The organism is Konateibacter massiliensis, assembly GCF_900184995.1.
GTDB lineage: Bacteria > Bacillota > Clostridia > Lachnospirales > Lachnospiraceae > Lachnotalea > Lachnotalea massiliensis.
In genome coordinates, this window is the sequence record NZ_LT860099.1 from 2,458,361 (window position 1) to 2,516,031 (window position 57,671).

44 protein-coding genes (2 of these 44 running past the window's edge) are annotated in these 57,671 nt (G+C 43.1%); 17 read left to right on the forward strand and 27 right to left on the reverse strand.

Going from position 1 to position 57,671, the window contains the following annotated elements; genetic code table 11:
• Window positions 1-571, reverse strand: partial view of a hypothetical protein gene (locus CTY48_RS17000; RefSeq protein ID WP_099469639.1) — the 5' portion only. It extends 32 nt beyond the left edge of the window; only the first 571 of its 603 coding nucleotides appear in the window; it begins with the start codon at window positions 569-571; its stop codon lies off the left edge, out of view.
• Window positions 568-1,995 carry a serine/threonine protein kinase gene (locus CTY48_RS17005; protein ID WP_180272768.1) on the reverse strand — a complete coding sequence of 476 codons (1,428 nt, stop codon included), beginning with the start codon at window positions 1,993-1,995 and terminating at the stop codon, window positions 568-570. Before CTY48_RS17005 ends, CTY48_RS17000 begins: the two co-directional genes overlap by 4 nt.
• A gap of 254 nt (window positions 1,996-2,249) precedes the next feature.
• Here CTY48_RS17005 and CTY48_RS17010 point away from each other — a divergent pair, with 254 nt between their 5' ends.
• From CTY48_RS17010 to CTY48_RS17040, 7 genes are all read left to right on the forward strand, one after another.
• The gene (locus CTY48_RS17010) at window positions 2,250-3,059 is read left to right on the forward strand and encodes an adaptor protein MecA (RefSeq protein WP_099469641.1); all 810 of its coding nucleotides are present in this window, start codon (window positions 2,250-2,252) and stop codon (window positions 3,057-3,059) included.
• A gap of 193 nt (window positions 3,060-3,252) precedes the next feature.
• Complete coding sequence (locus CTY48_RS17015) at window positions 3,253-3,456, forward strand: DUF1858 domain-containing protein (RefSeq protein WP_099469642.1); 204 nt, start codon at window positions 3,253-3,255, stop codon at window positions 3,454-3,456.
• Window positions 3,457-3,778: 322 nt separating this feature from the next.
• On the forward strand, window positions 3,779-5,818 hold the full coding sequence (gene pflB, locus CTY48_RS17020) for a formate C-acetyltransferase (RefSeq protein ID WP_099469643.1): 2,040 nt from the start codon (window positions 3,779-3,781) through the stop codon (window positions 5,816-5,818).
• Between the two features lie 51 nt (window positions 5,819-5,869).
• The gene (locus CTY48_RS17025) at window positions 5,870-6,082 is read left to right on the forward strand and encodes a hypothetical protein (protein WP_099469644.1); all 213 of its coding nucleotides are present in this window, start codon (window positions 5,870-5,872) and stop codon (window positions 6,080-6,082) included.
• 60 nt (window positions 6,083-6,142) lie between these two features.
• Window positions 6,143-6,388: a glycine radical domain-containing protein gene (locus tag CTY48_RS17030; protein WP_099469645.1), complete on the forward strand. Its 246-nt coding sequence runs from the start codon at window positions 6,143-6,145 to the stop codon at window positions 6,386-6,388.
• A gap of 91 nt (window positions 6,389-6,479) precedes the next feature.
• On the forward strand, window positions 6,480-7,238 hold the full coding sequence (pflA, locus tag CTY48_RS17035; protein ID WP_099469646.1) for a pyruvate formate-lyase-activating protein: 759 nt from the start codon (window positions 6,480-6,482) through the stop codon (window positions 7,236-7,238).
• 173 nt (window positions 7,239-7,411) lie between these two features.
• Window positions 7,412-7,579: a DUF362 domain-containing protein gene (locus CTY48_RS17040; protein ID WP_099469647.1), complete on the forward strand. Its 168-nt coding sequence runs from the start codon at window positions 7,412-7,414 to the stop codon at window positions 7,577-7,579.
• Window positions 7,580-7,694: 115 nt separating this feature from the next.
• Here CTY48_RS17040 and CTY48_RS17045 read toward each other — a convergent pair whose 3' ends face one another.
• From CTY48_RS17045 to CTY48_RS17095, 11 genes are all read right to left on the reverse strand, one after another.
• Window positions 7,695-8,348, reverse strand: coding sequence for a helix-turn-helix domain-containing protein (locus CTY48_RS17045; protein WP_099469648.1), 654 nt, complete (start codon window positions 8,346-8,348; stop codon window positions 7,695-7,697).
• A 441-nt stretch (window positions 8,349-8,789) separates the two neighbouring features.
• A complete protein-coding gene (gene dnaB, locus CTY48_RS17050; protein ID WP_099469649.1) occupies window positions 8,790-10,121 on the reverse strand; it encodes a replicative DNA helicase in 1,332 nt (443 codons plus the stop codon).
• Window positions 10,122-10,133: 12 nt separating this feature from the next.
• Window positions 10,134-10,580, reverse strand: coding sequence for a 50S ribosomal protein L9 (rplI, locus tag CTY48_RS17055; RefSeq protein WP_099469650.1), 447 nt, complete (start codon window positions 10,578-10,580; stop codon window positions 10,134-10,136).
• 32 nt (window positions 10,581-10,612) lie between these two features.
• Window positions 10,613-12,655, reverse strand: coding sequence for a DHH family phosphoesterase (locus tag CTY48_RS17060; protein ID WP_099469651.1), 2,043 nt, complete (start codon window positions 12,653-12,655; stop codon window positions 10,613-10,615).
• 87 nt (window positions 12,656-12,742) lie between these two features.
• On the reverse strand, window positions 12,743-13,831 hold the full coding sequence (locus CTY48_RS17065; RefSeq protein ID WP_099469652.1) for a PucR family transcriptional regulator: 1,089 nt from the start codon (window positions 13,829-13,831) through the stop codon (window positions 12,743-12,745).
• A gap of 132 nt (window positions 13,832-13,963) precedes the next feature.
• Complete coding sequence (locus tag CTY48_RS17070; protein ID WP_099469653.1) at window positions 13,964-14,347, reverse strand: iron chaperone; 384 nt, start codon at window positions 14,345-14,347, stop codon at window positions 13,964-13,966.
• A 237-nt stretch (window positions 14,348-14,584) separates the two neighbouring features.
• Window positions 14,585-15,697, reverse strand: a complete 1,113-nt coding sequence (locus CTY48_RS17075; RefSeq protein WP_099469654.1) for an ABC transporter ATP-binding protein — start codon at window positions 15,695-15,697, stop codon at window positions 14,585-14,587.
• Between the two features lie 264 nt (window positions 15,698-15,961).
• Window positions 15,962-17,401: a glycoside hydrolase family 1 protein gene (locus CTY48_RS17080; RefSeq protein ID WP_099469655.1), complete on the reverse strand. Its 1,440-nt coding sequence runs from the start codon at window positions 17,399-17,401 to the stop codon at window positions 15,962-15,964.
• Entirely contained in the window at window positions 17,401-19,260 is a 1,860-nt protein-coding gene (locus tag CTY48_RS17085; protein ID WP_099469656.1) for a beta-glucoside-specific PTS transporter subunit IIABC, read from the reverse strand. Before CTY48_RS17085 ends, CTY48_RS17080 begins: the two co-directional genes overlap by 1 nt.
• 1 nt (window position 19,261) lies before the next feature.
• Window positions 19,262-20,107 (reverse strand): PRD domain-containing protein, encoded by an 846-nt coding sequence (locus CTY48_RS17090; protein WP_099469657.1) that lies wholly within the window; start codon window positions 20,105-20,107, stop codon window positions 19,262-19,264.
• A 243-nt stretch (window positions 20,108-20,350) separates the two neighbouring features.
• A complete protein-coding gene (locus tag CTY48_RS17095) occupies window positions 20,351-22,015 on the reverse strand; it encodes a glycoside hydrolase family 2 protein (protein WP_099469658.1) in 1,665 nt (554 codons plus the stop codon).
• Between the two features lie 148 nt (window positions 22,016-22,163).
• Here CTY48_RS17095 and CTY48_RS17100 point away from each other — a divergent pair, with 148 nt between their 5' ends.
• A complete protein-coding gene (locus CTY48_RS17100; RefSeq protein WP_099469659.1) occupies window positions 22,164-22,940 on the forward strand; it encodes an AraC family transcriptional regulator in 777 nt (258 codons plus the stop codon).
• Window positions 22,941-23,031: 91 nt separating this feature from the next.
• Here CTY48_RS17100 and CTY48_RS17105 read toward each other — a convergent pair whose 3' ends face one another.
• The 3 genes from CTY48_RS17105 to CTY48_RS17115 form a co-directional block, all read right to left on the reverse strand.
• Entirely contained in the window at window positions 23,032-24,501 is a 1,470-nt protein-coding gene (locus CTY48_RS17105; RefSeq protein WP_099469660.1) for a PTS transporter subunit EIIC, read from the reverse strand.
• 118 nt (window positions 24,502-24,619) lie between these two features.
• Window positions 24,620-25,465 (reverse strand): BglG family transcription antiterminator LicT, encoded by an 846-nt coding sequence (licT, locus tag CTY48_RS17110; RefSeq protein WP_099469661.1) that lies wholly within the window; start codon window positions 25,463-25,465, stop codon window positions 24,620-24,622.
• 253 nt (window positions 25,466-25,718) lie between these two features.
• Entirely contained in the window at window positions 25,719-27,833 is a 2,115-nt protein-coding gene (locus CTY48_RS17115) for a glutamine synthetase III family protein (protein WP_099469662.1), read from the reverse strand.
• Between the two features lie 463 nt (window positions 27,834-28,296).
• Between CTY48_RS17115 and CTY48_RS17120 the strand changes: the two genes are divergently transcribed.
• On the forward strand, window positions 28,297-28,956 hold the full coding sequence (locus tag CTY48_RS17120) for a YesL family protein (RefSeq protein ID WP_099469663.1): 660 nt from the start codon (window positions 28,297-28,299) through the stop codon (window positions 28,954-28,956).
• Between the two features lie 93 nt (window positions 28,957-29,049).
• On the opposite strand, the gene CTY48_RS17125 is transcribed toward CTY48_RS17120, so the two are convergent.
• Window positions 29,050-34,392: an InlB B-repeat-containing protein gene (locus CTY48_RS17125; RefSeq protein WP_099469664.1), complete on the reverse strand. Its 5,343-nt coding sequence runs from the start codon at window positions 34,390-34,392 to the stop codon at window positions 29,050-29,052.
• 120 nt (window positions 34,393-34,512) lie between these two features.
• Window positions 34,513-35,073, reverse strand: a complete 561-nt coding sequence (locus CTY48_RS17130; RefSeq protein WP_099469665.1) for a LemA family protein — start codon at window positions 35,071-35,073, stop codon at window positions 34,513-34,515.
• A 230-nt stretch (window positions 35,074-35,303) separates the two neighbouring features.
• Here CTY48_RS17130 and CTY48_RS17135 point away from each other — a divergent pair, with 230 nt between their 5' ends.
• From CTY48_RS17135 to pfkB, 8 genes are all read left to right on the forward strand, one after another.
• Window positions 35,304-36,032, forward strand: a complete 729-nt coding sequence (locus tag CTY48_RS17135; protein ID WP_099469666.1) for a LytR/AlgR family response regulator transcription factor — start codon at window positions 35,304-35,306, stop codon at window positions 36,030-36,032.
• 1 nt (window position 36,033) lies between these two features.
• Window positions 36,034-37,305: a sensor histidine kinase gene (locus CTY48_RS17140; RefSeq protein WP_099469667.1), complete on the forward strand. Its 1,272-nt coding sequence runs from the start codon at window positions 36,034-36,036 to the stop codon at window positions 37,303-37,305.
• 90 nt (window positions 37,306-37,395) lie between these two features.
• The gene (locus tag CTY48_RS17145) at window positions 37,396-38,430 is read left to right on the forward strand and encodes a LacI family DNA-binding transcriptional regulator (protein ID WP_236355011.1); all 1,035 of its coding nucleotides are present in this window, start codon (window positions 37,396-37,398) and stop codon (window positions 38,428-38,430) included.
• A 189-nt stretch (window positions 38,431-38,619) separates the two neighbouring features.
• On the forward strand, window positions 38,620-39,471 hold the full coding sequence (locus tag CTY48_RS17150) for a class II fructose-bisphosphate aldolase (RefSeq protein ID WP_099469668.1): 852 nt from the start codon (window positions 38,620-38,622) through the stop codon (window positions 39,469-39,471).
• 20 nt (window positions 39,472-39,491) lie between these two features.
• Window positions 39,492-40,997, forward strand: coding sequence for a xylulokinase (locus tag CTY48_RS17155; protein ID WP_099469669.1), 1,506 nt, complete (start codon window positions 39,492-39,494; stop codon window positions 40,995-40,997).
• Window positions 40,994-42,040 carry a galactitol-1-phosphate 5-dehydrogenase gene (locus tag CTY48_RS17160; RefSeq protein WP_099469670.1) on the forward strand — a complete coding sequence of 349 codons (1,047 nt, stop codon included), beginning with the start codon at window positions 40,994-40,996 and terminating at the stop codon, window positions 42,038-42,040. The genes CTY48_RS17155 and CTY48_RS17160 overlap by 4 nt, the downstream gene beginning before the upstream one ends.
• Window positions 42,041-42,063: 23 nt before the next feature.
• Entirely contained in the window at window positions 42,064-43,110 is a 1,047-nt protein-coding gene (locus tag CTY48_RS17165) for an aldo/keto reductase family protein (protein ID WP_099469671.1), read from the forward strand.
• A 9-nt stretch (window positions 43,111-43,119) separates the two neighbouring features.
• Window positions 43,120-44,049: a 1-phosphofructokinase gene (gene pfkB, locus CTY48_RS17170; RefSeq protein WP_099469672.1), complete on the forward strand. Its 930-nt coding sequence runs from the start codon at window positions 43,120-43,122 to the stop codon at window positions 44,047-44,049.
• An 86-nt stretch (window positions 44,050-44,135) separates the two neighbouring features.
• On the opposite strand, the gene CTY48_RS17175 is transcribed toward pfkB, so the two are convergent.
• The 9 genes from CTY48_RS17175 to CTY48_RS17215 all read right to left on the reverse strand — a co-directional run.
• Window positions 44,136-44,468, reverse strand: a complete 333-nt coding sequence (locus tag CTY48_RS17175; protein ID WP_099469673.1) for a nitrous oxide-stimulated promoter family protein — start codon at window positions 44,466-44,468, stop codon at window positions 44,136-44,138.
• 82 nt (window positions 44,469-44,550) lie between these two features.
• Window positions 44,551-46,257: an amino acid ABC transporter ATP-binding/permease protein gene (locus CTY48_RS17180; protein WP_099469674.1), complete on the reverse strand. Its 1,707-nt coding sequence runs from the start codon at window positions 46,255-46,257 to the stop codon at window positions 44,551-44,553.
• A 1-nt stretch (window position 46,258) separates the two neighbouring features.
• Window positions 46,259-48,034 carry an ABC transporter ATP-binding protein/permease gene (locus tag CTY48_RS17185; protein ID WP_099469675.1) on the reverse strand — a complete coding sequence of 592 codons (1,776 nt, stop codon included), beginning with the start codon at window positions 48,032-48,034 and terminating at the stop codon, window positions 46,259-46,261.
• 11 nt (window positions 48,035-48,045) lie between these two features.
• Window positions 48,046-48,861, reverse strand: a complete 816-nt coding sequence (locus tag CTY48_RS17190) for an ABC transporter ATP-binding protein (RefSeq protein WP_099469676.1) — start codon at window positions 48,859-48,861, stop codon at window positions 48,046-48,048.
• Window positions 48,851-49,882, reverse strand: coding sequence for a FecCD family ABC transporter permease (locus tag CTY48_RS17195; protein WP_331463197.1), 1,032 nt, complete (start codon window positions 49,880-49,882; stop codon window positions 48,851-48,853). The genes CTY48_RS17190 and CTY48_RS17195 overlap by 11 nt, the downstream gene beginning before the upstream one ends.
• A 12-nt stretch (window positions 49,883-49,894) precedes the next feature.
• Window positions 49,895-50,860, reverse strand: coding sequence for a heme ABC transporter substrate-binding protein IsdE (gene isdE / locus CTY48_RS17200; protein WP_236355013.1), 966 nt, complete (start codon window positions 50,858-50,860; stop codon window positions 49,895-49,897).
• Window positions 50,857-51,849, reverse strand: coding sequence for a heme-binding Shp domain-containing protein (locus CTY48_RS17205; protein ID WP_099469678.1), 993 nt, complete (start codon window positions 51,847-51,849; stop codon window positions 50,857-50,859). Before CTY48_RS17205 ends, isdE begins: the two co-directional genes overlap by 4 nt.
• Window position 51,850: 1 nt before the next feature.
• On the reverse strand, window positions 51,851-54,169 hold the full coding sequence (locus tag CTY48_RS17210; protein WP_099469679.1) for a DUF454 family protein: 2,319 nt from the start codon (window positions 54,167-54,169) through the stop codon (window positions 51,851-51,853).
• A gap of 82 nt (window positions 54,170-54,251) precedes the next feature.
• Window positions 54,252-57,671: the 3' portion of an Ig-like domain-containing protein gene (locus CTY48_RS17215; protein WP_099469680.1), read on the reverse strand. Its footprint extends 36 nt past the window's final position; only the last 3,420 of its 3,456 coding nucleotides appear in the window; its start codon lies beyond the right edge, outside the window; the stop codon is at window positions 54,252-54,254.

Consider the following 57,671-nt stretch of genomic DNA (forward strand, 5'->3'; position numbering starts at 1 on the left):
TATACCCGTGAATCAGGAATGGGTCCGGCTCAAAGGGAGCATTATAAATAGAAATATCATACCTGTCTTTTATCTGACTGATATCGCTTTCCGTTCCAAATCTTGCGATATAGCAAATCTGCTTTTTGCAGTCCATCGCAATAAGCTTTTCAATGCAGTCAACCATTTTTTGGCTGTTCCAGGGAGTTACGTTTCCGACAATCAGCTTTTTATCGCATTTTACAAATTCTTCTGCTGCCTCGGCATGGCACGCTCCGAAATCGATAATAAGCCATTCATGTCCGGCACTGTAAACACTGCCAAGAGGCCTCTCCTTGAGCCTAGAATAGTAGGTGACGTCTGATAAATGAAAGGAGCCTTCCCCGGTCATTGGACTGTCTCTGACAGAATAGCTTCTTTGAAGCTCTCTCAGGGCATCGCTTTGGTTCATTTCGAGAATCGCCGTATCTGCCCGCCATCTTGCATGGATATAATTTCCAAGCATGATGGCAAGGTGAGTTACTCCAACTCCCCGCTCTGTTCCCATAATGCCGATGGTCTGCAGCCCCTGTTTTTCTTTTTTTCGCTTCAACTCTTTTCTCTCCTCCTCTTCTTAAAAATTTCCTTTCTGCACATATGCCGAAATGCTTTTTCCGAAGCCTTGCTGTTTGCAAGTGGGTCAGAAAACAAAGGCACATGCCATGCCCTTTTCATGCTCATTTCTCTTGCCGCTTCATATGCCTGTCCACGTTCACACAGGTTAAACACATAAAGAGGCTCCACATTTGCCGCCTTTTCCATGCATTCCCTTGCCTGCTGTCTCTCCCATGCTTTTGCCCCGAGCACCACAATCTTAATATCCGAGGAATAAAAGGAAGCATCTGCTTCTTCAAACGTTCCGCAGTCGCGCACGATGATTTCATAGCTGTCCTTTTGAATACTGATTGTTTCGTTGTAATAGGGGATTGCCGTAAGATGGCTCCGATAAATGACACCGTTTTTTTGTATTGTCTTTTCATTTTCGTCATTTAAATAGGAAAGAACACCTTTTTGATTTCGTTCCTCCAAAAGCGTTTTTCTTTTACTTTTGTTCAAAAACGTGACCAAACCGATTGCAAGATGGGATACACCGATTCGCGGCTGGCTTCCCGTAATCCCGATTATAAGAGTATTTTTTTGACTTTTGCACATTGACAATTCTTTTTTTATTTGAGAAACATTCTCATATCTGTTTTTGGGATTTCGTGCCATGCACTTGATAATAATTTTTTTGAAATCAGCCGATATATATATTAGATTGATAAATAATATTTTTTGGCTGTTAGATGAGGGCGGATTTTTTCCAGTCAGCATAAAATATAAAATGCTGCCAATTGCATAAATATCTGCCTTAGAATCTAGCTTTAAGCTGTTGAACTGTTCGGGCGCTGCAAAACAGGGAGTTCCAAAAGAGTAATCTGCTTCCTCTTTTTCCATATAAATTGCGGCTCCGAAATCAATTATTTTGACGGAATCATTACATACTATAATATGCTCCGGTTTTAAATCCAAATATAAAATCGGATACGGTTTGCTATTATGCAGATATTCCATTACGTTGCAGATTTGGGTTGTAAAATGAATGACGTTTTCTCTTGAAATAGCGTTTTGACTTTGCAAAATTGCTTTTAATGACTCACCCTGTATATACTCTTCGATAATATATAAGTATTCCCCATCTTCCTCTAAATCATAGATGATTGGAATACCCGGATGCTTTAGATTTTTCAGAAGCGTCGCTTCTGTTAGAAATTGTGGGTACATCGTCTCAGATTTGCTGATACATTTGATTACCCTCTTTGCCTTCAGCTTAATATGCCGGGCAAGATAAACCTTACCGCTTAATCCGCTGCCAATTTGCTGTTCCACAAAGTAGCGGTCAAACAGGATAAAACCATAAGCGGCTTCAGCCTTGAATAAAACCTTGTTGCTTAATTTACACCAACTCCTTTGTTTTACATCAATATGCAGAAACAAATCTCTTATGTTAAATATTATATATAAACTTTATTAAATTTGCAATAAATTTTTTTAAAACTTAAAACGCAATATAAAAAATCCCTTAAATCGTGCAATTGCCTAGTATTTAACAATTTTATTTTCAAATAAATGATTGACTTATGTAACGTTTTTGTTTATACTGTGATATACTTATGATAGGATATTAATATTTACCAGTTAACATAAACTCGATTCTTATTCTTTAAACTTTATGTAAAGGATGTGATAGTATGAAAATCGAAAAAGTAAATGAGAACCAGATACGCTGTACTTTGACGAAAGATGATTTAGCTGACAGGGAATTAAAAATTAGTGAACTGGCTTACGGAACAGAAAAAGCAAAATCACTGTTTCGAGATATGATGCAGCAGGCAGCCTATGAGTTTGGCTTTGAGGCGGAGGATATCCCGTTGATGATTGAAGCAATTCCGCTATCTCCTGATTGCATAATTCTTGTCATCACAAAAGTGGAAGACCCTGAAGAACTAGATACTCGATTTTCTAGGTTTGCACCTTCTTCGAGTGATAAAGAAGATTTTGAAAATAACACCGAGGTGTCGCCATTTACCGGCGCCGATGACGTTTTGGATTTATTTAAGAGAATCCAGGAAGAAAAAGCAAAATTAACTTCAGGCAATGATGACGATTTTGTTCCCCTATCAGAATCTCTGGTTCAGGACAAAGAAGAAAAGGCAAAGAAGAACAAAGTCTCCAAGGAGCCTGTCAAAGCTGCCGAGACCGTCAATTTAACAAAATTATATTCCTTTGGTGATTTAGATACCGTAATTCGTTTGTCCTCTGTGTTGGATGGATATTACAAAGGTAATAATTCTTTATACAAGGAAACATCAACTGGCAAATATTTTCTGGTTGTGAGCAAAGCATCACATTCACCGGAACAGTTTAATAAAGTTTGCAATATTTTATCTGAATATGCAACACAGGAAAAATATACCCCGTCTCTTGAGGCACACATGAAGGAACACAATGAAATATTTATTACGGGCAATGCAATACAGACATTATCTTATCTAAGGTAGTGCCCTGCTGAGTGCAGTCAGAGTAATAACATATTCTTTTGCACGAATGCGCATACTATTATATAAAGGATTTTCCTTTGTATATATTGCTAAAACCAGCTTGAAGTGCTACAATACATTTACTACTAATATAGTAGGAAACAAAACAGAGGAAATCTGTAACTATACTTAATTCATTTTAGGAGGTACTATTATGGCAGAAATAACCAAAGACATGATCATTGCAGAAATACTTGCAGTTGATTCCAATATTGCTCCAATTCTAATGCAGTCAGGGATGCATTGCATCGGCTGTCCTTCATCACAGGGTGAGACCCTTGAGGAAGCTTCCATGGTTCATGGAATTGATGTAGACGAGTTAACAGCTAAAATCAACGAGTATTTATCATTAGTTTAATAAGTATTAAAAGGCCTATAAATAGAAACTACATTTATAGGCCTTTTATATATGATAGGAAATTTCTATTATATAAAAACCATTATGTGCACGAATGCAAGCAAAATATGTCACGAGACGACTGCATTCGACACAAAAAGCGGATTTGTCCGCTTTTTTATTCTCAAAACTTTGTATACTGTATTCAAAAAAATACATTCCAACTCCTTGACGTGTATACAGTATTCCATTATAATGAAGGTATCAAATAAGAAACCATACTTTTAATTAATTAAGAGTACTTATCAATCAACTATATATGATATTTAGGAGGAAAATTATTATGAGATCAGAATGGAACGATTTCGTAGGCGGCATTTGGGAAAAAGAAGTTAATGTAAGAGACTTTATTCAGAAGAATTTTACTCTTTATGAAGGAGATGACTCTTTCCTTGCAGGCCCTACTGCAAACACTACAGAGCTTTGGGATCAGGTTATGGACTTAACAAAGCAGGAGCGTGAGGCTGGCGGCGTTCTTGATATGGACACCAAAATTATTTCAACAATTACCTCTCACGGTGCAGGCTATTTAAATAAGGAAAAAGAAACCATCGTTGGTTTTCAGACTGACAAGCCTTTCAAGAGATCTATGCAGCCTTATGGCGGTATTCGTATGGCGGAGAAGGCTTGCGAAGACAACGGATATAAAGTAGATCCTGAGGTTGTTGATTTCTTTGAAACTCACAGAAAAACTCACAACGCAGGTGTATTTGACGCTTATACTGCTGAAATGAGAGCTTGCCGTTCTAACCACATTATCACAGGACTTCCGGATGCTTACGGACGCGGACGTATCATCGGCGATTACCGTCGTGTTGCTTTATATGGTATCGATCGTCTTATCGAGGACAAAAAGGATCAGAAGGATTCCACACGTACTACTATGTACTCTGATGTTATCCGTGAACGCGAAGAGTTATCCGAGCAGATTAGAGCATTACAGGAATTAAAGAAATTAGGCGAGATTTACGGCTATGACATTTCCAGACCGGCTGCTAACGTACAGGAAGCAATCCAGTGGTTATACTTTGGATATTTAGCTGCTGTTAAAGAGCAAAACGGTGCTGCTATGTCTCTTGGACGTACTTCAACCTTTATCGATATCTATGCAGAGAGAGATTTAAAAGAAGGCAGATTTACAGAGGAGCAGATTCAGGAATTCATCGACCATTTCGTTATGAAATTACGTTTAGTAAAATTTGCTCGTACTCCTGAATACAATGCAATTTTTGCAGGTGATCCTACTTGGGTAACAGAGTCTATCGGTGGTGTTGGTATTGACGGACGTCCGTTGGTAACAAAATCTTCCTTCAGATATCTTCATACCTTGAGCAACCTCGGAACAGCTCCGGAACCAAACTTAACTGTACTTTGGTCCACAAAGCTTCCTGAGAACTTCAAGAAGTTCTGTGCTAAGACTTCTATCTTATCCTCTTCCGTTCAGTACGAAAATGATGACCTGATGAGAGTAACTCACGGTGATGACTATGCAATCGCTTGCTGCGTATCTTCCATGAGACTTGGTAAAGAAATGCAGTTCTTTGGTGCACGTGCTAACCTTGCAAAATGTTTATTATACGCTATCAACGGTGGTGTTGACGAAATCAGCCGCAAGCAGGTAGGACCAAAATACAGACCGATTACTTCCGAGTATCTTGATTATAATGAAGTTATGGACAGATACAAAGATATGATGAAATGGCTGGCTGGTGTTTATGTAAATACATTGAACGTTATCCACTATATGCATGACAAATACTGCTATGAGAAGTTGCAGATGTCTTTACACGACAAAGAAGTAACTCGTTGGTTTGCTACCGGTATCGCAGGACTTTCCGTTGTTGCCGATTCCTTATCTGCTATCAAATATGCAAAGGTTAAAGCAATCAGAGACGAAAACGGACTTGTAACAGATTATGAAGTAGAAGGAGATTTCCCTAAATACGGTAACGATGATGAGCGTGTTGATGAATTAGCAACAAACTTAGTTCACACCTTTATGCAGTATGTAAAAGGAAATCACACATATCGTAACGGTATCCCTACAACTTCTATCTTAACCATTACTTCAAACGTAACTTACGGTAAGAATACAGGTTCTACACCGGACGGAAGAAAGCAGGGAGAGCCATTTGCTCCAGGTGCTAACCCAATGCACGGACGTGATACAAAGGGTGCTGTAGCTTCTCTTGCATCTGTATCCAAGCTTCCATTCAAGGATGCACAGGACGGTATCTCCAATACCTTCACCATCATTCCGGGTGCTCTTGGTAAAGAAGATCAGATTTTTGCCGGCGATATTGATATTGATTTAAGCAAATAATAAAAAAATTGAATTATTATTAATTTTTCATTCATAAAAAGGACTGATTATATGGATAATAAACAAATGATTGATGATATTGTTGCTATGTTAGACAGCTCTGTTGAAAAGGGTGTCGGACACCTGAATATTACTGCTAACGAAGCGCAGGACTCATCAAAAACCGTAGAACAATTAGGCTGTCTGGACTGCGCAAACGGCGACCTTGCCTGCAGCATTCCCACTCTTCATGTGGGAATGGACACAGACGAAGACGTTGAATAGTCAAAAGAAGTCCAATAAACGTAATAATTTGAATTGTAAAGAAAATAGGAGGAATTTAAAATGTCAAATATTAGCGATGCACAGGTTGAAAACTTAATTTCTGTATTAGATGGTTACGCAGAAAGCGGCGGACATCATTTAAATGTCAACGTTTTAAACAAAGAAACTTTACTGGATGCTCAGGCACATCCTGAAAAATATCCACAGCTTACAATCCGTATTTCCGGATATGCTGTTAACTTTATTAAACTGACAAAAGATCAGCAGAATGAAATTATTTCACGTACTTTCCATAAAGCAATGTAGGTTTTTCCTAGGCTTTATATAGAGACATAATAGACGGGAAAAGAAAACCTCTTTTCTCGTTTTTGTCATTGTTAATAAGGAGGTCTGTTTTATGAACGGATATATTCATTCCATTGAAAGCTTTGGAAGTGTTGATGGTCCCGGGATTCGCTTTGTCGTATTTACGCAGGGCTGTCCGATGCGCTGTCTGTACTGCCACAACCCAGATACGTGGGCACTGAACCTTGGTACACAGATGAGTGTTGACGAAATCCTAAAGGCTTACGAAAAAAATATCTCATTTTACAAAAACGGTGGTCTCACTGTTTCCGGCGGAGAACCGTTAGTTCAGATTGATTTTTTGATTGAGCTTTTTGAGGCAGCAAAGGCAAAGAATATTCATACTTGCCTTGACACCTCAGGTATCACCTACAACGAGCATAGTTCTGAACTTATGGCAAAATTTGACCGTCTTATGGCGGTAACTGACTTGGTTATGCTTGACATTAAGCATATTAATCCTGAGGAGCATTTAAAGCTTACAAAGCAGCAAAATACACAGATTTTGAAGTTTGCCCGCTATTTGGATACCAAAAAAGTAGATATTTGGATTCGCCACGTGGTCGTTCCTACAATTACGGACAACGAAAAATATCTTTTTGATTTAGGCTATTTTATCGGTGATTTAAAGCATTTAAAGGCATTGGATGTTCTTCCGTACCACACGATGGGCAAGGAAAAATACAAGGAACTTGGCATGGAATATCCGCTTGCAGACTTAAAAGATATGGACAAGGAAGATGCCGTAAAGGCGAAAAAGCATATCATTGACGGTATCAAAAAACGCCGCGCTGAGTTAGAAGCCTTATAAATTTTGCAGCAAAATCTTATGCAAAACTGTAATAAGCCAAAGGCTGATTATAACGTTTTTTGCTTGTCATATGTGGCGATTTGTATTAAAATGTATTGTAAGAGGTTCCCCCTCTCGTAATTAAAATACTTTGTATTTTAATTATAAATTTAAAATCCAAGGAGGATAATATTATGGCATACGTTATTAGTGAAGAATGTGTAAGCTGTGGAGCATGTGAAGGAGAATGTCCAGTTGGCGCTATCAGCCAGGGCGATTCCCAATACATGATCGACGCTGATGCTTGTATCGACTGTGGTTCTTGTGCAGCTACATGTCCAACAGGAGCTATTTCTCAGTAATTCAATTGTGTTCACACCAAAAACAAGTAGAAGAAACCTATTATCTTCTACTTGTTTTTTTTGCCGCTTTTTCACAAAAGTGACAGTTCGGTCATGCCATACTACGCCATGCCATTCATAAAATGCGAAATTTCTTTTTTTTCTTGCCTGCCTCCTGTGTCGCCGCAACCTCTTTTCTATGTTTTTGGTGGGTTCGAACCAGTTCATCAAGCTTCTTAAAACGTTCCTCATCCCTCTCATCCTGAACCTTCATCAAGTAATCCATCTCCTTTAATACGCTGTCAGAAACTCTTCCGCCTACTTCCTTACCAAGCTCATAGTTATTCTCCAGCAGTGCCTCGCTTACAATGCTCTTGATAATTTGCTGAAATTGCTGCATTTTGTCATCACCGACCCGGTTCACAGAATTCTTTTGGGAAACTGTAACCTGTTTGCTCTCCGAAGTCAACGCCGCTTCTGATATATCGTTTCTCGGGTAGTCCACAATTTGACAGCTTAATTCTGCCTCCAAAGGAAGCAGGTCATTTAGTTTTTCTGTGTCGCATTCCTTTAGCTTTGGGACAAGGGTTTTAACCGCTTTAAGCTGAAATCCTTTTTCTTTTAAGACCTTGATATTTTGGAATAGCTTGATGTCTTCCTCTGTATAATATCTATGTCCCATCTCATTTCTGAGGATGTTTAGCTCCAGCTCTTCCTCCCAATATCTTAAGACATGGGTTTCAACGTCTACTAGTTTTGCTGCATCTGAAATCATATACCTTTTGTCCATATTTACTTTTTCCTCCTCGTGACAATAGTTTGGTCTTTGTAGCATCTTTAATTGGTGCTTGCTTGCCGTTACAGTTGAGCCTGTCCTATTTGGCATAAAGGCTCTATAATTATATATATTATGAAGAGGCTGAGAATATGACTAAAATTTAGAAAGAATCTGGTTGGAATTGATTTTAGGGGGGGATTAAGGAAGAATATTTAAAAGAGTTTAAAAAAATGGGGTTTTGTTGTAAATATAAACCAGCGGCTAGAAATCATATCGGTTCGCTTGGCGAAGCGATATGATTTCTAGCCGCTGAGTTTTGATTACTGAGATTACTACGTCAAAAAGTGCTGAAGCACTAATTTCAAGATAAAATGCGAGTGGGTAAGCGAGCTTCCCCATCGCATCTCGTCTTTGAATTGCACCTTCGGTGCTTTTTTTGACTTACTGATCCCGTTATTTATTTTCCATGTTTGCAAATTTCGTATAATTCGGTAACCATACTAGGTTAACGGTACCAATCGGACCATTTCTCTGCTTGGCTATGATTACTTCGGCAATATTCTTATTCTCAGAATCTTTATTATAATAATCATCTCTATATAAGAACATAACAACATCGGCATCCTGCTCGATGGCTCCGGATTCTCGTAAATCGGATAGCATTGGTCTGTGGTCGGGGCGTTGTTCTACGGCTCGGCTTAGCTGGGATAGGGCGACAACCGGGACGTGAAGTTCTCTGGCTACTCCTTTTAGAGCTCGGGAAATATCGGAAATTTCTTGCTGTCTTGAGTCTCCTTTTCCGCTTCCTGACATAAGCTGAAGGTAATCGATGATGATAATACCGAGGTTCTTTTCTAATTTATATTTACGGCATTTGGAGCGAAGCTCTGCGATTGAAATGCCGGGCGTATCATCGATAATTAAGTTGGAGCGCCCGATGATGCCTGCACCCTCGATCAGTTTTTCCCAATCGGAATCGCCGAGATTACCGGTTCTGATAAGCTGGGAGTCAACTCTTGATTCGAGTGCAAACAAACGGTTTACAAGCTGCTCCTTTGACATCTCCAGACTGAAAACCGCGGTCGTCACATTGTGACGAAATGCCACATTCTGAGCGATGTTCAACACGAACGCTGTTTTTCCCATGGAAGGTCTCGCCGCCACAAGAATAAGGTCTGAGGGCTGAAGACCCGATGTCTTATAATCCAAATCTACAAAGCCTGTCGGTACTCCTGTTACGGTTCCCTTCATCTTTGAGGTAGCCTCGATTTTATCTAAGGCATTGATAACAACCTGTTTAATTGGAACATAATCACCGGAGTTTCTTCTCTGAACGAGGTCGAAAATCTTTTTCTCGGTTCCCTCTAAAATATCCTCCAGCTTATCCTTACCAATATAGCAAGTGTTAGCTATCTCCTCATTTACCTTGATAAGTCTTCTAAGCATTGCCTTCTCGCTTACGATGTTGGCATAATATTTTATATTAGCAGAGGTCGGTACCGCGATAAGCAAATCCCTTATAAACTCCGGACTGCTTATTTCAGGTGGTACATCCTTTTCCTTTAACCTGTCCTGAAGAGTTACCAAGTCCACCGGCTTGTCTTCTGAATAAAGCTCCACAATTGCTTCAAAGAGCACCCCATATTGATGTTGATAAAAATCTTCACTTGTAATAATTTCTGAGGCAATTAAAATTGCTTCTCTATCCATAATCATAGAGCCGACTACAGATTGCTCTGCCTCTATGCTATGCGGCAAAACTCTTTTAATGAGTGCTTCTTCCACTGCGGATACCCCCTATGCTTCCTTTACGCTCACTGCAAGTTCTGCCACAACCTTCGGATGAAGCTTCACCGACACAATCGTCGTTCCCAGTGTCTTAATCGGCTCCGGAAGTTGTATCTTTTTCTTATCCAGCTCTAAACCTAACTGGTCAAGTGCTGCCTTTGCAATTTCCTTTGAGGAAACAGAACCAAAGGTCTTTCCGCCTTCTCCGCTCTTGATTGTCAGCACAACCGGCTTTTCTGCCACCTTGACAGCCAAAGCCTTTGCCTCCTCATAAATTTCCTGTGCAATTTTTTCTTCGTTTGCTTTTTGAAGCTTAATATCATTTAAATTTTTGTTTGTTGCCTCGATACCAAGTTTTTTCGGCAAAATATAATTTCTGGCATAACCGTCATTTACATTTACGATATCGCCTTTTTTTCCTAATGACTTTACGTCTTCCATTAATATTACTTTCATTTTAAAGCTCCTTTCAAAACAAGCAGTTTCTGTTAGGCCAAATCCCCGTTTTCTATCATCTCATCTATCGTTTCCTTCACAATGCTCTTTGCTTCTTCCACATCGCATTCGAGCTGCGCCCCCGCTATATTTAAGTGACCGCCGCCGCCCAGCCTCTCCATGATTAGCTGAACATTGATTTCATCGATGGAACGGGCACTCACATATATTTTTCCATTGTATTCCGTCAATACGACGGAAGCCTTTACACCAACTATATTAAGCAGCTCATTTGCTGCCTGTGCTCCCACTACCGTAGGACTTTCCAAACCAGATGCCGGGCATACGGAAATTGCAAACTCCCGATATACCTCTGCATGACGAACCGCTTCCGCCCTTGCCTTATAGGTCGCCATATCATCCCGAAAGAGCTTTCGCACTCTCGAAACATCGGCCCCGCAGCGTTTTAAATAGGCTGCTGCTTCAAAGGTTCGAACACCGGTCTTTGACATAAAGTTATTCGTATCTATCATAATTCCTGCATAGAGACAATCCGCCTCAATGCCCTTTATCTTAATGCTCTCGTCAAAATATTGAAGAATCTCAGCGACCATCTCACAGGAGGAAGAAGCATAGGTCTCAACATAGGAAAGTACTGCATTTTCAATGCTCTCCGCACCCTGTCTGTGGTGGTCAAGCACGACAATGGAACGCACCCGTCTTAGCAGCTCCTCACATTCCGTGTAACTCGGTCTGTTTACATCTACAACAACAACAACCGTGCTGCCATCTACAATTTCCAACGATTCATTGCTTGTCACAAACATATCGCCGTCATAATCGGGATTGTTCACAAAACATTCCAGAAGCGGTCTGACCGAAGTTGTAATCTCGTTTATTACAACATATGCCTTTTTGTTCAGCGCTCTTGCTGCCCTGTAAATACCGATGGATGCACCAAAGGAATCCACGTCTCCGATTTTATGTCCCATAACGATAATCTTATCGTTTGCCTCCATCAGCTCACGAAGGGCATGAGCTTTCACTCTTGCCTTTACTCTTGTACTCTTCTCGACCTGCTTCGTCTTGCCGCCGTAATAGAAGATTTTATCGTTATCCTTCACAACTGCCTGATCACCGCCGCGTCCGAGAGCCAAATCAATCGAGGTTCTGGCATACGCATAATTTTGTGCATACGTACCGCCGTTGACACCGAAACCGATGCTGAGGGTGACTGCCATTTCGTTTCCGATATTGACGGTCTTTACCTCGTCCAAAATGGAAAATTTATTATTTTGCAGGGTGTCTAGATGTTTTTGTTTCATTACAACAAAATATTTATCTTTTTCCAGCTTTTTTACAATGCCGTCCATTCCTGAAATATATTTGTTAATCTTTCTATCAATCAATGCCGTGAGTAAGGAACGTCTAACCTCCTCAACACTCTCGAGCGCCTCCTCATAATTGTCCAGATAAATAAGACCGGTTACAAGCTTTTGTTCCTTATTTTCCTTGATATAGGTATTAAGCTCCGTCCGATCAAACAGATATAATGCAATAATATAGCTTTTATCCATATCAACATTGACTAAGGACGTTGTCTCAAGCACGTTGTCCATCGATACCTTTCGCATCTGTGCCTCATAATCCTTCCCGTCGTACTCAAACAGGATATGGCATTCCTCCAGCTCATTCGGCAGGACATCCTTTGTTATGCTCGGAAACAGGCTTGTGATAGACTTGCTATAATGGCGGTCTTTTTCTGATATCCGAGAAAATTCTTTGTTCATCCACAAAAGCTTTCCCGTATTGTCCAGTACCGCATAAGGTATTTTCATTTCCAGCAGAAGCTTTTTTTGTATCTGCCCATACTGGGTTGCAAATGTAATTAAGTCATTCATCAAGGTGTTCTTCGTCCTCATATACAACACAAGAATAAAGATAACGTAGATGAAGGTAAAGGTAGCCATCGCTCCGCCGGCTTTTCTGTCTATGACAAAAACAACCCCATTCATAATGCAAATGAGTATCATCAACAACAGCGGCCATTGCATATAAATTTTAATTGCCCCTTTTAACTTAACTTTTCTATTCATAATATCCTCCATTCGTACAACAATGCACTAGGATGCGGTGTCAAAATCACCACCTCATATCCATATAGGAAAGCGGTTTACTGTCTTCTAGTATTCTATGGTCTCCATATATTTCATATAGTTTACAACCATCATCGCAATTTTAAAGGTCAGTGCATCGTCGAAAACGCGAATATCCAAGCCCGTACTCTTTTGTAATTTTTCCAGTCTGTACACAAGTGTATTTCTGTGGACGTAAAGCTGTCTTGAAGTCTCTGATACATTCAGATTATTTTCAAAAAACTTATTGATTGTTGTCACAGTCTCCTCGTCAAAGCTGTCCGGCATCTGATTTCCAAAAACCTCTTTCATGAACATCTCACACAGCGGTATCGGAAGCTGGTAAATCAGACGTCCAATGCCAAGCGTGTTGTATGCCACAATCGTTTTCTCGCTGTAAAATATTTTTCCGACATCAAGTGCCATCTTTGCCTCTTTGTAGGATTTTGACACTTCCTTGATTTCCTCCACGATTGTGCCGTATGCCACTCTTACATGGGTCATCGCCTCAGTGTTTAACATATCCACCAGCACGTTTGCCGTCTGCTCAAGGCTCTCGTAATCCTCTTCCTCCTCAAGCTCCTTCACAAGAATAATGTTTTTCTCGTCCACAGCGGTAATGAAATCCTTTGACTTTGAGGAAAAGATATTTTTTACCGTCTCCAGAGCGTTGTTGTCCTTTTCATTTTTTGTCTCAATCATAAAGACAACTCGTCTGGCCTCAATGTCAATGTGAAGCTTTTTTGCCCTATTATAAATATCTACTAACAGAAGGTTGTCCAATATGAGGTTTTGGATAAAATTATTTCTGTCAAAACGCTCCTTGTATGCGATAATCAGATTCTGTATCTGGCATACGGCAACCTTTCCTATCATATATACATCGTCACTGGCACCCTTTGCAACAAGCACATATTCAAGCTGTCTGTCATCAAACACCTTGAAATAGTGGAGTCCTTGTATCTCCTGACTGTCTGCCGGTGAGATGGCAAAAGAACTGATCATACTCGGATTGATATTGAAATCCTCTGCTGTACTTGCCATATTCAGTCCGTCTGTGTCAAGTATACATAAATCTACTCTTGTGATCGCTTTTAGTTCATTGATACTATTTTGCAATATCTGATTTGATATCATATATTCACTCCGTTTCTTTCTATGTTGGCGATAATAAGCCTATTATCAACTTTAACCACTATTATACTACATACAAGTGATTATTTCAAATTTTTGGTGATAAAAATAGAAGCAAAAAGGCTCTGAGCAAGTCTAATCAATCTTAGCAGGATTCGTATTCTCATCGCTCCATTTTGCAATTTCGATGATCAACTCCAGCGGAAGTGGTTTACTGTGCGGAAGCTGCAGCGCACCTTTGCTTGTCTTGTATTCCGTAAGCCTGTCCGCGAAATGTTCCATCGCTTTGTCACCCGGATAGATACCAATATGATTTTTAAATGATGCAAAATGAATAATATTATGCTTTTTCCAGTATGTCGGCATGCGCCACGATATACGTTCCTCCGCGTCAGGAAGTGCTGTACGCATCGTATCTCTCACCAAATTCAAACGTTGCCTGATACTCTCCGGCTGTTCAGCAATATATTCATCAATTGTTTTTGGTAATACAACGTTATTTTTTTCTTCTTCCATCATTATTTTCTCTCCTTTTCTATGCAAAACACCTCGTATTTTATAGTATTGAATAATTACTAAAATTTTATCATACTATCATTTTACCCACAAGCTGTTATACCGTTCCATAACGAACAAAGCGGACAAGTCTGTATAAACTTTTTATATCATAGGAAATTCAACGGATTTTTCTATGATATAAAAAAGCTCTATCCGGCTATACCCGATAGAGCTTCTCATTTTATTTCATTATTTCAATTAGTTTGTGATTGTTAATTCAGTTTCTTTGTCAAATACATGAATCTTCTCAGCATCCAAAGCAACCTTAATTCTGTCACCAACTCTTGACTGTGTACGAGGGTCAACTCTTGCTGTTACAGTAGTTCCTTCGATATCGAAGTGCAAGTTAACTTCGGCACCAAGTAACTCGTAAACGCTAACGGTTGATTCAAGAACAGTGTTTGGTGAAGACTCGATAAACATCTGTGAATCATGCAGATTTTCCGGACGAATTCCAAGAACAACCGTCTTTCCGTTATATCCGCCGTCGATAAGCTTTTTAGCTTTTGCAGGTGGAAGTTTGATTCCTGTTGATCCAATATAAAGGAGTACGTCTTCGCCCTTTACTTCAACCTTAGCATCTAACATATTCATCTGAGGGGATCCCATAAAGCCTGCAACGAATAAGTTCTGTGGCTTTGTATATAAGTTCTGAGGTGAGTCTACCTGCTGTACAACACCGTCTTTCATAACTACGATTCTGGTTCCCAGTGTCATAGCCTCTGTCTGATCATGTGTTACGTAGATGATTGTGGTTCCTAAATTTTTATGTAATTTAGAAATCTCAATACGCATCTGAACTCTCAGCTTAGCATCAAGGTTTGATAAAGGCTCATCCATAAGGAATACCTTAGGATTACGAACGATAGCACGACCCATAGCAACACGCTGTCTCTGTCCACCGGATAAAGCCTTTGGCTTACGGTCTAACAATTTCTCAAGGTCAAGGATTCTAGCTGCTTCTTTAACCATTTTATCAATTTCATCTTTTGGTACTTTTCTTAACTTAAGACCAAAAGCCATGTTATCATAAACTGTCATATGAGGATACAGAGCGTAGTTCTGGAATACCATCGCGATATCTCTGTCCTTTGGCTCAACGTCGTTTACTAATCTGTCGCCGATTTTTAACTCACCTGAGCTGATTTCTTCAAGACCTGCAATCATACGAAGTGTGGTTGATTTTCCACATCCTGATGGTCCTACGAAAATGATAAATTCTTTATCTTCGATTTCTAAGTTGAAATCCTTAACTGCTTCAAAGCCGTTTGGATAAACTTTGTAAATGTTTTTAAGTGATAAACTTGCCATTTAATTTTCCTCCTAAAATAGAACTAATTATCTAGTTTCAATCTAAAGCTAGTATATCTCATTTACCTTCTCTGTACCATACCCTATTTAACCAAACTTTTTTTTAAGACCTTGTAAAATCTGCTACCCAAAAAATCAATCCATTTTTTTAAAAGTAATTTTGACGAAATTTAATATTTTGCGCTATGCAGATTCACGAAAGCAGAATATATTGTGTTAGGATTCGTGCGAAACACCTTGTGACACCTTAATCTTTTTTTAAGCTCAGGACAGTTCTAAGCCATTGGAGGCTATGACATTTTTGTACCAATAAAAGGAATCCTTCTTTCTTCTTTGCAAATCGCCGGTCCCATCATCGTACTTATCCACATGGATAATGCCGTAGCGCTTTGCCATTTCTCCGGTTGACGCACTGACTAAATCCACACAGCCCCATATCGTATATCCGATTAAATCCACGCCATCCTCGATTGCCTTTTCCATCTGCTCAATATGTTTTCTCAAGTACTCAATCCGGTATGGATCGTGTATCTCGCCATTCTCTTCAAGATTATCATGGGCACCGATTCCGTTTTCTACAATCATAAGCGGAATCTGATACCGGTCATACAAATCATTCAGTGCAATCCGAAGTCCCACCGGGTCAATCATCATATTCCATTTTGACTGCTCCAGATAAGGATTGTTTACTCCGGAACCTCCTATCATGCTGTGCCCGTTCTTATCTACACTCTTGTCGTGGGAACAGCACAAGGTCAGATAGTAGGAGAACGCATAGAAGTCCACGCACCCCTTGGCAAGAATCTGCTTGTCCTCCTCGGTAATGTCAATCTGTATTCCATTTTTTTCAAAATAATTCCATGCATAGTAAGGATACTCGCCTTTCACCTGCACATCTCCGCAAAATTTGGAATGCATATTTTCCTCCTGCTTTGCCAGAAGCACATCCTCCGGCTTGCAGGTATAAGGATATCTTGGCATATAAGATATCATGCAGCCTATCTGAAAATTTTCATCGATGGAATGTCCAAGCTCCACCGCCTTGGCACTTGCCACAAACTGGTGATGAAGCGCACAGTATCTTTTTTGCAAATCTTCAGGCTGATTGATAAAATCGCACGCTCCGGTGTGTATTCCAAGCGACAGAAAATTGCCTATATTGAGTGTTGCCGTATTAATTTCATTGAAGGTAAGCCAATATTTTACCTTTCCTTTGTATCTTGTAAAAATAGTGCTGCAATACTTTACATATAAATCAATCAGCTCCCTGCTGCTCCAACCGTCATATTTTTCAGATAAATATGCCGGTATATCAAAGTGGGCAATCGTCACCACAGGCTCAATTTGGTATTGACTCAGTTCTTCGATTACCTCGTCGTAAAATTGTAGCCCTTTTTCGTTTGGCTCAGCCTCGATTCCAAGCGGATAGATTCTCGTCCAGTTGATGGAAAAGCGAAATGCTTTAAAGCCGCACTCTGCAAACAGGCGGATATCCTCCTTATAGTGGTGGTAGAAGTCGGTTGCCTCGTGGCTTGGGTATAAATAGTTATCCTCAATGTATTCTGTTATTTTTCGAGGCGTGCTATGCGTTCCGTTCGTAATTAAATCGGCACATGCCAGCCCCTTTCCGTCCTCATTAAAACCGCCCTCATACTGGTTTGCCGCAGTCGCGCCGCCCCATAGAAAATTTTTCGGAAATGCCATTATTTTATCACCGTTAATAATCCGTCCGTTGGTGTAACCGCCGATTTCGCCGTTGGTATCACATCTAAATAGGAATCTGTATTTGTGACAGTCACGATTACAATCGGATTATATCCTTTCTCTATAATAAGGTTTTTGTCAAAGCTCAAAATTTGCTCTCCCTGTTTTACTTGTTGATTCTCCTCTGTGAACAGCTCAAAGCCTTCTCCGTTTAGATTTACCGTGTCAATGCCGACATGAATCAGAATTTCCACACCTTCCTCGGTCGTAAGCCCCATTGCATGCTTCGTCGGGAAAACAGTTGTCACAAAAGCATTTGCCGGAGCTTTGATGATTCCATCCGTCGAGTCAATCGCAATTCCTTTTCCAAGTGCGCCCGATGAAAAAGCTTGGTCGTCCACATCGGAAAGTGCAACCACATCTCCGGTCGTAACTGCGTTTACTACGGCTTCTTTTCCGATTGTAATCTCCACCGGATTTGCATCTGCCATTTTCTTATCAGCCTTTGCATTCTTGGATGCCAAATCCTCTTTTTTTACCAATATCCATGTGATTAAGAATGCAGAAACAACCGTGATTGCCACGGAAATACACGCATTAACAAAGTTCGGCATCGTGACCATAAACGTCGGAAGTGCTGCAAAAGAAGCTACCAGCGCATATGCCTTAACACCTGTGATTCCTGCATACAGACCGCCGAGCGCACCGGATATGATAATCGCGATAAGCGGCTTCTTTAATTTTAACGTAACACCATACAGAGCCGGCTCTGAAATTCCCATCGCGGAAGTGATTGCTGTTGAGAAACCAAGCTGCTTCCACTCGCTGTCTTTTGCCTTTAATCCTACTGCAAGACACACTCCCGCTTCAGAGGCAATACCTACAAGCATACCAGGCACAATCAGGTTGTCATAGCCAAATGCAGTGAAGGTCGCCATCAGGATAGGCATGAGGCAGTAATGCATTCCCGTCATAACAAGAAGCTGTGCGAAAGCGCCCATAAACATAACCGCAAGCGGTGCGTAGCCATCCATCAAGAATGAGAGGAAGTCTGCAATATAGTTTCCGATATAGGTGCCGAGAGGTCCTAGCAGCAACAGCAGAACCGGTGCGGATACAGCGATTGTGATAAGCGGTCTCAATATAAATTTCAGGTAGCTTGGTATAAATTTATCAGCAAACTTGTAGATATAAGACATAAACCAAACACCAAGCAAAATCGGAACAACTGAAGCGCTGTATGTCACGTTTTGAAGCGGAAAACTAAATAACGATACGCCGCCTTCCTGACCAAGCAGGCTTGTCATGCCCGGAAGCACCAGCACGCCGCCTAGCATCATACCCAGAAACGGGTCAATTTTCAATTTGTTTGCAACGGAATAGCCCAAATAAATAGGCATGAAGAAAAACGCTGCCTGTGATACCTGATAGAGCACAAGATATGTATTACTTGTATCACTCAAAACGCCCGCCATTGATAAAATAGAGAGCAATACCTGAAGCATACCGCCCGCCGTGATAACTGCAACAACAGGGGTGAAGCAGCTTGCGATAAAATCAAGCATACTGTCAAACACTTTCCCTTTTTTCTTTCCTTCCGTGCCATCTCCGCTTTGAATGCCAAGTTTCATGAGCTCATCATAGACGCTTGCCACATCGGGACCGATGATAACCTGAAACTGTCCGTTTCCCTGAACAACTCCGCTTACGCCTTTCGTCTCTTTGATTGCCTTCGTCTTTGCCTTTTTTTCATCTTTAAGAGTAAAACGAAGTCTTGTAGCACAGTGAATTACTTTTTCTATATTTTCTTTTCCACCAACGTCCTGTAACAGACTTGATGCCAATTCTTTATATTTCATATTATTCTCCTTTGCTTCGGTGTGTAATCCGCTGAATGTGTACCATGAGATACACCTCTTCATTTTCGGACATCAATATGTGATGTGTGTTGTAAACATATAGTTTAATTTTCTGAACACATTTGTACGCTAATGGGTACAGATTTTTAAGTTGGAGATACAAATCGTTTTCCCCATCCTCAGAAAATGCCTCGTTGAAGACAATTCTCTGGGCAAAATAGTGCAAATGCGTAATAAATCTGGAATAATCAAAGGAATCCTCGTCAAATATTACCTTGAATTCATACTTAACAATGTTTGTCAGGTCATGAATAATCTTTGTAACCCGTGCCGTCTCGTTCATATTTATTTTATTCGACCTGATATTTACAAAGTGCAGAGCGATGGCGCTTGCCTCATTTTCAGGCAACAGGCAGCCTGCATACTCATAGATGAATTCCAGTGCCTTCTTTCCTATCTCATGCTCCCTCCTGTAAAACCGCTTGATTTCCCAATGGAGGGGACTGTCAAACTCCACTCCCTCCGAAAAACGTTTCAGCGTGTAGTCAATGTGGTCGAGCAGAGTCAAGTAAATATAATCCCGCACCTGCATATCATATTTTTCCTTTGCAAATTTCACTATTTTTTCGATCAAGAGCAACAGTTCAGGATCTGTCTTGCTAAGCTGATAACTGAAATGTTCTACCATTTCATGGGTCTCTAATACAAAAATCTTGTTAACCTCAGATTCCGAAATTTTTTGGCCAATCTTTTTCGAAAATCCTACTCCGTTTGCCAATACTACAAGTTCATTTGTTCCTTTTGTGACAAGTACAGCATTGTTATTTAAAATTTGTTTAATTTTCATATTACCCTCCCTGCGATATGAAAAGTGTGCGCTCACATTTTGCCGAAGGTCTTTTTCGTCAAGGAAACTTCCATGCAACAAAAAAGACCCTATACACAATACTAAATAAAGTACTATGTATAAGGTCTGCCTGACGTATCAGTAACACTCCTTAGCTCACAGCTCATTAGCTGTAAACGGCTTATTCATAATGCCATTATACTTTGAACGTGCGAGTTTTGTCAACACGAACATTTGTTAGTTTTATCTATGAGCCTCAAACAGCTTTTTCACAACATCATATGCCATTTTCGGTCTTCTGTACTCGTCCACAACGCCCTTGTTGTTATGGCATCTTGCCCTCGTTGTAAACCATTCTCCCTCCTCGGTTACTCTGCAATCTGCAAACTGCCAGATAAAAACTCCTGATATATTCTCATCGTTCATATATACCATCAGATTTTCTTCTATAATATCGGACTGTCTTTCTTCACTCCATTTACATCTGGAACGGTCGCGGTAGCCGTAGATAGCGGCAGCACCTAATTCGCTGACGATAATCGGCTTACCCTCACCGCCGGATGCCTTAATCCACTCAATTTCCTCGTCATTCGTCTCCTTGACCGGAACATCCTTGTACCAGCCGGAATACATATTAAAGGAGACGATATCCGGTAAATCAAGACAGATATCAGTCAGATGGCGGCAGGTTGCAGATGTTGTCGGGCGCGATACATCAAGCTCCTTAATTTGCTCATACTGCCGTTTATATTTTTCCCTGCCCTCCTCTGTCTCACTGGCACATTCGTTCAAAATGCCCCATATGATAATACTTGGGTGGTTGTAATGATTTTCTATCATTTCTCTGATACAGTCTTCGCACTGCTTATCAAAATTCGGATTTAACATGTCCTCAAGGACAAGTCCTCTCGCATGGTTTTCCTCCCAGACAAGAATTCCCCGCTCATCGCACAAATCCAAAAATCTTTCATCATTTGGATAGTGGCATGTTCTCAGCGCATTTACTCCCATGTCCTGCATAATATCCATATCCTGAACCATCAACTGAAGCGGAATCGCACATCCCACGACTGCGTAGTCCTCGTGACGGTTAAAGCCCTTTAAAAATACAGCTTCACCGTTTACCTGTATTTTCTTGCCTTCCACCTTCACTGTTCTGAAACCGACACGTTCAATCAAATCGTCAGTCGGCTCTTCGTTCCTATACAGTATCGTATTTAACTCATAGAGCTTTGGATTCTGATTCGACCATGCCGTAACATTTGGAAATTGCTGCTTTATTGAAACCGTTACCTCTGTCTCACCTAAAACTTCAATATCATCCAAAATCATCTTATGCCCGTTCAGGGTACTCTCCAGCCTGACCTTTGCTGCTTCATCGGAACAATTGTGCAGCGTCGCCTCTAACTGTCCAGCCCAGATGCCGTCCTCCATATATGGTGTAAAATGAATATTCTTAATATAAATATCAGATATTCTTTCCATAGAAACAGGTCTTGTGATACCGCCGTAGGTGTAATAATCATTCGGAAGGTGAAGTGCCGAGTGCTCGCCAAAGCTGTTATCCACAAGCACCTTAATCTCATGCTCCCCTTTTTTAACCCGTTTTATAACTGTACTAAACGGCGTAAATGCATTATAATGATGGGCTACATGCTCGCCGTCGAAATAGACATCCGCGGTGTGGCTTACCCCCTTAAATTCCAGTCTGACTGCCGAGGTATCCTCAACATATATTTTTTTACTGTAAATTCCTCTTCCTCTGTAAGTGTAAAAATCAGGGTGCTGCTCCCAACAGCCCGGCACAGGCATTTGATAGCAGGCTTCCTTGCCCTCCGGCGAAAAGTCCCACATTCCGTCTAATTCCTTATACCTTCTGATGTAGTGCTGCTCAAATAATCGTATCATTTGCTTCCTTCTCCTTTCAAAAAATGCGTTAGCTTAGTTTTCTTCATTACGGTTTAGTTGATAATTTATAGTATATCTGTTGACAGATTCCACTTCAATGTTATATCCTAGTCAATAACTGATATATCCTAGCCTAAGGAGGGTTTCTGTGGAGCTGATCAAAATAGGAAGTAACGGGACGCACAGCCGAGGTTTTAAAGTATCCAGACCAAACGGTTATCCTTATTACTTATTTTTACTTATAAAAACACCTGCATTGTTTACGATTGGTGACAAGATAGTGGAAGCTGAGCCGAATTCCGTCATTGTTTATGATATAAATTTCCCTCATTATTATTCCTCTTGTAACACTGTTTATATAAATGACTGGATACATTTCCGGGCAGAAAACGAAGCTGATTATTTCGAGTCACTGAACATTCCTCTCAATCAAGTTATCAAGCTTCGGGACGACTCTGTTATCTGCGAACTGATAAGGCTTATGTCAAATGAGTTTTATTCCGTCAACACAAACAGAATCGAAACGACAAATCTGCTTTTGCGGACCATGTTTGTCAAGCTCAGCGAGGTGATTGGCACCGATACATCAAAAATTCATGCCAACCTCCACTACAATGAGCTGGTCAGTCTGCGAAAGGAGATATACAGTAACCCGCAGATGCAGTGGAGCGTGGATATGCTGGCGGACAGGCTGTCCCTCTGTGATACTTATCTGCAAAAAATATATAAACAGACTTTCGGCGTCTCGTGTATGGCAGATGTGATTGCCTGTAAAATCAGCTATGCAAAGGATATTTTATCAAAGACAAATATGCCGGTTTGTGAGGTGGCACAGGAGTGCGGATATAAGAATGATGTGCACTTTATGAGACAGTTTAAAAAGTATGTGGGAGTTACGCCTTCCCAGTATCGGAGGGAATTATAGGTATTTATATATTCAATAACTGATAAAACCAGAGATGAAATTCCTATTCCCGGAATTTCATCTCTGGTTTCTAACATACTTTACTACTTATTTATCTGTATAACTTTTTAAATTCGTCTGATACAAACTGTACTTTCGTTCCAATAATTACCTGTACAGATGTCTTACTTGGACGAATAACTCCTGCAACTCCTGCCGATTTGATTTTCTTTTCATCTACTAAGGTATAATCCTTAACTTCCAGGCGAAGTCTTGTAATACAGTTATCTGCACTTGCAACGTTGTCTTTTCCTCCAACGCCTTCCAAAATAATTTCTGCAATCTTAGTGTAATCATTGTTTGAAAGTTCTATCTTGCTCTCATCTTTATCATCATCATCTTCACGTCCCGGTGTCTTTAAGTCAAATTTTACAATTGCAAATCGGAACACCACGTAGAAGACAACAAAAGCTGCAATTCCAAGAGGAATAATCATCCATGTATTCTGTGCTGCCGGAAGTGTTGATGAGAATAATAAATCTGTTGCCCCTGCTGAAAAGGAAAACCCTGCACGGAAGCCTACCAAAGCCGTAATAACTGTGAAAATACCATATAGTAATGCATAAATCAGATAAAGACTAGGAGCAAGGAACATAAAGGCAAACTCGAATGGCTCTGTTACACCACTAACCATAGCACTTACTGCTGCAGAAGCGACAAGACCAATCGCAATTTTTTTCTTATTGCTCTTTGCTGTATGAATCATAGCAAGAGCCGCACCCGGAATACCAAACATCATACATGGGAAAAAGCCGGACATGTACATACCAAGACTCCATGAAACATCTGCTGAAGTATCACCTGCCCAGAAATGTGACAAGTCACCAAGACCAATAGTATCAAACCAGAATACGTTGTTTAAGGCATGGTGAAGACCAGTTGGAATTAACAGACGGTTTAAGAATACATAAATACCTGCGCCTACTGCATCCAATCCAACGATTGATTTTCCAATGAAAATCAGTACTCCAAATACCACCGGCCAGATAAACAGAAGCACTGCCGATGCAAGTATGGAAACCATACCTGAAACAATTGCCACACAACGTTTGCCACTGAAGAATGACAGCCAATCTGGCAGCTTTGTGCCTTTAAACTTGTTGTAACAACTTGCACCAATAATACCGGAAAGAATACCGATAAATGGATTCTTAATTTTGTCAAATGCCAATGTCTTATCAATATTATCTGCGATAGCCGGCATAAGCGTCGTAACCACTCCCGTGGAAAGCAACGTTGTAATCATCAGCCAAGATGCCAAAGCGGCAAGACCTGCTGTACCGTCATTGTCGTCAGCCATTCCAACACCGACACCAATAGCAAACAGAATCGCCATATTATCAATTAAAGCTCCTCCTGCCTTTACCAAGAAAAATCCTATGTACCCCGCAACACCTGTGATGTCACCCCCCTGCATAGTAGCCGGGCAAAGTGCATAGCCGATACCCATTAAAATACCACAAATAGGTAGTACTGCCACTGGGAGCATTAATGCTTTCCCTAATTTTTGAAGATACTTCATAACTTACTTCCTCCTTAATCTTTTTCTTTTTTTATTTTATACCGGAAACCCGGTTAAAATACGAAATTATTTTTGACAAAAGTCAATAAGGTTTCGTCTAGTTGCGCAATTTTACCCCTTAATTACTCTTTTCGTCTTTCATGACACATCTTCTAATGTGAATAAGAAGATAAAGTTCTTCCCCTTCTGTCAGTTTTGTTTCATAACGTTTCTCAATATAATCCTTAATCCGTTTGCTGCAGGCATACTCCCTAGGATATTTCTGCCGCAAAACTTCCCCCAACTCCTCCTCGCTTTCTTCTAGCATTTCACAACTTGCAATGCGTCTTACCAAGAATTTTAAGTGCGCCACAAATCTCTCATAATGCATGGAGTGTGTATCTAATGCCTCGCCAAACTCGCTTTTTACAATCTCAAGTCCATTTTGAAGCATATCGGTTATCGCATAGACATCATGCGTTGTTGTGTCGTAGATGGCATTGACAAAATGCAGTGCGATAAAGCCCGCCTCATCCTCTGAAAAATAAATGTTTAACCGCTCCGCTAAAATTCGAAGCGCATACTCTCCCACGAGATACTCCCTGCTATAATATTGGCGAATTTCTCCCAACAACGCATTTGTAAGGACTATCCCCTGACGATGCCGCTCAATCGCAAAATTAATATGATCGGTCAGCGCGACGTAAATACTTTGATTTAACTTCATCTTACACTCATTTTTGGCATAGGAAATAATGTCAGCAGATATCTCCATGTGCTCTAATGGCATATTTGAAAGCATCTTCTGAAACTGCATTGAAAGCGCACTGTTTTCAATATAAAATATTTTTTCAATTTTCTCTTCATCAATCACGTCACCATGTTTTGCCTTAAAACCGATGCCACATCCCATTAGAACGACTTCATGCTTCTTCTCATCAAAGGCTGAGATCACATTGTTATTGATTACTTTTTTAATTTTCATATTCTTTTATCCCCAAAAAAAGGCAAGACCAAATTCCACGATATCCTGTTGGAAATCGCAAAATTTAGTCTTGCCTGCCTCACCAGTAACAATCCAAAGCTATATCTTCGTTTATACGCTTTATCTTATTCTATTTTGTACTATTTGTCAATATACTATCTACCCAGAAAAGTATCTTTGTATATTTTCACTATATTCCATATCCATTTTTCATCAGATTAACCATTAAAATATAATTGAGAAAATGAAATACTTATACCTCGAAGATTAAATCTCCATAGGATGGCATTGGCCATAAGTCCTTGTCTACAAGCATTTCCAGTTTATCAACCGGAGCTCTAAGCTCATCCATAGCTGCCTTTACTTCATCTCTAAAGAATGCCGCCTGCTCTTTTGCTTCTTCTATCTCTGCTGCTTTTTCTGTTATATCTACCAGTTTAGACAATGCTACCTTGGTGTCGGAAAGCAATGCGGAGGTTTCTGTCAGCAGCTCTACCTGAACACTTGTATCCACATCACATGCTGCCTTTACTGCATTGATGGATTTTGCAAGTGCTGTTGTATATTTGATGATCGCCGGAATAATCTGCTTGGAAGCCATGTCAATCATTGTTCTCGCTTCAATGTTAATTGACTTTGCATAAGCCTCATATTCAATCTCTGCGCGGGATTCTAGCTCTGGCTTTGTAAATACATGGAATTTCTCAAAGAGGTTGATTGCCTTTGGTGTTACAAGTGCAGGAATTGCATCCACCATCGTCTTGATGTTAGGAAGGCCTCTTCTCTCTGCCTCCTCTACCCATGCATCGGCATATCCATTACCGTTGAATACGATTCTGTGATGATTGGTTGCATACTCTTTAATCAAATCATGTACTGCCATATCAAAATCGTCTGCTTTTTCCAATATATCACAAGCATCTGCAAATGCCTCCGCAACAATTGTGTTAAGAACAATGTTCGGGCTTGCAATAGAGTCCGAAGAGCCAACCATACGGAACTCAAATTTATTTCCTGTAAACGCAAACGGTGATGTTCTGTTTCTGTCGGTCGCATCCTTTGCCAAATCCGGAAGGCTCTTAACGCCTGTCATCAGCTTGCCGCCCTGGATACTTCTCTTTGCTTCACCTGTGCTGATAAGCTGTGTCAGTACGTCCTCAAGCTGCTCTCCCAAAAATACGGAAATGATAGCCGGAGGTGCCTCGTTTGCTCCAAGTCTGTGATCATTTCCTGCATCTGCCGCTGATTCACGAAGCAAGTCTGCGTGAGTATCAACTGCCTTTAAGATACAGGTAAGAACCAATAGGAACTGGATATTGTCATGCGGAGTCTTTCCAGGATCTAACATATTAACTCCGTTATCGGTTGTCAGTGACCAGTTGTTGTGCTTTCCTGAACCATTTACACCTGCAAACGGTTTCTCATGAAGAAGGCAGGTAAGTCCGTGACGGCCTGCAACCTTCTTTAAAGTCTCCATGATAAGCTGATTATGATCAACCGCAATGTTCGCCTGTGTATAAATCGGTGCCAGCTCATGCTGTGCCGGAGCAACTTCATTATGCTGTGTCTTGGCACTAACACCTAATTTCCACAGCTCTGTGTTTATTTCTTTCATATAGGCAGCAATACGTTCCCGAATGCTTCCAAAATAATGGTCTTCCATTTCCTGACCTTTTGGAGGCATCGCACCGAACAAAGTACGTCCTGTATAAATTAAGTCTTTTCTCTGTAAATATTTCGCTCTGTCTACCAAGAAGTATTCCTGCTCCGGTCCTACGGACGGGGTAACCTTCTTAGCCTCTGTATTGCCAAATAATTTGACAAGTCTGAGTGCCTGTTCATTGATTGCTTCCATAGATCTTAAAAGCGGAGTCTTTTTATCAAGCGCTTCGCCTGTATAGGAACAAAAAGCAGTCGGAATACAAAGTGTCGCTCCAATTGCATCCTGTCTTACAAATGCAGGTGAAGTACAGTCCCAAGCCGTATATCCTCTTGCCTCAAAAGTTGCTCTCAAACCGCCGGAAGGAAAGGAGGAAGCATCAGGTTCACCTTTAATCAGTTCTTTTCCGGAAAATTCCATAACAACTTTTCCGCCCTTATCCGGAGCAGAAATGAAGGAATCATGTTTCTCTGCCGTTACACCGGTCAATGGCTGAAACCAGTGTGAATAATGGGTAGCACCTTTTTCTATTGCCCATTCTTTCATGGCATGTGCTACTACTTCAGCAGTCACAGGGTCTAAATCTTTTCCCTCTTCAATTGTTTTTTTCAAATCCTTGTAAACTTTCTTCGGTAAACGTTCCTGCATTACAGAATCATTAAATACGTTTTCACCGAAAATATCAACAACATTAATTACTTCGCCCATGTCTTCCCATTCCTTTCGACTATTAATTTCTAAAAGAGTACAAAAAAAAGCAAGGCACACCCGTAAACGAACGCCCTTGTTCTCACTCTGACATATATACGGAATATTTATCCGTCTCTCTATAAAATACAATAAAATGATTAAAAAAGCAAGTAGTAAAATTAATTTTAGTAATAATATTTATTTCCTATTCCATTTAGGGGATATGTTGTAGCATTTTTAACAATTTGTGAAACATCTGTTAACGCTCTTGCTTTTATTTCATGAATTCGTTATAATTTTTTATTATCAATATAAGACTGGACGGTAAAAACGATGATGTCAGATATGAGATACCGATGAATAAGCTCGTTTATTCGGCGATATCTCATATCTGAAGCAGTGTTATGCACTTTTAACTGTCTCATATAGCAACAGAATGTCCGCTTTCTGTTGCACAAATTAAGAATTTAAGGAGAGAAAAATGGGAAGTATCTTTAGCTTGGACGGCAAATTTTTTACTTTTATGAGTAAGGTTGCTGATCTTATTATATTAAATATCATTTACTGCCTATGTTGTATCCCTATTGTCACAATAGGCCCGGCAACCACGGCACTGTATTATGTTACCTTGAAAATGGTAAAAAATGAGGAGTCTTACATTATTAAGGGATTTTTTAAATCCTTTAAGTTAAACTTTAAGCAGGGCGCCATTATCGGTCTTCTTATGTTGGCAGCTGCCGGTATTATCATCGGTGATATTTATATCATGTTGAACTGGGAAACGAACTATAAGATTATCTTAATTGTTATTTTTATTTTCCTGCTTGTTGTATGGATGTTTGTTTCTATTTATATTTATCCGTTGCTTGCGACCTTTGACAACACAATCAAGCAGACCTTCAAAAACTCATTACTTATGAGTATCCGGCATTTACCGCTTACCGTTGTGTTATTTTTATTGACCGTTGTTTCTTATCTTTTGGTAGGTTTTGTCGTGGCATTGATGCCGTTTTGGTTTTTAATCGGCTTTGCGCTGCTGGCTTATGTTAATTCTATGATATTGACAAAAATATTTAAGAACTATATGCCTCCGGAGGAAGAGGAGAACGATACATTTGGTTCCCTTAACAACCTTGATTAATTTGTCCAGTATTAATCTGTATTTAAGCAAGAAGACCGCCAGACACAGTTATGAAGTGTCTGGCGGTCTTCTTTGCTTTCGTCTGTAGATTTCCTACTTCTCCGGCACCCAGAGTACATCACCGGGGCGGATGAGAGAAAACCGACTTTTGTTGTTCAGTCGCTCCAACTCACTCATGGTGCAGTTCAGCTTGCGGGAGATGCTCCAAAAACTGTTACCACGTTGCACGGTGTAGGTGGTATACCGCAGGTTTTTTGGGATATCCGCCGTCACACCGTACTGGTCAAAGGTGTAGGAAGAACCATCAATGTCCTTCTTGCCAGTGACCGGCTTTCCGCTTTCGTAATACATCCATTTGCCGGAATCGTTCGTCGTCCAGCCCTGTGCCGTATCGCTGGAAATTACCAGCTCCACAAAGCGGTGAAGGACAGCAGACACCTCGGCTCTTGTGGCTGTACCCTGCGGGTCAAAGAGATTGCCGTTTTTACCTCTAATCACGCCTGCCATCTGCATCTGCTTCACGTCTTCCTTTGCATAGGTGCTGATTTTGGCATTGTCGGCAAAGGTATTTTCCACATGAACCTTTGTCAAGGTATCGCCGATGGTCTTGGCATAGTTGCTCATAATGATTGCCATCTGCTCATGGGTGATGGACTGATCTGGGGCAAACTTTCCATTGCCAACCCCATTTACAATGTTGTTTTTATTTGCCCACTCAATGTAGCCCATATAGTAGGCATCGTTCTTCACATCGCTGAAGCTGCTCTTTGCGTAGCCGCTTACATCGGCGTTTGCTAATCTCCCCAGCGCCGTGACGAACATTCCTCTCGTCATGGAGGTGTTCGGGCTGAACTTGGCTTCAGAAGTGCCGCTAAACAATCCACGGCTTACCACAAACTCAATATCCTCCTTTGCCCAATGACCTGCAATGTCCGTAAATGCTGTATTGTCCTGTTTATAGCCAATGCCGTAGGTGGAAAAATGATCGATACTGAAACGCAGTACCTTTTCCACACTGTCATAGACCGAGTTCACCAACCAATGTACCTTGCCCTTGCTGTCCACATACACAGCCTGCACATTCCCGGCCTTTTCGTTTTCGCCTAGAGTATATGGAATGGTTACCGTTACACTGCCTGTTCCGAAGCTGCTGACCTCCTTGCCATTGCCGTAGTTTACCTTGAGGTCAAATACCGGACGGGAACCGAGGGCAGTCTTGGCACTGTCGGAGAGATTGTTGTTGTTCATGCGAGTGGCAGTGATATTTACATCAGATTTTGCCTGTCTGTTGATTTCTTTCATGGTCGCTAAATCCATGCCGATTCTGATATCAGGGTTGTCCACCACCACAATAATGCTCGCAATTTTCTTTTTAATTATGGTATCTTGCACCGCTTTTGGCAGATTGACCGTAACATTAGAGCCGGTCTTGTTGCCGGTGTACACACGAAGAACCACCGTGATGCCATTTTGCTCCGTATCGTTTTTCTTGGCATCAGCCAATGCCTTTTCAAAGGCGTCAGTCAAATTTTTGTCAGTGATACTCACTATGACATTGCTCTTGTCGTCCACTGTACCGGGAGCCTTGATTTCCCCCTCTGTGGCTGAATCTGGCTTATCCTGCTCGGTGGAAATGACGACAACAGAGCTGCTATCATCATTCGAAGAACTTTCTTCACCGCTTCCAAAGATACCGCCGCTGGTGTAAGTCCAATGGGCATAGTAGGTAACGTTTGCACTGACGGTTGTGCTTGCAAAAATCTGAATTCCGCCCCTTGCCGCCGTATACCAGCCGCCAAAGCTGTAACTGCCAGAACGTGTCGGTTTCGGGAGTTTTCCTACCGCCGCACCCGATACAACCGAGCGTGAAGCTTCACTGACCCTACCTCCATTCGGGTTGAAGGTGACGGTGTAGGCAATCCGCGTCCACTGGGCATAAATCGTGTCATTTACTGCGAATACGGTGCTGGTGGTCACCTCTGTGCCACCGCTTGCCGCTGTGAACCAGCCGTTGAAGGTATTACCGGTCTTGCTCGGTGTCGGCAGGCTGGTCAGCTTTCCATCTGTGCCGGTCGTTCCCGATGTGGGCGATACCGTGCCGCCGTTCGGGTCGAAGGTGACGGTGTAGGCAATCCGCGTCCACTGGGCATAAATGGTGTCATTTACTTCGAATACGGTGCTGGTGGTCACCTCTGTGCCACCGCTTGCCGCTGTGAACCAGCCGTTGAAGGTATTACCGGTCTTGCTCGGTGTCGGCAGGCTGGTCAGCTTTCCATCTGTACCGGTCGTTCCCGATGTGGGCGATACCGTGCCGCCGTTCGGGTCGAAAGTGATGGTGTAGGTGATCGGCCTCCATTGGGCATAAATGGTGTCATTTGCCGCGAACACGGTGCTGGTGGTCACCTCTGTGCCACCGCTTGCCGCTGTGAACCAGCCGTTGAAGGTATTACCGGCCTTGCTCGGTGTCGGCAGGTTGGTCAGCTTTCCGTCTGTACCGGTCGTTCCCAATGTGGGCGATACCGTGCCGCCGTTCGGGTCGAAAGTGATGGTGTAGGTAGGAGCGGCGTTTAGCGTTAGCAGGGCCGAAGTTGAGGTAGCAACAGGCGAGTATGTACCTTCTACGACGGCGCGGTATTGATAGCCATTCATCCCCGCGGTTGCCCCGGTGATGGTCAGCGTCGCCGTTGTGGCTCCGCTGTATACTCCACCGTTTGAAATGTATGAGAAGCCGCTGCCAGTGTTAACCTGCCACCGGTAGGATAAACCCACTCCGGTTGCCATAACCGAGAAGGTAGCCGTCTGACCCTCATCCACCGTTTGAGGGGATGGCTGGCCGGTGATAGAAGGAGCCGGGGGATTCACCAGTACAGCGCTCGTGCTGACTATGTTGTTCAGCTCCAAAGTTGCATTGTTTCCCGCAGCATCCTGGATGGTGCCGCCGTTGAGGGTTAGCGCACCGACGGTGATGCCGTCGGCGTCGGAATCGCTCAACACCACCGTGTAGCGAAAGGTCAGTGTCGATGTATAAGTGCCGCTGACATAACGGGCATATCTTGTCGATGTGCCGACGGTCAGCGAGATGTACGGTGTGCCGCCAACGGCCGTGACCAACACATTCTCGTCAAACCTTACCGTGAAGTCCAAATTATTTCCGGTAGAATAAGTTCCGCTGGACGGCACCGTTACCGAAATAACTGTGGGGGCTGTGGTGTCTGGCGCGACATACGCCGCCGCCGATATTTTTAACGGGGTGCTGATATTACCCGCCGAATCCTCCACGACCACATAAATATCTTTTGCCCCCGCCGTCAGAGTAACGGCTTTGCCCGTCACTGTTCCGCTTACGACACCGAGAGAAGTACCCGCTTTTACCGCCATGCTCGTTGGCGCGGACGCACCGCTGTTCACAACAAGGTAATACGCTGTACCCGCCTTGTCGGTGGTAAAGCCGATTGCAGCCGCTGTGTTGCTTGTGCGGTTTACGCTCCCTGCCGAAAGCACAGGCGGTGTGATATCAAGCCCAAACTTTAAGTATTTGTAGGTTGCCAAATCCGCCACGTTGTAGGCAACTGAACCGCTTCCGTCGATGTTGGTGCTTGCCATAGCCTGCACGCCACTCTCCAATGTCGGCGCAAATGCCATTGCTTTCGTTTTGCCTTGGATAATAATAGTTGTTCCTGTTTTTATCGTTGTGCTATTGTTTTCAATCGCAGTACCGTCGACAGCACTTATCGTGCCGCCAGATATGTTCAACAATTGGGAAGAGCCGGTCTCGCTATAAATTGCATTTCCGTCAGCCTTTGTCGCACTTACCGTTCCGCCAGAAATATTTACGGTTGCGTTTTGGGTGTAAATCGCAGTACCGGCAAGCCCTGTCGCACTCACCGTTCCGCCGTTAATATTTAATATGCTATTATAGCCGACCCAAATCGCAGTATTGGTGGTACCTGCTGTTGCGCTCACCGTTCCGCCGTTAATGTTCACGGTGCCGCCATTATTCACCCGAATCGTTCCACTTATTGTTTTTCCTGTTATTATGCCGCCGCCCTTGCTGTCGATAATGGTCAGCGCACCTTTGCCCTGATGTTTAATGGCAGAAAGAGAACCGCCGTCAAGCGTTTTGCCGTTTAAGTCAATGGTGATGTTGTAATCACAGTTGATAACGATTGTTCCTGTGTCGCTATAACTGAAACTGTCGGAAAGCTTCAAATCTAAATCGCCTGCCGCATCGGTTATGGCAGACTGGAGAGTCGTAAGGTCGGCAACCTCCGAAAGCACAGGCGGGGTGGCAGCAGGCTCAACCTTGATGTATTTGTAGGTTGCCAGATTCTCCTCATCATATGAAACAACGGGGGTTCCGTTCTCATTGAGGCTTGCGGTCACCTGCATACCTGTGAAATTAGGAGACCCGACAGAGTTGGTCAATGCCTTAGCACTACCGCTTGCTGTCACCGTTCCGCCGCTAACGGTTATTGTTTTCCCTACAATTCCTTGAGTGCCTCCGGTGCTTGTCACGCTTCCTCCGCTGATAGATACGGATTCCCCCACAAAAATCACCGAACTCACAGTGGTAATTGCACCGCTGTTGATTGTTAGATTCTTGCTATAAATTCCAAACTGATTGCCAGCGGTTACAGTGAGGGAGCCGCTATGTTCCTCACTGATTTGGAGGTCACTATCCTCAGTGCAAATTCCATATACGCTGTAAGATCCAGAATTCGGAAGAGCAATAGAATTTGCACCCACCAATTTGAGGTTAAGACCGAACGGGGCATAAATACCGTATTTAGCTGCTGAAACCATGTACGAAGTGATAATTGCCGCATCGTTCAGTGTGAGAGTATTTGTGTCACTGTCATAGATGACGGTTGTACCATCGTCCATTGGACCAAGGACATCGCCCATGTTGGCGCTGGTCACTTGCACGCCGCCCACCCAAATATTGTAGGTTGTGACAGACATGGGAGCGACCATTCCGCGTTCCATTATCTCCGCACCCACCGTCACGGTAAGCTCCGGCAGCGGGGCACTGACCGTATAGCCCTCTATGACCGGCGTAAAGACATATGCGCCCTCGGTATCCATGTCATAGTCGGGCGAGGCCCATTCCACCGGAAGCTCCACAGTGGTTTCTTCCCATTCAGGCTCGTCGGCTGTTGTGGGAGTTGCCGTTTCCGGGCTGCCGAAATCCTGTGTGGGATTTTCATCGGCGGGCACGGCTGTCCGCACTGTGGCTGTCAACGTTTCGGGAAATTCCAAATCTTCAATGGATGTTCCGAGTGATACCGCTTTTGCTGTTTCTGTCAGCGGTGCAAAGCTGATAATTTCTCCGCTCCCGCCAATTGTCGTATGTGTTTCTTCCGCCATTGCCGATACCGGCAGCATGGACACTATCATGCACAGCACAAGAAACATACTGAGTAGTCGTTTGTTCATAAGGTCTGTTCCTCCTTGATTTGTAAACTTGCTTTTCCTTGTTCCAAAAGTTTTTCCAGTCTCCCGGTTTCTTCCTCGGTGGTGGGGCGAATATGGGGTTTCTCGCAGGAAGGCATTTCTTTACCGCAAACTCCTGCCGGCCATATCCGCCTTATCAGCCTGCTCCACAAGATATTCTCTTTGCTTAAAACCCAGTATTCCGGAAACCACTGAGACCGGGAATATTCGAATTTCACGGTTCAGCTTTGTCACACTGTCGTTGTAAATCAGACAGCTGGTACAAGCCATATTCTCAAAGGTCTGCACCGCATCCATTGTTTTGATGTACTTTTGGTTGGCTTTCAGGTCGGGATACTGCTCCGTTACCACGGCAATCCTGCCAAGGGTTTCGGAAATAATCCTCTCCTGACGCATCACATCATCCGGCGTGGATTTTGCCGTGATGACGCTTCTTCTTGATTTGATTGTCTCAATCAGCGTTTCGCTTTCGTACTTGGCATAGCCCTTTGTCAAATCCGAAAGGGCCGTCAGAGCATCAAAGCGGCTGGAAAGCTGCACCCCAATCTGGCTCATGGCATTGCCGATATTCTCATCTAGCACCACCAGTCTTCGCTGGGTGGAGATGATCCATAGAACAATGACTGCAATAATTACGGCGATTGTGATGAAAGTTGGCAGCATAATTAAGTCTCCTCCGTTTTCTGTTGAGTTGTATAAAGCAAATTCCCCTGCGTTCACTCTATCAGAACCCTGCCGCAAAAAATTGCCTGTTGCATGAAACATGATTTTTTCGACATGAATCATAGTTTTAGATTGTCGATTTTTATGGTAAAATTAATTTGGAGAAATAAATTTATAGGATTAAGGTGTCAAAAGCACCTTAATCTTTATAGAGAAATGGAGAAATGCTTATGCTGCAAATTGCGTTATGCGACGACAATATTGACGAGCTATCCAATATAGTACAGCTTATAGACCTGTACCGAACATCAAGACATCTAAGCTGCGAACACGCCGCCTTTTCAAACGGATTTGAACTGGTTTCGGTCTTGGAAAAAGGAAAGCGGTTTGATATATACTGTTTGGACATCATTATGCCGGGCTTCACAGGCATTGAGGTGGCAAAAGCAATCCGTGGTTTTGACAAAACCGCGCCGATTTTATTCTTTACCTCATCGCCCGAATTTGCTTTGGAAAGCTATTCGGTGAAGGCTATTAACTACATACTAAAGCCAATCTCAAAAGAAAAACTGTTCTTCACCTTTGACGAGTTGTTGGAACAGGTCAAAGCAGAAAAAGAGGAAGATGTGGTAATCGTAAAAAGCAACGAGGGCATTCAAAAAATATTGATATCCAATTTGGTTTTTGCCGAGGTCATCGGCAGAAACGTGCTCTATCATCTGCGTTCCGGTAAAGTCATCGAATGTACAGAAGCTTTTTCCTCCGTCTGCAATAATCTGATGAAATATGAGTGTTTTATCAAGCCCCACCGCTCCTATCTTGTGAATATGCAGTATGTGGATACTATTGAAAACCATCAGATTACCTTGCAAACCCTTTCCTCTGTTCCTGTTGCACAGGGCAAGGCAAAGGAGATTAAGCTGCAATATCTGAATTATCAAATGGAAGGAGAATCTTAAAATGGCAGTAACAGTGATAGGACTCTTACGATTTGGATTTTCTCTGGTCTTTGGCATCACGGTGTCAGTTCTCTTTGCAGGAATAGAACCTACAAGGAAAAACAAGCTCGTTACCGGCTTGCTCTGTGTTATTTTCCTTTTCGTTCAAACTGCCAGTTGGTGGTGTTTGGACTTGGACTTGACATCAAAGCTGTATCCGCTGATTATCCACCTGCCGCTGATTGTGATATTCTCGCTATACTATAAACGCCCATGGCGCATATCCGCCGTCAGCGTGCTTTCCGGTTATCTTTGCTGTCAAGCACCGCGCTGGTTCGGTTTCCTTGCAGGAGCCGTTTTGGACAGCAGACTTGCAGACCATATTTTTTATATAGCATCCGTGTTTTTGGCTTATTATTTCTTGAGAAGATATGTGGCCGGATCTGTCCGGCAGTTGATGGAAAAGTCCACTAAATCTTGCTTATTTTTAGGCGGAGTCCCGCTTTTTTACTATCTGTTTGACTATGTGACCGCCATCTACACCGATGTGCTTTACAGCGGCGTCGAATGGGCGGTACAGTTCATGCCCTCAACAATATCCGTTTTTTATTTTGTGTTTGTTATCCTTTATTACGCTGAGACACAAAAACAGGCAAGCCTCCAAAGAGAAAAGGATATGTTGGATGCACAGTTTAGATTGGCGCAGACAGAGTTTGCTTCTCTGCGGCAGTTACAGCAGAATGCCGCATCCTATCGGCATGATATGCGCCACCACTTTGCACTTTTACAGGGACTGGCCTCCAAGGAACATATAGAGGGGATCAAAGAGTACCTACGAACTGCCCAGTCCGACATGGATGCCATCACGCCCCTACGATTTTGCGAAAATGAAACCGTCAACCTGATTTTGTCCGCTTTCGCCGCTAAAGCGAAACAAGCGGACATCATGCTGACGGTGGAAGCGAAACTGCCTGATTTGCTTCCCTTTAGCGATACTGAGCTTTGCTCGCTCTTGTCAAACGCTTTGGAAAACGCCATACAAGCCACAAAAAAAATAAATGATGGAAATAAACGCTATATTATGCTACGCGTGTATTCCAAGAATAACAAGCTGTGCATTGACATTCGCAACCGTTATCAGACCGAACCGACATTTCACCAAGGACTTCCCGTGTCAACAGAACAGGGACATGGCTTTGGAACAAAAAGCATGGCCCACATCGTGGAAAAGCATGGTGGTGTATTTCAGTTTTCGGTTAAGGATGGCTGGTTTACATTTCAGGCTACTGCATAATCTCTTAATCCTGTATTGACATTCACACAATCCCATACTATAATTTACTTAGAGCGAACCGTTTCGCTCTCAAGAACAGGAGGAGTAAAAATGGCAGCAACAATCAGAGATATTACCAAAATGACGGGGCTTTCCCTTGCCACCGTTTCCAAATATTTAAATGGCGGCAATGTGCTACCACAAAACCGCACCTTAATTGAGGAGGCAATCGAAACGCTTCAATACGAGGTTAATGAGGTTGCGAGAGGGCTCGCAAAAAACCGCACTAAGACCATCGGCGTCCTGATTCCGAATCTGGACAACATCTTTGCGGGTACTATCATTGCTCATATCGAGGATATATTGCGGCAGCATGATTACGGCACCATCGTCTGTGACTGCCGAAGCGATATTGCATTGGAGGAGCAGGAAATCAAGTTTCTTCTGAGTAAGCGCGTGGACGGAATCATTACCATCCCAACCTCCGGCAATCCGGCTTACTTAAGCAGTGCAATCAGCCGTAACATTCCTATTGTCCTGATTGACCGTACATTTGAGAATACAAATCTTGACTCCGTTTTAGTGGATAACAGTGAAGCTTCTTTTCGGGCAGTCTCCACACTGATTGATCATGGTCACAAGAGCATCGGCATTATCTGCGGTAACGACAATGAATATACGGCAAGAGAGCGCCTTATGGGCTACTACAAGGCACTTGAGATGAATAACAGAAAGATAGAGCTTGACTTTGTAAAAAGAGGAACTCTGACTGTGGAGCATGGCTATGAAGCAACAAAAAGTCTGCTCACTTCCGGTAACAAGCCTACTGCCCTTTATCTGAGCAACTATGAAATTACCCTTGGTGCCATTATCGCCATCAACGAACTCGGCATTAATTTTCCGGAGGATATCTCCATCATCGGTTTTGACAACCTGATGCTCTCCAAAGTGGTGAAGCCAAAGCTTTGGATGGTCGTACAGCCAATGGAGGAAATCGCTTCCTCAGCGGCACACATCATGCTGGACCGTTTGAGTAAGCAAAAAGAGACGATAACACCCGATACGATAAATCCGGCAAAACACGAAGCGGTTCGTTTAAACCTGAGTACCAGCCTTCTTACCGGAGAATCGATTAAAAAAGTGTGAGCGTTGCTCACACTTCGCGCCCGAGCGGGTTGCAAAGTAACAATTTCCACTCCGCGAGGTGCGCATAAATCTTGCTTTTAACTGGCTTTTGCCAGAAAAAGATATAGTATGTGAGTTCCTTCACATCCAGCGCCCGAATGGGTGCATAACAAATAACGTAACAGCATATACGCAGAAAGGAAGGTTTTTATGCCATTCGTTACATCAGAACAAATGATTGCAGATGCCAGGGCAGGAGGTTACGCAGTCGGCGCCTTCAACGTGGAAAACATGGAGATGGTTATGGCGGTAATCTCTGCCGCCGAGCAGCTAAATGCTCCTGTCATGCTGCAGACAACCCCTTCAACTGTAAAATATGCAGGGCTGGACTTATACTATGCCAACGTCTCGGCTGCTGCAAAAAATTCAAAAGTACCGATTGCCCTTCATCTGGACCATGGAAACAGCTTTGAGCTTGCCATGAGAGCACTTCGAGTCGGCTACACTTCTATAATGATTGACGGTTCTCACAGCTCCTTTGAAGAAAATATTGAACTGACCAAGCGCGTTGTGGATGCCTGCTCTCCCTCCAATATTCCTGTGGAAGCAGAGCTTGGAAAAGTCGGAGGAAAAGAGGATGATTTAGACGGCGGAGCCGGGGGCTACACAGACCCTCTGGAAGCAAAGGAATTTGTGGAAAGAACCGGGGTTTCCTCTCTCGCTGTAGCAATCGGAACGGCACACGGCTTCTATGTCGGTACGCCAAAACTTGATTTGGAACGCTTAAACCAAATCAGAAAAGTAGTTTCCATTCCGCTCGTTCTTCATGGTGCCTCGGGTCTTACCGATGAAGCAATAAGAGAAAGTATCAGACGCGGCATCTGCAAGGTGAATTTTGCAACGGAGCTTCGTGCGGCTTATACCGAAGGAGTAAAAAAGGTACTTGCCGAAACAGCCGGCACCATTGACCCAAAGAAATACAGCACCGCCGGAATGGATTTAGTAACGCATCTTGTGATGGAGCGCATGAAGGTATGCGGCTGTGACAACAAAGCAAAATAAGTGCTGTCAGGGAGGTTTGTATGGAAAAACTATTACTCGGAATTGATATCGGAACCTCTGCATGCAAGGTTGCCATATTTGATCAAAAAGGAACTGTATTGGCGCAGGATAGCCAAGGCTATAAGCTGTATTACCCAAATCCGGGATGCGTGGAGCAAAACCCTGATGAATGGTGGGAAAGAGTTTGTATTGCCATTCAAAACACCCTTGAAAAAGGAAAAATTAATCCCTCTGATATTGCAGGAATTGGTATTGACGGACAAAGCTGGTCAGCAATTCCCGTAGATAAAGCCGGAAACTGCCTACATAATACACCAATCTGGATGGATACAAGAGCAAGACAGATATGTACCAGAGTAACGGAGGAATTCGGATTTGACACGATTTTTGACATTGCAGGAAATGCATTTGAACCGGCATACACAACACCAAAGCTTCTATGGTTCAAGGAAAATATGCCTCATATCTACAAGGAGACTCATCAGTTTTTGCAAAGCAATAGTTTTATTGCCCTAAAGCTAACCGGTTCGCCCTCGCAGGATAAATCTCAAGGCTACGGGCTTCACTTCTTCGATGCAAAGACTTGCAGCTATCACAGCGGTCTGGCGGAAGCACTCGGAATATCCTTGGATAAAATTCCCGAGCTTTATGACTGCCACGATATTGTCGGTTTCGTGACAAAGGAGGCAGCGCACCTTACCGGTCTTAAGGAGGGTACCCCTGTCGTTGCCGGCGGATTGGACGCAGCATGCGGTACACTAGGTGCCGGAGTTTACAAGCCAGGACAGACGCAGGAGCAGGGCGGGCAGGCAGGTGGGATGAGTATTTGCCTTGACAGCGCAGTATCGCATCCAAAGCTTATCCTAAGTCCCCATGTCATTCCGAACCTCTGGCTCCTGCAAGGCGGAAGCGTAGGAGGCGGCGGCGTGTTGAAGTGGTTCCACAAGGAGCTTGGAGGAGGTCTTTCTTTCGATGAGCTAACCGGTTTGGCTGATAAGATTTCTGCCGGTTCGGAGGATGTTATTTTTCTTCCTTATATGGCTGGGGAGCGCTCTCCCATCTGGGATGCCGATGCAAAAGGTGTTTTTTACGGGCTGGGCTTTGACAAGACAAAGGCTCATATGGTGCGCGCTGCTCTGGAGGGTGTTGCCTATTCCCTGGAGCACAATCTTCGCACCGCAAAGGAGGCAGGTGTGGAGGCAAATGAACTGATTGCAATGGGTGGTTCCGCTAACAGCCTTGTCTGGACACAAATCAAATCCGACGTGACAGGTAAGACAATCAAGGTTCCCACCTCTGATACGGCAACAACCCTAGGTGCGGCAATTTTAGCCGGTGTGGGTGTCGGGCTGTATGGAAGCTTTGAGGAGGCTGTCAACACAACCATTGTAATGACCAGAGAGCACACCCCGAACATGGAAAACCACGAGAAGTATAAGGCTTCGATGGAGCTTTACTTACAATTGTATCAGGATTTAAAGGATACGTTTCGTGATCGTTCAATTAAGAAAGGACAGATAAAATGAAAGCAGGAGTTGTTCATGCGAGAGAGGATATCCGCTATGAGGATATCGAAAAACCGGTGCCGGGCGCCGGTCAGGTATTAATCAATGTAAAGTATACAGGCATCTGTGGCTCTGATGTCCCAAGAGTAAACGGCGATGCCTGCCATTTCTTTCCGAATGTGCTGGGACATGAATTTTCCGGAACAATTGAGGAGACAGGAGAAGGCGTCTCTTCTTTAAAGAAAGGCGACCGAGTTGCAGGAGTTCCCCTTGTTCCGTGCATGAAATGCGAGAACTGCCAAAAGGGTGACTATTCCCTCTGCAAGCACTACAGCTTCATAGGTTCAAGAGAATTTGGAAGCTTTGCTGAATATATTGTCGTGCCGGAAAAAAATGCGGTTAAATTTGATGAGGAAGTAAGCTTTGAGCAGGGTGCCTTCTTTGAGCCGACCACCGTCGCACTTCACGGCTTACAACGCCTTAATTATCAAGGCGGCGGTCAGGTTGCCATTCTTGGCGGCGGCACAATCGGGCTTTTGACCATGCAGTGGGCAAATATCTTTGGCGCCAAAAACTGTGTCGTATTCGATATTTCACCGGAGCGTTTAGAGCTTGCCAAGCGGCTAGGCGCAACTGCTGTTATCAACACACTCGAAAGCGATTTTATAAAACAGGCGATGGATATCACCGCAGGACAGGGTTTTGACTATGTGTATGAGACCGCAGGAAACACTGCAACGATGAAGATGGCATTTGAACTTGCTGCCAACAAAGCCGGAATTTGTTTTATCGGTACACCGACTAAGGAACTTTCTTTTTCCGTAGAAGAGTGGGAAAATATGAACCGCAAGGAATTTACACTCACCGGCTCTTGGATGTCATATTCTGCACCGTTTCCGGGACCGGAATGGGAACTTGCCGCTTATTATTATAAGACCGGGCAGTTACAATTCGATGACTCGCTTATTTATAAAAAAATACCGCTCAGCCAAATTGCGGAGGCTTTTGAAATGTTCAAAACTCCCGGCGCGGTAAAAGGTAAAATCTTGATTGACAGTGAATGAAAACAAATAAAGGAGAACTGATTATGGGAGAAAATTTAAAACCAATTGACGCTATTGATCCGTCACTCGTTCCACAGCGTACACTTTATACCGGTGCCAAAATGCCGGGGCTTGGAATCGGAACGTTTGGCTCAGACCGCTTTACCGCTACTGACATTGCAAATGCTGTTGAGGACGCAATCAAATCAGGCTATCGTCTGGTAGACTGTGCTTCCTGCTACGGAAACGAAGATTTAATCGGCATTGCGATTGAAAACGCTATGCATGCAGGCGTAAAAAGAGAGGAGCTATTTGTTACCTCCAAGCTATGGAACGATATGCACGGCAAGGGAGAAATTCTCTACTCCGTGGCAAAGACTTTAAAAGATTTAAGACTTGACTATCTGGACCTCTATTTTGTTCACTGGCCTTTCCCGAACTATCATCCACCAGGCTGTGACGGTGATACGAGAAATCCTCTTTCCAGACCTTACATCCACGAGGAATTCATGGAATGCTGGCGCCAGATGGAGAGACTTGTTGATATGGGACTCGTGAAGCACATCGGCGTTTCCAACGTAACAATACCAAAGTTGGAACTAATTTTAAGAGATTGCAAAATCAAGCCTGCTGTCAATGAGATGGAGCTGCACCCTTGCTTCCAACAGCCGGAATTGTATGACTACTGTAAGAAAAACGGCATTGAAATCATTGGTTTTTGTCCGATCGGCTCCCCTAGCAGACCAGACCGTGATAAGACCGAAGAGGATATCGCAGATATCGAGCTGCCGGAGGTTATTGAGATTGCAAAAGCACACGGCGTACATCCTGCCGTAATCTGCCTGAAGTGGGCGGTGCAGAGAGGTCATTCCCCGATTCCTTTCTCCATCCACAGAAATGAGTACATGAGTAATCTTCGTTGCAGTTTTGAAGATCCATTGACAGAGGAAGAATTAAAGGTTCTCTCCACCGTTGACAAAAACTGCCGCTTAATCAAAGGCCAGGTATTCCTCTGGGAAGGCGCAGGAACATGGGAGGATTTGTGGGATATTAACGGCGAGATTCCGGGTTGGAACGGCTACGAAAAATAGGAGTAAGCCATGATTACTACGATTACATTAAATGTTGCTATTGATAAGGCATATGTGGTGGACGATTTTGCTAAAAATACGGTAACCCGCGTTCAAACCTGCACCAATACCGCCGGAGGAAAGGGGCTAAATGTATCAAAGGTCATTCAGCTTTGCGGTGAAGATATAACCGCGACGGGATTTGTGGGCGGACACGCGGGTGCTTATGTAGAAGATTTGCTGAGAGAATTTGACATTAAAACGGATTTTGTTCATACCAAAAGCGAGACAAGAAGCTGTATCAACATCTTAGCCTCAGACGGCTCCTCCACCGAATTTTTGGAGCCTGGTGCACCTGTTACCCCAGAAGAGGCGGCACTTCTTTACGCCAAAATTGACCAACTCATTGAGCAAAGCGATGTCATCACGATTTCAGGCAGCGTGCCGGTTGGAATCGAGACTTCCATCTACGCCGATTTAATTGCCAAAATAAAGAAAAAAGGCAGACCGGTCATCCTTGACACAAGCGGAGAGCTGCTTGTCAAAGGAATTGCTGCCTGCCCTACCTTAATCAAGCCAAACATCGAGGAGCTTGAGGCACTTCTTGGTATTCCGCTCACAAACCAAGAAGAGGTGATAGATGCCGCCTGCAAACTTCACGAATTGGGTATTGCATATATCACCGTATCTCTCGGCGCTGACGGTGCCCTCCTCGTCTGCAAAGAAGGAGTCTTTCACGGAAAGCCTCCTAAGATTACGCCGGTCAACACAGTCGGCTGCGGCGATTCAATGGTGGGAGCCTTTGCAGTGGCGCTCTCAAGAGGACTGGCACCAGAGGAAATGCTTCGCTACGGCGTCGCAGTTTCAGCCGCCAATGCTCTGACTATGGCAACCGGTTATTTTCGAGCCGAGGATGTGGCACGGCTGCTTCCTGACGTCTCAGTAACTCAAGTACTGTAAAATTGTTTTTATAAATATGAAAAGCAAAAAATAAATGCCGCAATTTGCGGCATTTATTTTTTTGAATTTATATTGATTTTTGGTCTTTAAGCCGCACTGTCTCTCTTATTCCTAATCGTATTGATACCATGTCGAACCGTCAAAACCGGATGATAAAAAATCAGCCTTGGTCCTGCGTAGCGCATTACTTCCTTAATTTTATCTCGCATTTTTTTACTGTAACAATGTGTTGGGCAGGTACTGCAAAAGGTTTTATCTTCCATATGCGGGCAATGCTCGACCCGCTTTTTGGCATAGGAAAGCAGCTCCTGACACTCCTCACACAGACCGTCCTTACTGTGCTTATGGCCGCGGCAGTATAACTCTATCATTTTTCCCACAACCGCAATTTCCTGTTCTCTTTTATCACTTATATCCATGCATTTGCCCTCCTTTTCTGCTTTGTGACAGCAGGCAGCTCGCAAAGTGTACTACCGCCCTACCAGAATAGTATTCTTTCTATTACACCGCGATATTGCCTACCGTAATCACCTTATCTGCAATTCCCATCGTAGACTTCCTATGCGATACGAGTACCACCGTTTTGTCTTCCTTTTCCTCTGCAAGTGCCTTTAAAATAACCGCTTCATTCAGGCTGTCCAGATTGCTTGTCGGCTCATCTAAGAACATAATATCTCCGTCATGCAAAAATGCTCTTGCAATACCAATGCGCTGCCTCTCTCCGCCCGAAAGGGAGTCGCCAAGCTCGCTTAGCTTTGTCTGGTAACCATTTGGTAGTTTCATAATAAAATCATGTATGGACGCCTTTTTACATGCCGAAATAATCTCTTTTAAAGTTGCATCCTGCTTGGCAACCCTGATATTGTTTTCTATCGTGTCCAGAAACAGATGTGTTTCCTGTGTTACATACGAAACGTGGCTTCGAAGTTCGCTTGTTGTAATGGTATTTACATCAGCACCTTGATAGGTGAGACTTCCTTTATCCGTCTCAAAAAAGCGCATAAAAAGCTTTAACAATGTGGATTTACCGCAGCCACTCGGACCGACAATCCCCGTTATTTTCCCTCTCTCAAAGGTGGCGGAATAGTGACTTAAAACCCTTTCCTCCCTGCTATTTGGATAGGAGAAGGATACATCAGTCGCCGCAAGTGTTCCGTTTCTAAAAGGTGCGCCCTCCTTGATTTCCTCAACAAGCGGTTCCTCTTCAAGAAGGCTTAACACACGGTTTCCGCTTGCAAGAGTCTGGTGCAGATTATTGGAAAGGCTGCTCAGCGCCGCTGTCGGTCCAAAAGAGCTCATCATCGCCACCGTAGCAAGAAGAGCGTCCGTAAAGGCTACCTTACCTTGCACTGCGAGAAGCCCTGATACGATCAGCATCACAGCACCTCCTGTCTGGATAACCGTGTTTGTGATACTGCCCTGTGTGCTTTCTAAATCCTTCAGCTTTTTCTGCGTGTGGTTTAGGCTATCACTGTGCTTCTCCATTTTTTCTCTTCTTGCCCCTGCCTGATTGTATTGGAGAATCTCTCCCATACCGCGCAGGTTATCAAGCACAATTGTATTTAATTTTGCAAATAAGCCACGGTAAATCTGCCCCTTCTTCTCTCCTAGTTTTCCGTTTACAAGCGGAACTACCGCTCCTACTAAGAGATAAAAAACTGCCGCTATGAAGCCCATAATCCAGTTACCTCTTCCAATGTAGCTAATCATAACGATAGAGGTAAGAACCGCAATCGCAATCGGAGATATCGTATGTGCGTAAAACACCTCCAAAAGCTCCACATCGGAGGTGATAAGTGAAATCAGATTTCCTTTTTCCTTTCCCTCAAGCTTTGATGGGGTAATGCGACGCAATGCCGCAAATATCATGTCACGTATTCTTGCCAGCAATTTAAACGCAATATAATGGTTGAATGCCTGCTCTGCATACTTTAATATGGCACGAACAACCGCAAGCAGCACCATAGCGATACAAACTGTCTTTAATCCAATTGCACCCTTTGCGCCTGCCTCAAGCGTTCCTCCACCGATTGAAGAGAAAATATCCAGCAGCCCGTAGGTTCCCAAAACCGTGATAAAGACGGCACACAAATTTCCTATTGTCCCCATTACAAGTGCTGCTGTCATATGAAGGCTTAAAGGCTTTACCATTCCGATCAGCCCGAGCATGACTTTCACGCCAGAACGTTGTTTTTCTTCTGTTTTCATCCTATATTGCCTCCTTTCGTGACTGTTCTTCTGAAACCTTTTCCCTGTATACCGTATATTCCTCCAGCTTCTTTTGACCTTCATAAAGCTTTCGGTAAATTCCCTTGCCACTTCTTAACAATTCTTCATGCGTTCCATGCTCTGCGATACTTCCCTCTTCCATCATGAAGATTTCATCTGCCTCTGTGATGTTGGCAAGACGGTGTGATATAAGAATGATTGTCTTTTCCTTTGCCATCTGCTTTACGGTCTGCATAATCATCTCTTCACTTTCCACATCGATGTTGGAGGTCGCCTCATCAAAAATATAGATGTCGCTGTCATGAAGGATTGCCCTCGCCAGCACAAGACGCTGTTTCTGCCCGCCGGACATATTGTCTGCGTTTTCGATGACAGCCATATCAAGACCGCCATTTTCATGGATAAAGTCATAAAGTCTTACTGTCCGAAGCGCCTCATTCATCGCCTCATCATCCGCCATCGAATTCCCCATTTGCAGGTTATCTCTCACGGTTCCGGCAAACAGATAGCTGTTATGGTTAATTCTTGTTATTTTCTCATATCGCACTCTGCTTTTTATATCATGCAGTGCGTGACCTCCAAGCAAAATTTCACCTGCAAAGTCTGCCTGCTCTCCCATAAGAAGGGAGGCAACCGTACTTTTTCCGCAGCCGGATTCGCCTGCAAACGCCACAAATGTATGCGGCTTCACCTGAAAGCTTACGTCGTGCAATACCTTTCTTTCCTTTGCACTTGGATAGGCAAAGTCTATGTTTTTAAAGGAAATTGTGTCATCCTCTATTTTTTCAATTTTCCCGTCTGTCTCTTCCGGCAGGTCTAAAATACCAAAAATCTTATCTGCTGCGCCATTTCCGTTCATGGAAATATGGAAAAACGAGCCGAGAAGACGCATCGGAAGGAAAAATTCTGCCGAAATCAATATAATAAAAATTCCCTCCACAAAGCTTACATTTCCTGCTTTCATTGACAGAAGCCCCACAATAATACCGGCAACGGCACCGCCATATGCCACCAAGTCCATAATCGTAATAGAGTTTAGCTGCATCACCAAAACGCGCATTGTCATCTTTCGAAACTGCTCGGATTCCTCGTGCATCTTTTTTGCATAGTATTCATCTGCCTGATAAATCTTCATCGTAGTAAGTCCCTGTATGTACTCTAAAAAGTGGTCACCAAGCTCGGTGTAGGAACCCCAATACTTTGAGAAAATTTTCTTTGCAAACTTCTGGACTCCCATAATTGCTCCCGGAATAAGCGGAACACAGACAAGCAGTACGAGTGCTGCCGGAATATTCATCGTTCCCACAATAACAAAAAGCGTAATCGGTGCCAGAAACGCATAGAAAAACTGAGGCACGTATCTGCCAAAATAAATTTCCAATTGTTCAACACCCTCAGTTGAAAGCTGAACTACCTCGGAGGTTGAACATTTTTCATGATAATCCGGTCCGAGTCTGAGCATTTTATCATACAGCCTCATGCGAAGCTGATTTTTCGTGTTGACCGCCGCCTGGAAGGAAAAGCTTCCGCTTAGCTTTGCCATAATGATACGGACAAGAAAAACAACGGCCGCAATAATCGCATAACGCTGTATGTTTGCTGCTGACGTACTTCCAAGGCGAATTGTGTCCAGAAGCCGCGCACTTTCAAACACGAAAAGTACATTTGCGAGAAGCATAATCCATTGTGTTGCCACCACGCCGAATACATACTTCATATTATCCTTAAATTCTTTTAGTAGTCTTTTATGAAACATTTTTTCCCTTTCTATCGAACGGTCATTACTATTTTTTTGCCGTTCAGTTTCTCTACATTTAAGCGCACACCATAGATATGTTCAATGCAGTCCGCTGTTATCACTTCCTCTGGATTTCCCTGTACCAATACACTTCCGTCTTTTAAACCAAGTATTTCATCGCTGTAATACACTGCGTGGTTCATATCGTGCAGAACCATAATGATTGTAATCTGATATTCTTGGTTTAAGCGCTGTATCATTTCTAGCAACTCAATCTGATACCGGATATCCAAATAGGTCGTCGGTTCATCCAAAAATAAAATATCTGTCTTTTGTGCCAGTGCCATCGCAATCCACACGCGCTGACGCTGCCCGCCGGAAAGGCTTGTTACCTCCCTGTCTCGCAAATCCTTTATCTGTGTAACCTCAAGTGCCCAGTCAACCAGCTCCTTATCCTTCGCACTCATCGTTCCGAACATCCCAAGATGCGGGCTTCTTCCATAGGACACCAGCCTGCTTACCGTAATATCGGCAGCCGCTTCATTATTTTGGTGAACAATTGCCACACGTTTTGCAAATTCCTTCTGCTTCATTCCTCTTATATTCGTTCCATCCAGATAGATTTTGCCCCGATTCGGCTCCAAATTTTTTGTCATTAGATTAAAGAGAGTCGATTTTCCGCAGCCGTTTGCACCAATCAGCGTTGTGATTTTTCCTTTCGGAATTGTAAGGTCTACGTTGTTCAATATTATTTTTCCCTTTTGCTTCTCCTCGTAGGAAAAGATCAGGTTTTTCACCTGTATAACAGGTGCTTCTTCCTTTTTGATTATTTCATTAACCGCCATATTTGCTCTGCCTCCTTAGTAACAGGATAAAAAACGGTCCTCCGACCACTGCCATGATAATTGACGCATTGATTTCATATGGTGCAGCTATTGTTCTTCCTATCGTATCTGCCATGAGATAGACTGTCGCACCGAGAAGCATGGAATAAGGAAGTAACAGCTTATGGTTATGTCCGACTAAAATCCTTGCAATATGAGGCACAATCAACCCGAGGAAGCTCACAACACCCACGACCGCCGTTGCAATGGAGGCAAGGAGTACTGCCGTCATAGAAATAATCATTCTGTCCCGGTTTACATTGACACCGATACCTCGAGCGGTTTTGTCGTCAAGGGAAAGCAGATTGCATTTTCCTGCTAAAATAAGTGAAACTACTAAACATATCGGTATATAGTAAAGTGCCGTCCGCACATCCGTCCATGTTTTCATTGTGATGCTGCCCTCTACGATGGAAGCCACGCTTGACTGGTTTCCTCCGCTCATGGAATTGATTGCACTTGACAATCCGCCAAACATCGTGCTCACGGCAATACCCACAAGGACAATTCTAAGGGGACTGACTCCGCTTTTCCATGCCAGAGAATACACGATGAAAAAAGCAAATAGTCCACCTGCAAAGGCAAACAAGGGTAAATATGCAAATAAGGCAGGAAGAAATGCCGTGATTAATACTGCTGCAAAGCTGGCACCTCCCGAGATTCCTATAATTCCGGGGTCCGTCAATGGGTTTTTCAATACCGCCTGAAATAAAGTACCTGACACCGCCAATGCAGCGCCAAGCAGCACGGAAATAATAATACGCGGAAAACGCAAATCATAGACGGTTGCCACCTTCTGGCTGTACTCCACAAACAGTCCCTCAAACAGTTCTTTCGGACTGATTGCAATGCTTCCCGTATTAACAGACCATAGTACTACCAGACCAAACAAAAAAAAGGTTAGGAAAAAAGAAACAATTGCTTTTATTACTTTCTTTTTAGAAGAATGGCTGTCATTCTTGGTTTTTTCTTTCTGATACAAAACTCTCATCTCCTACTCTTCCTGTGCCGTTCCGTCGGTTCCCTGCTCGTCACCATAAAAAATTGTTTCAAGTGTTTCCAATGCCTCTTGATATTGCAGGTTGGCACTCATAGGAAAAAGCTTGTAATTCAAATCATAGACACGATTATTTTCCACAGCCGCGAAATGCTTCCATATATCATTTGTTGTAAACTCCTCACCAAACATTTCCATTACCGATTCCGGCAGTGCATGTGCCGTTCTCAAAATAATGTCAGGATTTTTCTCCAGCATATCCTCGGTGTTTACATTAATAAAGTCCTGGGTTTCCTCCGAATAGACATTTTTCCCTCCGGCAAGCTCCACCAGATTCCCCACATAGGAGTTCGGTGTAGCAACCACATAGGAGCCGGGCAGTCCCATTAATATCAGCACAGTAGGGCTTTCCTTTTCCTCCTGCTTCGCGCTGTACTCATCATAGAAGGTCACAAACTCATCTACTAATTTCTCTGCCTGTTCCTCCCTGTCAAACAGTACACCTAATTCCTGAATAGATTTATACATTCCGGTTACGCTTGAGAGATTTAGAAAAGCATATTTCGTGTCAATCGCTTCGTATTTCGGCTGTAAATCCGAAATCAAACTGACAGGAGATAAAATCCACTCAGGATTTAAAGACGATACAATCTCCATATCCGGTGCCATCGCTGTTCCTACCTCCGTTACCCCTTCATATACATCCGGTATCTCAAAGGCATCGGTATGGGGAACACCTACGAGCGAAAGCTCAAGCGCGGCACAAATTTCTGCCGTAGCCGGAGAGGTCGCAATGATAGCTGGGTCTGTCGATTGATCTGTAGCTTCATTCACAGCACTGCTATTTGCTTCTTTCACGGCATCGTCTGAATAACTGACGCATGCTCCAAGCGACATTGTCAAGCTGCAAAGCAATATCATCAAGCCTGCTTTTTTCATCAATTTCTCTGTTTTGTTTCTCATAGGTCATCACGCTCCCTTTTTCGCTGTACTGTCATCACAAGCAGCAGCACAAGTCCTGCCGTCGCCCCGGGAATTGTCAGAATAATGACACATTGAAGCACAAATACCCAAGACATTGCCGGCACTATCTGGGAAGTTTCTTTCTCCTGATTTTCCGTGCTTAACTCCGTCTCCTCCTTATTCAGAAGACTTTCATCAGAAAGAACAAGTCCTTCTGCTTCTTCAATAAGCTGTGCACCCGTCTTTTTGCCGCTTTGAGCTGTCAATGCACTGCTTGCTGCTGTACTCCCAAGACTTTGGCTTGTGCTTCCTACGGTCTGGGTATTTGCACTTTTTGCAGAGGATGCAGCCTGTGTAACAGTCTGAGTGCCTGTATCGTTGGAGCTATCCTCTGTCTGAGTTTCTTCTGTCTCGGTATTCGCTGTTCCTGCCGAGCTGTCTACGCTCACTATAAAGTCGCCGCTTCCCTCCGCAAAATTGGAAAAGGCAATAAAATAAATAATATCTCTTCCCATTGGAGTTACATAAAATTGAACTTTTACAACGGCATTTTCATTTGGTATCTCTATTCTGAAATCTGAGGTATAATCACCGCCCGCATTTTCCTGCATAACGCTCGCTGAAGCCGAGGTCCAGCCAGAGCCGCCCCACTCCTGTGTCCAAAAGCGAACATTTGAAATGTTATCCATCATGGAAAGTCGAATCGTTGCATACATACCGCCCGAATTTATTTGCTCTATCAATGCTGTCGAATTGGTAACGCTTTCCGTCATCCCCTGTCCGATTGCCTCATTGTTGCCGGGGTCTTCTATTTCCCCTGTAACAGGATGTGCATAATAGGCTGTTGCACTTGCCATATAAGCGGTTCCTGCTTCAGCGGCATGAACTGTCTGAATTGTTAAAATATTTCCGAAAAAAACTGCAATAAGCAATGCTGCCGCTATTCTTTGCCGCCTGCTTAAAACTCTGTCTAAAACTTGTTTTCTCAACCTATTTTCGCCTCCTTACTAAACTGTCTGTCAAAATAAATCCTATTATAAATAGCATGATAATCATGGAACCTGCGATTGTAATCCCGACTAAAAGCAAGGTCAGCGCCTCATTCATCTGCAATCCGTTTTGCTGTACCAAAACAGTAACCGGACTGTCCGATTCTTTTGCTGCATTTTGCTCTTCGGTATTTTGCAGGGCCGTGCCAGTTCCTCCACTCACGCTTGTTTTTGCTGCGCTGATAGACGAGGAGGTAGTTTTCTTTGAAAGTGTTCCTGTACTTTTTGTCGTCGGAAGCGTACTTTTTGTTACACTGCCTGTATCGACAACTGCAAATTTACTAAAGCTGCTTGTCTCAAACACCGCATATTCATCTTCGATTGTTGTTGTCAGCTTACTTTTCGCCGAATCCTTTATGCGATATACGCCGGTCAGACTTGTATCATAGCTGCTTGGCACGGGAATATATACCGTTACCATACCGCTTGGCTCTACAGCTGTACCCGCTGAACTGTACAGCGTGATATCGTAAGCCGCAAACTCTGTCGCTATCTCAGAAAGAAGGGCTGCTACTGTCGTGTATGTACTGCTGCCGGAGGAAATCTCCGTCACCTTCATTGTGACTCCTGAGATAAGTATATTAGCATCTGCCTTAATCCTGATCCCTGTCGTCTTATCCGTCAAATCCACTGCCGGGGAATTAAGCCCTTCCGTCGAAGTCTCCGTATTTTCTTCCACTACAGCATCATCCGCAACGGCAGTCAACGTATCCCAGCTTATTTTAAACCTTGCAGGAAGCGGGTCTGTTCCCATCACCGCCACCTTGGGATCAATTTTTACATTTGTATATTCTCCCTTGGAGGGCAGTGTAAAGGAAAATGCGCTCGGCATCGCCACACCGTCTACCGTATTGTTACTTGCCGTTATCTGAGCATAGACATAGCTTCCGTCTGCCTGCTCAATCTGTACGCTTTGCAAACACGCTGTTATAGTTCCTACTGTCATTGGGTGAGTGGTAAAATCAAGGGTATAGACGCCATCCTTTACTGTGAGCAATGCTGTGTGATTCATCGCTGCATTGCCCATGCTTGCCTGATTGGCGGTAGCGTGCCAGAGATCGACGTAGACATTATACTTTCCGTTTGATAGATTATCTTTATCCAAAGGCGAAGTCGTACTTCCCCCGTTGCCGGAGTCAGTGTCGCCGCCTGAATTTTCATCTGTGTTTCCGTCCGTATCAGTGTCTGTATCTTCGCCCGTATTTTCCGATACATCGCTTGTTTCGTACTCACTCCACAGCGCTGCTTCTTCCTCTGTTATTGGACTGACCGCCGAATAATCCACCTTAATCCTGCAAAGCTGGTCGCCAAAGCCTAAGCTTCCCATAATCGGCACATAAACGTGCGCCCATGTGTATTCCGTATTGATTGTCACGGGAACCGAAACTACTTTGGGATAAAGTTTTCCCGCGCAGTTTACGTCTGCTGCATTTGCTGCATTATATTCATCCACGGTAGCATAAGTACTGATTACTGTACTTGCAACAAGCTTGTAAGAATCGGGGTACTTATACTCGTTATAGGTGATATCCTCAAGCAAATCGAACTGAATCAAATTTCCGGTCAGCCCATACATGGAAAAGCTCTTTAAATTCAAATAAAGACTTGCTTTTCCACTTTCCACTATGAGCTTACCGGTCTGATTCAATGCTCCGTTTCCCATGCTTGCGGCATCATTTGTTGCATGCCACAGGCTGATAGGAACCGTATATACTCCATCTGCAAGTGTCGTCTCCGCTTTTGCAAGAGGCAAGCTTTCTCTGTCCTCATTTGACCAGCCGCCACAGAGCAGATACACCACAAAGCATCCAATAAAAAGAGAGGAAAAAATTTTTTTCCAAGCTCCTTTTAAAGATTTTTTGCTTGTTTTTTTCTTTTTCTCATCCTCTTCTTCCACCGTTTTCATTCTGACAAGGAAGAAGTAAAAATGTCCAATCCACACAACTACAATGACGATTCTCGCCCACAGCACAGGAGAAAAAATAAATCCAAAAGTAAACAGGACACTTATCATCCCCAGCACTTGGTATTTTGTGCGAAGCGGCATTGCCTTTGTACCTACATATGTCTCTAAATACCTTTTATATAATTGGGTTCCCTTAAACCATTTATGAAAGCGCTCAGAGCCTTTTGCAAAGAGAATTAGGGCTAAAAGCAAAAAGGGCGTTGTGGGAAGCAACGGCAATACAATCCCGATTGAGCCGATTCCGAGGCATAAAAATGCCAGTCCGACACATATTCCATTTAATATTTTTTTCATATATCCTTTTCACCTTATACTTTAAAACAATACCAGGTGTGAGCAATGCCCACACGCTGTTATTGTTTCAATGTCAATAAATTTATTTCACTGTCACCTTAAAGGTCTTAGACACGCCGTTGCTGGTCACGGTAATTTTTGCCGTTCCTTTTGCGATACCCTTTACTACACCCTTGGAGGTTACGGTTGCAACATTTTCATTGCTTGACTTATATGTAATTGTTTCCTTTGGTGAAGCGGTCGCTTTGATGGAAACAGTCTTTCCTACTTTTACCGCTGCACTTGACGCCTTCAGAGTCAATGTCTGTTTCTTTACTGTCACCTTATAGGTTTTAGACACACCGTTGCATTTTACGGTAATCGTTGCCGTTCCTGCCTTGATGCCCTTTACCACGCCGTCTGACGTTACGGTTGCAACTTTTTTGTTGCTTGTTTTATATGTGATAGTTCCGTTTGGTGAAGCAGTTGCCTTAATTTCAATTGTTTTTCCTGCTGTCACGGTTCCGCTTGATTTTTTCAAGGTAAGTGTCTGCTTTTTCACAGTTACTTTGTAAGTCTTTGAAACACCGTTTGCTGTTACTGTAATTTTAGCAGTTCCCGTCTTGATACCTTTTACTACACCAGCCGATGTCACTGTCGCAACCTTTTTATTGCTCGTCGCATAAGTAATTTTTCCTGTCGGATCAGCTGTTGCTTCAATGGTAATTTTACTTCCGACTACTACAGTTCCACTTGCACTTTTCAGTGTAAGGGATGGAGCCTTTACCGTTACAAGGCAAGTCGCTTTTACTCCGTTTGCCGTCGCTGTAATTGTTGCTGTTCCTGTTGCTTTTGCAGTTACCAATCCTGTACTTGATACCGTTGCGATTGAAGTATTGCTTGAGCTCCAAGTTACTGTCTGACTATCTCCGCTTACTGTTGCTGAAAGCTGTGTGGTTGCAGCTCCTATACTTGTATATAAAGTGGCTGCTGTTTGGTTTAAGCTGATGCTTGATGTTTTTAATGCATTGATAGCATTTGTTAATGCTGTAATTTGTGCGCTTACCTGTGCTTCTGTCGCCTCTCCATTGTTATAAACAGCTAATGCTGCTGTAATTGCTGCTGTCAGGCCTGAATAACTGGAATCTGTGTATGTTCCTTTTGCAATTGCCTTCGCTTTTGTTATTATGCTGTTCAGTGAAGTTTTATCTGCCTGTTTTACAAGTCCGCTAATCAATGTATTAAGAGTAGATGCTTGGCTGTCTAAGCTAGTCTGTAATACAAATTCACTATTGTAGATTTCTTCCGCTGCACTGATTGCACCGGATAGGTTAGACAAACTGCTAGCTGTGTAAACTCCCTGTGTCGCAACAAGCTCTTTTGCTTGCGTTATAACTGCCTCAAGATTAGTGCGGTTAACATTTGCTGTTTCAACACTGTCATAGTTAATTTTTAAATAAGCAGCATTATTATGACCGATATCTGTCTTTGTATAAACATATACCCCGGCTGAGCCTTTCATGGCATCCGGTATTTGGAAGCTGAACTTTTCTGGCACCTGTGTTGCTTCAAAGTCTCGATAAGAGTCTATCGTTGCATATGTTAATCCCTCGGTATCAGATGTGGACGTACTTGGAAATACCCCCAATTCAGTAAGATTACCCTCAAGTGCACCAAACTGCAAGCTCTTCCATTTAGTCTGAATTGTAGCTGTTCCATCCTCAGCTACCGTTAATAACCCAACTTTTTCTAAAGCCAGACTAGCCATTGACTGAGCAGTTAAGTTGCTTGCATTCATCAAATCAACGGATACAAAATACTTCCCAGGCATAAGCTTTACAGCATCCGGTCCAAAATTTAAGTTGATTGCACTCAAGCTGTCATAGTTGATTTTAAGTCTCGCTTCATTTGTCATAATTCCCATTACGGTTCCTGTATTAACACTAAATTGAAGCCCTGTATATTCTGTATTTTTAGGCAAAACAAAGGACCATTGTGTCGGACGTCCTGTTGTTTCATCTGTTTTTGTTACGGTTGCATCGGTATAGCCGCTGGCAGCCATATACTTTATATTGCTTACATATGCTGTCCCTACCTTAAGATTCATATATACCGTTACATTTTCCTGCGCATCAACATCCATATATGTGCCTAATAAGTAGCTGTTTGCACTGGATGCTGCATTGTTAGTCGCGTGCCAGAACTTAGCATCGGCTGAATAGTATCCTTCTGATACATGATAAGCCTGAATTAAGCTGTCATATTCAATTTTAAGTCTGACATTATGTGTCATTCTTCCGTAGCTCGTTCCAGTATCATACCCTACCTGAATAGTTGTATACTCAGAAGTTTGTGGCAGAACGAAGGACCACTGTGTCGGATTTCCATCTGCATCTGTTTTTGTTATGGTTGCATCTGTGTAACCACCCTCTGTTGGATAATTTACATCGTCTACCCATATTTTTCCTAATGGAATAAAATTAAGATATACTGTAGCAACTCCATTTGCATCAACATCTAAATATGCTCCTGTCAACGCTTTGTCCGCACTAGACACTGCCGCATTTGTTGCATGCCAGAACTCAGCATCAACGGCATAATATCCTTCTGCTACAACAATTTCAAGTGCCGCAATTGCATCTGATAATGCTGTCACCTGTGCATCTATTTCTTCCTGCGTAGCATCTTCATTTGCATATACTACTGCAGCAGCTGCGATTGCATCTTGTAACTGGCTGAAACTATCATCTGAATATGTATAATAATTATAATCTTTTACAATTGCCTGAGCATTTGTAATGGATTCATTTAAACTATCTTTGTCAATACTCGTTTCAGAATCATCGGTGCTATCGTCTTCTGTACTGCCATCTTCTGTACTGCCGTCTTCTGTACTGCCGTCTTCTACACCGCCGTCTTCTGTGTCATCTTCTGTTGTGCCTTCTTTTACGGCATTTGCATAGTCAACAGAGAGGAATACAGGATTGTTCATTCCGCTCAAGTCAGTCTCTGTCCATGCATAAAAACCATTTTGGTCTTTCATTTGTTCCGGAATTGTAACCGTTATTTTCTCCGGCACTTCACTTCCGTTGTATTCTCGATATGTATCTACCGTTCCGTATACCATATTGTCGTTGTCGTTGTAATCAGTAGATGGATATACCCCCAGCGCTGTAAGATTTGCTTGTAAACCCAAATAGCTGAGCGTCTTCCACTTTGTCTGCAAGGTTGCTGTTCCGTCTGCTAAAATAGTGAGAATTCCCGTTTCTTCTATACAGCCCGCCGCCATTGATGCCTTGCTTGGATTTGCCGCCTGCATAAGTGTAACAGGAACAGTATATGTTCCCTCCTCAAACTGCAGCCCCTCGCTTCCATATGTTGCCGTTGCATCGTTAGATACAGATGGTTGTTCTAAGGTAACCGCTTCCGTACTTTCCTCCTCAACATTCACGCTGCTCGCAAATGCTATCTGAGAAGGTGCACTTGTCGCCGCTATAGCCGCAGCCAGGGCGCAGGTTGCCAC

Excerpts from the sequence above, each read along its gene's own strand:
- CTY48_RS17190 (WP_099469676.1), bottom strand. The coding sequence starts at position 48,861 with ATGGCGGTTAATGAAATAATCAAAAAGGAAGAAGCACCTGTTATACAG.
- CTY48_RS17140 (WP_099469667.1), top strand. The coding sequence starts at position 36,034 with ATGGCAGTAACAGTGATAGGACTCTTACGATTTGGATTTTCTCTGGTC.
- CTY48_RS17145 (WP_236355011.1), top strand. The coding sequence starts at position 37,396 with ATGGCAGCAACAATCAGAGATATTACCAAAATGACGGGGCTTTCCCTT.
- CTY48_RS17085 (WP_099469656.1), bottom strand. The coding sequence starts at position 19,260 with ATGAAATATAAAGAATTGGCATCAAGTCTGTTACAGGACGTTGGTGGA.
- CTY48_RS17115 (WP_099469662.1), bottom strand. The coding sequence starts at position 27,833 with ATGGGCGAAGTAATTAATGTTGTTGATATTTTCGGTGAAAACGTATTT.
- CTY48_RS17160 (WP_099469670.1), top strand. The coding sequence starts at position 40,994 with ATGAAAGCAGGAGTTGTTCATGCGAGAGAGGATATCCGCTATGAGGAT.
- CTY48_RS17015 (WP_099469642.1), top strand. The coding sequence starts at position 3,253 with ATGGCAGAAATAACCAAAGACATGATCATTGCAGAAATACTTGCAGTT.
- rplI (WP_099469650.1), bottom strand. The coding sequence starts at position 10,580 with ATGAAAGTAATATTAATGGAAGACGTAAAGTCATTAGGAAAAAAAGGC.
- CTY48_RS17095 (WP_099469658.1), bottom strand. The coding sequence starts at position 22,015 with ATGATACGATTATTTGAGCAGCACTACATCAGAAGGTATAAGGAATTA.
- CTY48_RS17135 (WP_099469666.1), top strand. The coding sequence starts at position 35,304 with ATGCTGCAAATTGCGTTATGCGACGACAATATTGACGAGCTATCCAAT.
- CTY48_RS17090 (WP_099469657.1), bottom strand. The coding sequence starts at position 20,107 with ATGAAAATTAAACAAATTTTAAATAACAATGCTGTACTTGTCACAAAA.
- CTY48_RS17150 (WP_099469668.1), top strand. The coding sequence starts at position 38,620 with ATGCCATTCGTTACATCAGAACAAATGATTGCAGATGCCAGGGCAGGA.
- CTY48_RS17045 (WP_099469648.1), bottom strand. The coding sequence starts at position 8,348 with ATGGACAAAAGGTATATGATTTCAGATGCAGCAAAACTAGTAGACGTT.
- licT (WP_099469661.1), bottom strand. The coding sequence starts at position 25,465 with ATGAAAATTAAAAAAGTAATCAATAACAATGTGATCTCAGCCTTTGAT.
- CTY48_RS17070 (WP_099469653.1), bottom strand. The coding sequence starts at position 14,347 with ATGATGGAAGAAGAAAAAAATAACGTTGTATTACCAAAAACAATTGAT.
- CTY48_RS17025 (WP_099469644.1), top strand. The coding sequence starts at position 5,870 with ATGGATAATAAACAAATGATTGATGATATTGTTGCTATGTTAGACAGC.
- CTY48_RS17155 (WP_099469669.1), top strand. The coding sequence starts at position 39,492 with ATGGAAAAACTATTACTCGGAATTGATATCGGAACCTCTGCATGCAAG.
- pfkB (WP_099469672.1), top strand. The coding sequence starts at position 43,120 with ATGATTACTACGATTACATTAAATGTTGCTATTGATAAGGCATATGTG.
- CTY48_RS17105 (WP_099469660.1), bottom strand. The coding sequence starts at position 24,501 with ATGAAGTATCTTCAAAAATTAGGGAAAGCATTAATGCTCCCAGTGGCA.
- CTY48_RS17080 (WP_099469655.1), bottom strand. The coding sequence starts at position 17,401 with ATGGCATTTCCGAAAAATTTTCTATGGGGCGGCGCGACTGCGGCAAAC.
- CTY48_RS17125 (WP_099469664.1), bottom strand. The coding sequence starts at position 34,392 with ATGAACAAACGACTACTCAGTATGTTTCTTGTGCTGTGCATGATAGTG.
- pflA (WP_099469646.1), top strand. The coding sequence starts at position 6,480 with ATGAACGGATATATTCATTCCATTGAAAGCTTTGGAAGTGTTGATGGT.
- CTY48_RS17120 (WP_099469663.1), top strand. The coding sequence starts at position 28,297 with ATGGGAAGTATCTTTAGCTTGGACGGCAAATTTTTTACTTTTATGAGT.
- CTY48_RS17075 (WP_099469654.1), bottom strand. The coding sequence starts at position 15,697 with ATGGCAAGTTTATCACTTAAAAACATTTACAAAGTTTATCCAAACGGC.
- CTY48_RS17030 (WP_099469645.1), top strand. The coding sequence starts at position 6,143 with ATGTCAAATATTAGCGATGCACAGGTTGAAAACTTAATTTCTGTATTA.
- CTY48_RS17010 (WP_099469641.1), top strand. The coding sequence starts at position 2,250 with ATGAAAATCGAAAAAGTAAATGAGAACCAGATACGCTGTACTTTGACG.
- CTY48_RS17130 (WP_099469665.1), bottom strand. The coding sequence starts at position 35,073 with ATGCTGCCAACTTTCATCACAATCGCCGTAATTATTGCAGTCATTGTT.
- CTY48_RS17210 (WP_099469679.1), bottom strand. The coding sequence starts at position 54,169 with ATGAAAAAAATATTAAATGGAATATGTGTCGGACTGGCATTTTTATGC.
- pflB (WP_099469643.1), top strand. The coding sequence starts at position 3,779 with ATGAGATCAGAATGGAACGATTTCGTAGGCGGCATTTGGGAAAAAGAA.
- CTY48_RS17175 (WP_099469673.1), bottom strand. The coding sequence starts at position 44,468 with ATGGATATAAGTGATAAAAGAGAACAGGAAATTGCGGTTGTGGGAAAA.
- isdE (WP_236355013.1), bottom strand. The coding sequence starts at position 50,860 with ATGAGAAACAAAACAGAGAAATTGATGAAAAAAGCAGGCTTGATGATA.
- CTY48_RS17040 (WP_099469647.1), top strand. The coding sequence starts at position 7,412 with ATGGCATACGTTATTAGTGAAGAATGTGTAAGCTGTGGAGCATGTGAA.
- CTY48_RS17185 (WP_099469675.1), bottom strand. The coding sequence starts at position 48,034 with ATGTTTCATAAAAGACTACTAAAAGAATTTAAGGATAATATGAAGTAT.
- CTY48_RS17180 (WP_099469674.1), bottom strand. The coding sequence starts at position 46,257 with ATGAAAACAGAAGAAAAACAACGTTCTGGCGTGAAAGTCATGCTCGGG.
- CTY48_RS17060 (WP_099469651.1), bottom strand. The coding sequence starts at position 12,655 with ATGAATAGAAAAGTTAAGTTAAAAGGGGCAATTAAAATTTATATGCAA.
- CTY48_RS17065 (WP_099469652.1), bottom strand. The coding sequence starts at position 13,831 with ATGATATCAAATCAGATATTGCAAAATAGTATCAATGAACTAAAAGCG.
- CTY48_RS17165 (WP_099469671.1), top strand. The coding sequence starts at position 42,064 with ATGGGAGAAAATTTAAAACCAATTGACGCTATTGATCCGTCACTCGTT.